The 53,426-nt window shown below is 72.0% G+C and carries 57 protein-coding genes, 2 tRNA genes, 1 other RNA gene and 1 pseudogene (1 of these 61 only partly in view); 41 read left to right on the top strand and 20 right to left on the bottom strand.

All coding sequences use genetic code 11. The features are described from left to right. The 4 genes from JTN19_RS12855 to JTN19_RS12840 all read left to right on the top strand — a co-directional run. A protein-coding gene (locus tag JTN19_RS12855; protein WP_206933264.1) for a CheR family methyltransferase crosses the window boundary here: on the top strand, positions 1-703 show its 3' portion. The gene continues 143 nt to the left of window position 1, outside the view; only the last 703 of its 846 coding nucleotides appear in the window; its start codon lies beyond the left edge, outside the window; its stop codon occupies positions 701-703. A 24-nt stretch (positions 704-727) separates the two neighbouring features. After that, positions 728-2,065, top strand: coding sequence for an LLM class flavin-dependent oxidoreductase (locus JTN19_RS12850; RefSeq protein ID WP_206933262.1), 1,338 nt, complete (start codon positions 728-730; stop codon positions 2,063-2,065). Positions 2,066-2,130: 65 nt separating this feature from the next. Continuing rightward, positions 2,131-3,081 carry a Bug family tripartite tricarboxylate transporter substrate binding protein gene (locus JTN19_RS12845; RefSeq protein WP_206933260.1) on the top strand — a complete coding sequence of 317 codons (951 nt, stop codon included), beginning with the start codon at positions 2,131-2,133 and terminating at the stop codon, positions 3,079-3,081. 176 nt (positions 3,082-3,257) lie between these two features. After that, positions 3,258-4,181 carry a manganese catalase family protein gene (locus tag JTN19_RS12840; RefSeq protein ID WP_206933258.1) on the top strand — a complete coding sequence of 308 codons (924 nt, stop codon included), beginning with the start codon at positions 3,258-3,260 and terminating at the stop codon, positions 4,179-4,181. 36 nt (positions 4,182-4,217) lie between these two features. Here JTN19_RS12840 and JTN19_RS12835 read toward each other — a convergent pair whose 3' ends face one another. Beyond that, complete coding sequence (locus JTN19_RS12835) at positions 4,218-4,673, bottom strand: MaoC family dehydratase (RefSeq protein ID WP_206933256.1); 456 nt, start codon at positions 4,671-4,673, stop codon at positions 4,218-4,220. A 170-nt stretch (positions 4,674-4,843) separates the two neighbouring features. Between JTN19_RS12835 and JTN19_RS12830 the strand changes: the two genes are divergently transcribed. Then, positions 4,844-5,347 carry a hypothetical protein gene (locus JTN19_RS12830; RefSeq protein WP_206933254.1) on the top strand — a complete coding sequence of 168 codons (504 nt, stop codon included), beginning with the start codon at positions 4,844-4,846 and terminating at the stop codon, positions 5,345-5,347. Here the strand turns inward: JTN19_RS12830 and JTN19_RS12825 are convergent. Continuing rightward, a complete protein-coding gene (locus JTN19_RS12825; RefSeq protein WP_206933252.1) occupies positions 5,321-5,860 on the bottom strand; it encodes a hypothetical protein in 540 nt (179 codons plus the stop codon). The genes JTN19_RS12830 and JTN19_RS12825 overlap by 27 nt on opposite strands. A 77-nt stretch (positions 5,861-5,937) precedes the next feature. Further along, complete coding sequence (locus JTN19_RS12820; protein WP_206933250.1) at positions 5,938-7,200, bottom strand: alpha/beta fold hydrolase; 1,263 nt, start codon at positions 7,198-7,200, stop codon at positions 5,938-5,940. Positions 7,201-7,318: 118 nt separating this feature from the next. Between JTN19_RS12820 and JTN19_RS12815 the strand changes: the two genes are divergently transcribed. Genes JTN19_RS12815 through JTN19_RS12805 form a run of 3 tightly spaced genes read left to right on the top strand, consistent with a single transcriptional unit; the run spans position 7,319 to position 10,312 of the window. Further along, positions 7,319-8,218, top strand: a complete 900-nt coding sequence (locus JTN19_RS12815) for a polysaccharide deacetylase family protein (RefSeq protein WP_206933248.1) — start codon at positions 7,319-7,321, stop codon at positions 8,216-8,218. A 2-nt stretch (positions 8,219-8,220) separates the two neighbouring features. Beyond that, positions 8,221-9,105 carry a polysaccharide deacetylase family protein gene (locus tag JTN19_RS12810; RefSeq protein WP_206933246.1) on the top strand — a complete coding sequence of 295 codons (885 nt, stop codon included), beginning with the start codon at positions 8,221-8,223 and terminating at the stop codon, positions 9,103-9,105. 46 nt (positions 9,106-9,151) lie between these two features. Beyond that, positions 9,152-10,312: an alpha-hydroxy acid oxidase gene (locus JTN19_RS12805; protein WP_206933234.1), complete on the top strand. Its 1,161-nt coding sequence runs from the start codon at positions 9,152-9,154 to the stop codon at positions 10,310-10,312. Positions 10,313-10,371: 59 nt separating this feature from the next. Here JTN19_RS12805 and JTN19_RS20530 read toward each other — a convergent pair whose 3' ends face one another. Then, the gene (locus JTN19_RS20530) at positions 10,372-12,405 is read right to left on the bottom strand and encodes a methyl-accepting chemotaxis protein (protein ID WP_206933232.1); all 2,034 of its coding nucleotides are present in this window, start codon (positions 12,403-12,405) and stop codon (positions 10,372-10,374) included. Positions 12,406-12,582: 177 nt separating this feature from the next. Further along, entirely contained in the window at positions 12,583-13,251 is a 669-nt protein-coding gene (locus JTN19_RS12795; protein WP_184385491.1) for an alpha/beta hydrolase, read from the bottom strand. Positions 13,252-13,734: 483 nt separating this feature from the next. On the opposite strand from JTN19_RS12795, the gene JTN19_RS12790 reads away from it, so the two are divergent. The 24 genes from JTN19_RS12790 to JTN19_RS12675 all read left to right on the top strand — a co-directional run bounded on the left by JTN19_RS12790 (position 13,735) and on the right by JTN19_RS12675 (position 33,989). Further along, positions 13,735-14,232 carry an Rrf2 family transcriptional regulator gene (locus JTN19_RS12790; protein WP_206933230.1) on the top strand — a complete coding sequence of 166 codons (498 nt, stop codon included), beginning with the start codon at positions 13,735-13,737 and terminating at the stop codon, positions 14,230-14,232. A 22-nt stretch (positions 14,233-14,254) separates the two neighbouring features. Further along, positions 14,255-15,346, top strand: a complete 1,092-nt coding sequence (locus JTN19_RS12785) for a cysteine desulfurase family protein (protein WP_206933227.1) — start codon at positions 14,255-14,257, stop codon at positions 15,344-15,346. Positions 15,347-15,351: 5 nt separating this feature from the next. Then, complete coding sequence (locus tag JTN19_RS12780) at positions 15,352-16,524, top strand: cysteine desulfurase family protein (protein WP_206933225.1); 1,173 nt, start codon at positions 15,352-15,354, stop codon at positions 16,522-16,524. Positions 16,525-16,533: 9 nt separating this feature from the next. After that, positions 16,534-16,863 carry a ferredoxin family 2Fe-2S iron-sulfur cluster binding protein gene (locus JTN19_RS12775; RefSeq protein ID WP_206933223.1) on the top strand — a complete coding sequence of 110 codons (330 nt, stop codon included), beginning with the start codon at positions 16,534-16,536 and terminating at the stop codon, positions 16,861-16,863. Position 16,864: 1 nt separating this feature from the next. Next, positions 16,865-17,560, top strand: a complete 696-nt coding sequence (tenA, locus tag JTN19_RS12770; protein WP_206933221.1) for a thiaminase II — start codon at positions 16,865-16,867, stop codon at positions 17,558-17,560. Then, positions 17,557-18,639, top strand: coding sequence for a tRNA 2-thiouridine(34) synthase MnmA (mnmA, locus tag JTN19_RS12765; RefSeq protein WP_206933214.1), 1,083 nt, complete (start codon positions 17,557-17,559; stop codon positions 18,637-18,639). Before tenA ends, mnmA begins: the two co-directional genes overlap by 4 nt. 16 nt (positions 18,640-18,655) lie before the next feature. Then, positions 18,656-18,732: transfer RNA gene (locus JTN19_RS12760), tRNA-Met, on the top strand. 72 nt (positions 18,733-18,804) lie between these two features. Next, positions 18,805-19,299 carry a Na+/H+ antiporter subunit E gene (locus tag JTN19_RS12755; RefSeq protein ID WP_206933204.1) on the top strand — a complete coding sequence of 165 codons (495 nt, stop codon included), beginning with the start codon at positions 18,805-18,807 and terminating at the stop codon, positions 19,297-19,299. Then, positions 19,296-19,592 carry a monovalent cation/H+ antiporter complex subunit F gene (locus JTN19_RS12750; RefSeq protein WP_206933202.1) on the top strand — a complete coding sequence of 99 codons (297 nt, stop codon included), beginning with the start codon at positions 19,296-19,298 and terminating at the stop codon, positions 19,590-19,592. Before JTN19_RS12755 ends, JTN19_RS12750 begins: the two co-directional genes overlap by 4 nt. Next, positions 19,582-19,884 (top strand): cation:proton antiporter, encoded by a 303-nt coding sequence (locus tag JTN19_RS12745; protein ID WP_242531104.1) that lies wholly within the window; start codon positions 19,582-19,584, stop codon positions 19,882-19,884. The genes JTN19_RS12750 and JTN19_RS12745 overlap by 11 nt, the downstream gene beginning before the upstream one ends. Continuing rightward, positions 19,881-20,801 carry a hydrogen gas-evolving membrane-bound hydrogenase subunit E gene (mbhE, locus tag JTN19_RS12740; RefSeq protein WP_206933198.1) on the top strand — a complete coding sequence of 307 codons (921 nt, stop codon included), beginning with the start codon at positions 19,881-19,883 and terminating at the stop codon, positions 20,799-20,801. The genes JTN19_RS12745 and mbhE overlap by 4 nt, the downstream gene beginning before the upstream one ends. Next, positions 20,798-21,115 (top strand): NADH-quinone oxidoreductase subunit K, encoded by a 318-nt coding sequence (locus JTN19_RS12735; RefSeq protein ID WP_206933196.1) that lies wholly within the window; start codon positions 20,798-20,800, stop codon positions 21,113-21,115. The genes mbhE and JTN19_RS12735 overlap by 4 nt, the downstream gene beginning before the upstream one ends. Next, entirely contained in the window at positions 21,112-22,593 is a 1,482-nt protein-coding gene (locus tag JTN19_RS12730; RefSeq protein WP_206933194.1) for a complex I subunit 5 family protein, read from the top strand. The genes JTN19_RS12735 and JTN19_RS12730 overlap by 4 nt, the downstream gene beginning before the upstream one ends. Further along, positions 22,590-24,053: a complex I subunit 5 family protein gene (locus JTN19_RS12725; RefSeq protein ID WP_206933192.1), complete on the top strand. Its 1,464-nt coding sequence runs from the start codon at positions 22,590-22,592 to the stop codon at positions 24,051-24,053. Before JTN19_RS12730 ends, JTN19_RS12725 begins: the two co-directional genes overlap by 4 nt. After that, positions 24,050-25,696, top strand: a complete 1,647-nt coding sequence (locus JTN19_RS12720) for a proton-conducting transporter transmembrane domain-containing protein (protein ID WP_206933185.1) — start codon at positions 24,050-24,052, stop codon at positions 25,694-25,696. The genes JTN19_RS12725 and JTN19_RS12720 overlap by 4 nt, the downstream gene beginning before the upstream one ends. An 81-nt stretch (positions 25,697-25,777) precedes the next feature. Continuing rightward, positions 25,778-26,443 carry a MotA/TolQ/ExbB proton channel family protein gene (locus JTN19_RS12715; protein WP_206933183.1) on the top strand — a complete coding sequence of 222 codons (666 nt, stop codon included), beginning with the start codon at positions 25,778-25,780 and terminating at the stop codon, positions 26,441-26,443. 4 nt (positions 26,444-26,447) lie between these two features. Further along, positions 26,448-26,873 (top strand): ExbD/TolR family protein, encoded by a 426-nt coding sequence (locus tag JTN19_RS12710; protein ID WP_206933177.1) that lies wholly within the window; start codon positions 26,448-26,450, stop codon positions 26,871-26,873. Further along, positions 26,873-27,841: an energy transducer TonB gene (locus tag JTN19_RS12705; protein ID WP_206933176.1), complete on the top strand. Its 969-nt coding sequence runs from the start codon at positions 26,873-26,875 to the stop codon at positions 27,839-27,841. The genes JTN19_RS12710 and JTN19_RS12705 overlap by 1 nt, the downstream gene beginning before the upstream one ends. 65 nt (positions 27,842-27,906) lie before the next feature. Then, positions 27,907-28,053, top strand: a complete 147-nt coding sequence (hemP, locus tag JTN19_RS12700) for a hemin uptake protein HemP (protein WP_206933175.1) — start codon at positions 27,907-27,909, stop codon at positions 28,051-28,053. A 170-nt stretch (positions 28,054-28,223) separates the two neighbouring features. Further along, positions 28,224-30,227, top strand: a complete 2,004-nt coding sequence (locus tag JTN19_RS12695; RefSeq protein WP_206933167.1) for a TonB-dependent hemoglobin/transferrin/lactoferrin family receptor — start codon at positions 28,224-28,226, stop codon at positions 30,225-30,227. Between the two features lie 15 nt (positions 30,228-30,242). Then, the gene (locus tag JTN19_RS12690) at positions 30,243-31,280 is read left to right on the top strand and encodes a hemin-degrading factor (protein WP_206933165.1); all 1,038 of its coding nucleotides are present in this window, start codon (positions 30,243-30,245) and stop codon (positions 31,278-31,280) included. Next, complete coding sequence (locus JTN19_RS12685; protein WP_206933163.1) at positions 31,277-32,161, top strand: ABC transporter substrate-binding protein; 885 nt, start codon at positions 31,277-31,279, stop codon at positions 32,159-32,161. The genes JTN19_RS12690 and JTN19_RS12685 overlap by 4 nt, the downstream gene beginning before the upstream one ends. Next, positions 32,158-33,225: a FecCD family ABC transporter permease gene (locus JTN19_RS12680; protein WP_206933161.1), complete on the top strand. Its 1,068-nt coding sequence runs from the start codon at positions 32,158-32,160 to the stop codon at positions 33,223-33,225. Before JTN19_RS12685 ends, JTN19_RS12680 begins: the two co-directional genes overlap by 4 nt. Then, on the top strand, positions 33,222-33,989 hold the full coding sequence (locus tag JTN19_RS12675) for a heme ABC transporter ATP-binding protein (protein ID WP_206933152.1): 768 nt from the start codon (positions 33,222-33,224) through the stop codon (positions 33,987-33,989). The genes JTN19_RS12680 and JTN19_RS12675 overlap by 4 nt, the downstream gene beginning before the upstream one ends. Positions 33,990-34,011: 22 nt before the next feature. Here JTN19_RS12675 and JTN19_RS12670 read toward each other — a convergent pair whose 3' ends face one another. The 4 genes from JTN19_RS12670 to JTN19_RS12655 form a co-directional block, all read right to left on the bottom strand. Then, the gene (locus JTN19_RS12670) at positions 34,012-34,362 is read right to left on the bottom strand and encodes a hypothetical protein (RefSeq protein ID WP_206933149.1); all 351 of its coding nucleotides are present in this window, start codon (positions 34,360-34,362) and stop codon (positions 34,012-34,014) included. Positions 34,363-34,391: 29 nt separating this feature from the next. Continuing rightward, on the bottom strand, positions 34,392-35,384 hold the full coding sequence (locus JTN19_RS12665; protein WP_206933147.1) for a LysR family transcriptional regulator: 993 nt from the start codon (positions 35,382-35,384) through the stop codon (positions 34,392-34,394). A gap of 52 nt (positions 35,385-35,436) precedes the next feature. After that, a complete protein-coding gene (locus tag JTN19_RS12660) occupies positions 35,437-37,032 on the bottom strand; it encodes a GMC family oxidoreductase (protein WP_206933145.1) in 1,596 nt (531 codons plus the stop codon). Between the two features lie 64 nt (positions 37,033-37,096). Continuing rightward, entirely contained in the window at positions 37,097-37,504 is a 408-nt protein-coding gene (locus JTN19_RS12655) for a nuclear transport factor 2 family protein (RefSeq protein ID WP_206933143.1), read from the bottom strand. A gap of 67 nt (positions 37,505-37,571) precedes the next feature. Here JTN19_RS12655 and JTN19_RS12650 point away from each other — a divergent pair, with 67 nt between their 5' ends. The 4 genes from JTN19_RS12650 to JTN19_RS12635 all read left to right on the top strand — a co-directional run bounded on the left by JTN19_RS12650 (position 37,572) and on the right by JTN19_RS12635 (position 40,684). After that, a complete protein-coding gene (locus JTN19_RS12650) occupies positions 37,572-38,012 on the top strand; it encodes a MarR family winged helix-turn-helix transcriptional regulator (protein ID WP_206933141.1) in 441 nt (146 codons plus the stop codon). Between the two features lie 61 nt (positions 38,013-38,073). Continuing rightward, positions 38,074-39,480 carry an FAD-binding oxidoreductase gene (locus JTN19_RS12645; protein WP_206933139.1) on the top strand — a complete coding sequence of 469 codons (1,407 nt, stop codon included), beginning with the start codon at positions 38,074-38,076 and terminating at the stop codon, positions 39,478-39,480. Positions 39,481-39,528: 48 nt separating this feature from the next. Next, positions 39,529-39,602: transfer RNA gene (locus JTN19_RS12640), tRNA-Pro, on the top strand. Between the two features lie 107 nt (positions 39,603-39,709). Further along, a complete protein-coding gene (locus JTN19_RS12635) occupies positions 39,710-40,684 on the top strand; it encodes a Bug family tripartite tricarboxylate transporter substrate binding protein (RefSeq protein WP_206933137.1) in 975 nt (324 codons plus the stop codon). Here the strand turns inward: JTN19_RS12635 and JTN19_RS12630 are convergent. The 10 genes and pseudogenes from JTN19_RS12630 to JTN19_RS12585 all read right to left on the bottom strand — a co-directional run bounded on the left by JTN19_RS12630 (position 40,642) and on the right by JTN19_RS12585 (position 51,033). Next, the gene (locus JTN19_RS12630) at positions 40,642-41,577 is read right to left on the bottom strand and encodes a gamma-glutamylcyclotransferase (RefSeq protein WP_206933135.1); all 936 of its coding nucleotides are present in this window, start codon (positions 41,575-41,577) and stop codon (positions 40,642-40,644) included. The two genes, JTN19_RS12635 and JTN19_RS12630, sit on opposite strands and share 43 nt — an antisense overlap. Continuing rightward, positions 41,574-42,452 (bottom strand): polyphosphate kinase 2 family protein, encoded by an 879-nt coding sequence (locus JTN19_RS12625; protein ID WP_206933125.1) that lies wholly within the window; start codon positions 42,450-42,452, stop codon positions 41,574-41,576. The genes JTN19_RS12630 and JTN19_RS12625 overlap by 4 nt, the downstream gene beginning before the upstream one ends. Then, positions 42,449-43,687, bottom strand: a complete 1,239-nt coding sequence (locus tag JTN19_RS12620; protein WP_206933115.1) for an MFS transporter — start codon at positions 43,685-43,687, stop codon at positions 42,449-42,451. Before JTN19_RS12620 ends, JTN19_RS12625 begins: the two co-directional genes overlap by 4 nt. Further along, complete coding sequence (locus JTN19_RS12615; protein ID WP_206933105.1) at positions 43,684-44,550, bottom strand: endonuclease/exonuclease/phosphatase family protein; 867 nt, start codon at positions 44,548-44,550, stop codon at positions 43,684-43,686. Before JTN19_RS12615 ends, JTN19_RS12620 begins: the two co-directional genes overlap by 4 nt. Before the next feature lie 42 nt (positions 44,551-44,592). Continuing rightward, a pseudogene (locus tag JTN19_RS12610) lies at positions 44,593-46,337 on the bottom strand (DNA/RNA helicase domain-containing protein). Positions 46,338-46,627: 290 nt separating this feature from the next. Then, a complete protein-coding gene (locus tag JTN19_RS12605) occupies positions 46,628-47,503 on the bottom strand; it encodes a DMT family transporter (RefSeq protein WP_242531122.1) in 876 nt (291 codons plus the stop codon). A 22-nt stretch (positions 47,504-47,525) separates the two neighbouring features. Then, the gene (locus JTN19_RS12600; protein WP_206933097.1) at positions 47,526-47,879 is read right to left on the bottom strand and encodes an MGMT family protein; all 354 of its coding nucleotides are present in this window, start codon (positions 47,877-47,879) and stop codon (positions 47,526-47,528) included. Continuing rightward, entirely contained in the window at positions 47,876-49,027 is a 1,152-nt protein-coding gene (locus JTN19_RS12595) for a GNAT family N-acetyltransferase (protein WP_206933095.1), read from the bottom strand. The genes JTN19_RS12600 and JTN19_RS12595 overlap by 4 nt, the downstream gene beginning before the upstream one ends. Positions 49,028-49,046: 19 nt before the next feature. Further along, entirely contained in the window at positions 49,047-49,508 is a 462-nt protein-coding gene (locus tag JTN19_RS12590) for a RidA family protein (RefSeq protein ID WP_206933093.1), read from the bottom strand. Between the two features lie 19 nt (positions 49,509-49,527). Further along, entirely contained in the window at positions 49,528-51,033 is a 1,506-nt protein-coding gene (locus tag JTN19_RS12585; RefSeq protein ID WP_206933091.1) for a TSCPD domain-containing protein, read from the bottom strand. A gap of 139 nt (positions 51,034-51,172) precedes the next feature. Here JTN19_RS12585 and JTN19_RS12580 point away from each other — a divergent pair, with 139 nt between their 5' ends. The 5 genes from JTN19_RS12580 to ssrS all read left to right on the top strand — a co-directional run bounded on the left by JTN19_RS12580 (position 51,173) and on the right by ssrS (position 52,857). Then, entirely contained in the window at positions 51,173-51,526 is a 354-nt protein-coding gene (locus JTN19_RS12580) for an NADH-ubiquinone oxidoreductase subunit NDUFA12 family protein (protein ID WP_206933088.1), read from the top strand. A 52-nt stretch (positions 51,527-51,578) separates the two neighbouring features. After that, a complete protein-coding gene (gene mlaD, locus JTN19_RS12575; protein WP_206933086.1) occupies positions 51,579-52,070 on the top strand; it encodes an outer membrane lipid asymmetry maintenance protein MlaD in 492 nt (163 codons plus the stop codon). Further along, entirely contained in the window at positions 52,067-52,285 is a 219-nt protein-coding gene (locus tag JTN19_RS12570; protein ID WP_206933084.1) for a hypothetical protein, read from the top strand. The genes mlaD and JTN19_RS12570 overlap by 4 nt, the downstream gene beginning before the upstream one ends. After that, positions 52,282-52,650: a DUF2155 domain-containing protein gene (locus JTN19_RS12565; protein WP_242531102.1), complete on the top strand. Its 369-nt coding sequence runs from the start codon at positions 52,282-52,284 to the stop codon at positions 52,648-52,650. Before JTN19_RS12570 ends, JTN19_RS12565 begins: the two co-directional genes overlap by 4 nt. Positions 52,651-52,699: 49 nt before the next feature. Next, a non-coding RNA gene (ssrS, locus tag JTN19_RS20605) (6S RNA) lies at positions 52,700-52,857 on the top strand. Between the two features lie 202 nt (positions 52,858-53,059). Here ssrS and JTN19_RS12560 read toward each other — a convergent pair. Continuing rightward, positions 53,060-53,422 (bottom strand): cell division protein ZapA, encoded by a 363-nt coding sequence (locus tag JTN19_RS12560; RefSeq protein ID WP_191086338.1) that lies wholly within the window; start codon positions 53,420-53,422, stop codon positions 53,060-53,062. Positions 53,423-53,426: the final 4 nt, after the last annotated feature.

The raw sequence follows: 53,426 nt of genomic DNA, 5'->3' as shown, positions 1-53,426 counted from the left end.
GGCCGAGCGGCTGAAGCAGCCGCGCACCGAGGCGCTGGCCCAGGACATGACGGAACTGCTGACCACGAACGAAAGCAGCTTCTTCCGCGACGGCAAGCCCTTCGAGCACCTGCGCGGCCTGATCCCCAAGCTGCACGCGGCACGCCCGCCGGGGCAGAAGATCCGCATCTGGTCCGCCGCCTGCTCGACGGGGCAGGAGGCCTATTCCATCTCCATCCTGTTGGCGGAGCTGGCGGAGGCCGATCCGGGCCTCAAGACGCGGCCCTTCGAAATCCTGGGCACGGACATCACCACGGCCGTGCTCGAACGCGCGCGGGCGGGTATCTTCACCCAGTTCGAGGTGCAGCGTGGCCTGCCGATCCGCACGCTGATGAAGCGCTTCACCCAGGAGGAGGGGCGCTGGCGCATCAAGCCCGAGCTTTCCGCCATCTGCCGGTTCGAGAAGCTGAACCTGCTGGGTGATCTGCGAAGCCTGGGGCGCTTCGACGTCATCTTCTGCCGCAACGTCCTCATCTACTTCGACGTGCCCACGAAGGCGCGGGTGCTGGAGCAGATCGCGGCCCTGATGACGCCCGATGCCGCGCTCTATCTGGGGGCGGCGGAAACCGCCATCGGCGTGACCCGCGCGCTGGTCCCGCTGCCGGGTGAACGCGCGGTCTATGGCCCGGCGACGGGTCAGGAACCGGGGCGGTTGCGGGCCTGAAGGGCCGGGCGCAGCATGGCGCCCATGCCCCGAGAGATTCGCCTGAATGCCTTCGACATGGCCTGTGTGGGCCACCTCCAGCATGGGATGTGGACCCACCCGGCCGACCGTTCGGTAAACTACAAGCGCCTTGATCACTGGCTGGGAATGGCCCGGCTGCTGGAACGTGGCCTCTTCGACGGGCTGTTCCTGGCCGATGTGCTGGGCGTCTATGACGTGCTGGACGGCAGCCCCGACGCGGCCCTTCGCAGCGCCGCCCAGGTGCCGCTGCTGGACCCGGCGGTGCTCGTGCCGGCCATGGCGGCCGTCACCACGCAGCTCGGCTTCGGCATCACCGCCAACCTTTCCTATGAGGCCCCCTATCTCTTCGCCCGGCGGATGAGCAGCCTGGACCACATCACCGGCGGCCGCGTGGGCTGGAACATCGTCACCGGCTATCTCGACAGCGCGGCCCGTGCCATGGGCCTGCCCGCCCAGGGCGCCCATGACGACCGCTATGATGCGGCCGAGGAATACATGGAGCTGGTCTATCGGCTGTGGGAGGAAAGCTGGGCCGAGGATGCGGTGCGGGCCGACCGTGCGGCCGGAATCTATGCCGACCCCGCGCGCGTGCGCCGCATCCGCCATGAGGGGCGGCAGCACCGGCTGGACGCGCTGCACCTGGTCGAGCCCTCGCCGCAGCGCACGCCCGTGCTCTACCAGGCCGGCGCTTCCGCGCGCGGCCAAGCCTTCGCGGCGCGGCACGCCGAATGCGTCTTCCTCAATGGCGGGCCGGCGCCCGCGGTGGCACAGCAGGTGGCGGCCTTGCGCGCCGCCACGCCACGCCCCATTCGCGTCTTCGTCGGCGCCACCCTGGTGCTGGGCCGCACCGATGCGGAGGCCCAGGCCAAGCTGGAGGACTGGCGCGCCCATGCCAGCGTGGAGGGGGCGCTCGCCCACGCCTCCGCCTCGCTCGGCGTGGATTTCGGCAAGTATGGGCTGGACGAACCCATCACCGCCGAGAGCAACGCTATCCAGTCCAACCTCGCTGCCCTCGCCCGCGCGGGCGGTGGTGTGGCGACCAAGCGCACCTTGCTCGACCAGTTCATCCTGGGCAGCCGGCAGCGGCCGATGGTTGGCGCCGCCGGGCGCATCGCGGAGGAGCTCATCGCCTATGTGGAAGCCACGGGCGTGGACGGATTCAACCTTTCCCGAACGGTGACGCCCGCCTGCCTCGAGGATGTCGTGGAACTGCTGGTGCCGGAGCTGCAATCGCGCGGCGCCTACAAGACCGCCTATGGCCCCGGCACCTACCGGGAAAAGCTGTTCGGCGCGGGGCCACGGCTCGCATCCCCACATCCGGCGGCTTTGCTGCGGCGCTGAAGCGTCTGGCGCGCACCGGGCGTCGCGTGCCAGCCTGTGGCCAACAACCACGGGAGAAAACATCCATGAGCCAGTTCACCCGCCGCGCCGCCTTGGCCGGCGCTGCTCTGCTGCCGGCCGCCGCCGCCGCGCAATCCAGCCGGCCCATCACCCTGGTCGTGCCCTTTCCGCCCGGCGGCTCGACCGACGTGACGGCGCGGCTGCTGGCCGAGCGCATGGCCCCGCTGCTGGGCGGGCCGGTGAATGTGGAGAACCGGCCGGGTGCGGCCACCGTGGTCGGCGCCGACTACGTGGCGCGCAGCCAGCCCGATGGGCACACGGTGCTGGTCAGTTCGGGCAGCACGCTGACCATCAACCCGCATATCCTCCGAAACATTCCCTACAGGCGCGAGGATTTCGCGCCGGTCAGCCTGATCTCCACCCTGCCGCTCGCCATCGTGGTGCGGCCGGACGGGCCGCCCACCCTCGATGCGCTGATCGAACGCGCCCGCGCCAATCCGGGCCGCGTGACCTATGGCACCAATGGCCCCTCCAGCTTCAACAACATCGCCTGGGTGCTGGTGACCGAACAGCTCGGCATCCAGATGCAGGAGGTCTCCTACCGCGGTGACGCGGCGCAGGTGGCCGACTTCCTGGCCGGGCGGCTCGACATGCTGGTGGTGGGCGGCTCCACCGCCCTGCCCATGCACCGCGACGGGCGCGGCCGCATCCTGGGCTGGACGGGCGATGCGCGCATGCCCATCACGCCCGATGTGCCCACCGTCTCCGAACGCGCGCGTGATGCGGTGGCCATCACCTGGTTCGGGCTGCTGGTGCCGGCGCGCACGCCGGCCGCGATGGTGACGCGGCTCAGCCAGGCCGCCGTCACCGCCATGCGCCAGGAGGGTTTCGGTTCGCGGCTGGAGGCGGAGGGCCAGACCCTCATGGCCAGCACACCCGAGGCCTTCGCAGATTTCCTGACGCGGGAGAGCGACCGCTGGGGCCCGGTTCTCCGCCGGATGAATATTGAGATGTGACCTGTCGGTCACTTCACGCAACGGCGCGCTGGGCGGGCCGTTTCAGGACAGGGCAAGTGAAGACCGAAAAACGGCCTTCAACCCCGCATGTATTTCTTGCCCGCGACGCATCCCCAGGGTGCGTGTGGGGCAAGGAATGCAGCCGTCCCGGAAACGCCACCGAAAGGCCGCACGCCATGTTCCTCCGCGTCGACAAGCTGCAAGCCGAACTCCCCGCGCCGAAGAAGGCCGACCCCAATGCCGGTGCCGCCCTGCAGGAATTGCTGGGCGGGAAGTATGGGGAGATGTCCACCCTCGGGAACTACATGTTCCAGAGCTTCAACTTCCGCAGCAAGTCCAAGCTGCGCCCCTTCTACAGCCTGGTGGCCAGCATCACCGCCGAGGAGCTGGGCCATGTGGAGCTGGTGAGCAATGGCGTGGCCATGCTCAACAACGGCCCGGACCATGACGGCGACACCGAGGATGGCGGCGACATCTCCGGCGCGCCCTTCGAGGCGATGAAGGACATCCGCAGCGCGGCCTCCTTCTTCTCCCATGCCGGGGGTGCCACACCCGTGAACAGCAACTCCATGTCGTGGAATGCCGACATGGTGACGACCACGGGCAACGTGATCACCGACCTGCTGCACAACTTCCACCTGGAATGCGGCGCGCGCCTGCACAAGCTGCGCGTCTATGAGACGCTGTCCGACCCCACGGGGCGCGAGGTGTGCGGCTACCTGCTGGTGCGCGGCTCGGTCCACGCGCATGCCTATGCGCTGGCCATCAAGCAGATCACGGGCGTGGACATCGAGAAGATGCTGCCCACGCCCAACATCAACCTCTCCAACATTCCCGAATGCCAGAAATACCTGGCCGAGGGCTCGCACCGCCGCCTCTACACCTTCAGCCCGGCCGATTACCGCGAGATGGCGGGCATCTGGGGCAAGGGCGAGCAGGCCCTGCCGGGCGATCCGCCGGGCGAGCTGATGGTGGTCGAGGGCATGCCGGAGGGTGGGAAGATCCACCAGCTCACGGGCGTCCCCTCCGCCTTCACCCCCGACTACGCGCCTGAGGAGATGTTCGAGATCGCGGAGAAGCTCACCAAGGCCGCGCGATGATGGTCCGAGGGGGGCACAGCGCCCCCCTCGTGCCGGTCAGTCGTAGACCTGGCTCAGCGTCTCCGCCACCAGGGCGGGGCGGGCGTTGCCCTCCACTTCCATCTCGTTCTCCACCGTCAGGCGCACGCCGCCCTGGATGGGCTCGCAGGCCTTCAGCGTCATGTGCAGCCGCACGCGGCTCCCGGCGGGCACGGGCGCCGTGAAGCGCACCTTGTTGCTGCCGTAGTTGATCGAGCGGCTGCGGTTCACGATGCGATAGACGCTGGGCGAGAGGCGCGGCAGCAGCGACAGCGTCAGGAAGCCGTGCGCGATGGTCTTGCCGCCGGGCATCTCGCGCGCCGCGCGCTCGGTGTCGAGATGGATCCACTGGTGGTCGCCCGTCGCCTCCGCGAAGAGGTTGATGGTCGCCTGGTCCACCGTGATCCATTCGCTGGTGCCGAGCTTCTTGCCGACCCATTCGGCCATGTCCGCGGGTTTCTGGATTTCGAGCATCACGCCCTCCCTCATTCATGTGACGGCGAATGATGCCCCAGGCCCGGCGCCCGCGGCACCCCCGGGGCGCTCAGCTTTCGTTAACCATCGCAACCTTAGGCAGGAGAGGGGGCGCAAGAGGCGCCCTCGCGCGGCCCCCGCCGCATGCGATGGAGAGGAATTCCTGCCTCATGAGTCTTGCCCTCCTGGACCCCGCCGGCCCGGTGCCGCGCTCCCTTTCCAACACCAGGCGCGGATCACCGCAGGTCATGTCGCTGCCGGCGCTGGCCGAAAGCTGCGCCCGCGCGCTGCGTGCCTTCGCGGGCAGCCTGGTGGCGCTGGAAGGGGTGCTCCCGCCCCTTTCGCAGGTGAACCCTGACGGCGTGCAAGCCACCGAAACCCGCGCGGTGCTGGCCGATGCCGTGGCCCTGTTGCAGCGCGAGGGGCCTTCGCTCCTGTTGCGCGCCCAGGCCTTGCGGTTGCGCCTGCACGCCGCGGGCCTCGCCGCGCCGGATGGGCTCGGCGCGGGGCTGCGCACCCTGCAGCACCAGATTGATGCCCTGCCCGAAGTGGTCAATGGCCTGGGCGAAGGCCTGCCCCGCGCGCGCCAGGTGGCCCAGGAACTGGCCGATGCCTTCGACCGTCTCGCCGCCGGCCAGCCCGCCGCGCTACCGGCCGCTTTGCCAGAAGCCTGACGGCGGCTGGGCTGTGGCGGCGGCCGGCCGCGGCGCCGCGGGCGTCCCCGCCGCGATGGGCGGCAGGGCGCGGGTGGCGCCCGGCAATGTGGGGCCGGAGCGCGCCGGCGCGGTGTCCAGGACTGGCGCCGCCGCGGGCAGGGAGGTGAGCGGCTCGCCCGTCACGGCCGAGACGGAAGCCGGCATCGCGGCCGGCGCCACCGCGGCCGTGGCGGTTCCGGGCGTGCCGGTCTCCAGGCAGCGGAAGCGCAACTGGTAGCCGCGCGGTTCGATCTGCGTGCCCTCCACCGCGATCATGCGGTTCTGGGCTGCGCAATATCCGGTGGCCTGGTTCAGCCCCGCCTCGACGGCGGCCGAGGCGCTGGGGCCTGTGGTGGCCAGGCGCAGCAGCCCGCCGCCCATCTCCTCCACCACGGCCGGGGCGGGCGGAGCGGCGCGCCCACAGGCGGCAAGCCCGGCCGCGCCCAGCAGCAGGGCGCCCGCGAGACGGGCAGTCCGGACGGTCACGCGCATGCGCCTCTCCTTGGCCGCCAGGATGGGGCGGGACCCAGACGCCATAATGGCGAAGCCTCCGCCGCGTAAAGCACCCATCATCCCTTCAGCGCCGGCAGCAGGAAATCGAGGAAGCGGGCCGGGTTCTCGGCGAAGGGAAAATGTCCCATCGCCGGCATGCCCTCGAAGCGCGCGCCCGGGATGCGGGCGGCGGTGGCGGCCGAGAGCTCCATGGTGCAGGAGAAGTCATATTCCCCCGTCAGCATCACCAGCGGGCAGAGGCTCGTATCAATGCGGTGCACCCTGTCCCGCGCATCCCAGCCGCCGGAATAGAACAGGATATCGCCCGGGAAGGTGCCGCAGCCGCCCTGGCTGTAGTGCCACCACACCTCGGCCGCGCATTCGGCAGGGGAGTGTGGCGCCATCAGCCCTTCCACCCATTCAGGGATGAAGATGGCGGCGTTCACGCGCGGGTGGTCGGCGAAGGGGGTGCGGCGGCCGGGAATGTGGTCCGCGCCTTCGCAGGAGATGATGCGGGCGAAGCGCGAGGGGGCGCGCAACGCGATCTCCAGGCAGATCTCGCCGGACATGGAGGCGCCGAGCAGCACGGGCTTCTCGGTGAACCCCCAGGCCTCGCGGAAGCCCAGGATGAGTTCGGCGTACAGGTCCGTATCCAGCGCCCATTCCCCGGGTTGCCCGGGTGCCGGCGAGCGTCCGTGGCCCGGCATGTCGAAGGCGGTGATCGCGTAGCCCGCCGCGTGCAGCCGGGGCTCCGCCGCCAGCCGATGGAATTGCCGCGCATCCGACCCCGCCGTGTGCAGGCCGAGGATGGGCCGGCCCGTGCCATGCGTCTCGCCATAGAGGACATAGTCCCGCCCGCGCGCCCGCACCGTGACGTAGCGGCCCTGGGCGTCGGGACAGCGCGCGGGCGTGCCAAGCCGCGGCCGCAGCGAGGCCGGCGCCGGACCGTCTTTCCCCCAGGATGCCCAGCGCCCGAGGTCCAGCGCGCGGCGCAGGATGTGCGCGTGCTGCGCCCAGGCCAGGTCATCGCCCTCGGCGGTGAATTCGGGCACGCGCATCCGCAGCGCGAAGAGGTTGTGGTGGTGCCGTGCCGGCAGGGGCTTCAGGAACTCGTCCCAGACCGCGGCGGGCGCGGTGAAGCGGGTGGGGGCATCGCTGCCTTCCGCCAGGGTGAGGCGCCCGCCCGCCAGCGTCAGGGTGATGGCGCGGCCCGGCTGGACCAGGGCGAAGCGTGCCTCGGCGCCGGGCAGGCGGTGCACCAGTGTCGCATCGGCGTCCAGCAGCGCCTGCCAGCGCGCGGTGGCGCCCTCGGCCGCCGACCATTCCCATCCCTGCGCCATCAACCCCGCCTCCCCGTCTCGTTGTTTCGCAGCATTGAGCCGGCGCGGCGCGCGTGCAACGGGGGCGGTTCACAGGGCGGGAGGGACGCGACACAGTGTTCCGGACAAGAGGTCGTCCATGAAGCTCCCTGCCCACAACCGCTACGCGCACAGCGCCATCCCGACACGCCCCACCTATGAATGGCCGGGCGGCAAGCGGCTCGCGCTGCTGGTGGTCAACAACATCGAGCACTTCGCCTATCGCGCCGGCATCGGCTCCGATGTGACGGGCGGCAGCCCGGTGCAAAACCAGCGCGCCTATGCCTGGCGCGACTACGGCAACCGCGTGGGGCTGTGGAACCTGCTGGACATGCTGGATGCGCTGGACATCCCCGCCGCGCACAACATCAACAGCGCGGCCCTTGAGGCTTGCCCCGAGATCGCCCCCGCGCTGCGCGCCCGCGGCGATGAGTTCATCGGTCATGGCCGCAGCAATTCCGAACGCCAGGACGGGATGTGGGAAGAGGATGAGCGCCGCCTCATCCTCGAATCTCGCGACGTGCTGGCGCAGCATGCCGGCGTGGCGCCGCGCGGCTGGCTCGGCCCCTACATCGCGCAATCGGCCGTGACGCTCGATCTCCTGCGCGAGGCCGGCTTCACCTATGTCATGGACTGGCCCGCCGACGACCAGCCCTTCTGGATGACGACGCGCGCGGGGCCCATCCTTTCCGTCCCCTATTCGGTGGAGTTGAACGACAGCCCCGCCCTGATCATGCGCCACCAGACGGGCCGCGACTTCGCGGAGATGATCCGCGACCAGTTCGACGAGATGCTGGAGCAATCGGCCCGCCGCCCGCTGGTGATGAGCGTGGTGCTGCACCCCTTCATCCTGGGCCAGCCGCACCGGCTGCGGCCCTTGCGCCAGGCGCTGCGGCATGTGCTGGCGCATCGGGACCACCTGTGGGTGACGCGGCCCGGCGAACTCGCGGACTACGTGGCCGGGCTGCCGGCCGGCACAATTCCCGGATCGGAGGGCTGAGCATGCCAGTCTCGCGCATCTTCGAGCATTACGGCCCTACGCCCCCCGACCCACGCTGGCCCGGTGGCGCGCGGTTGGCACTCAACTTCGTCATCAACCACGAGGAGGGCGGCGAGGAGAGCTTCCCCGATGGCGACCCGCGCTCCGAAACAGGGCTGACGGAAGGCAGCACAGCGGCCGTGAAGGGCCGCGACCTCGCGGCCGAGAGCATGTTCCAATACGGCAGCCGCGTCGGCTTCTGGCGCCTGCACCGCCTTTTCACAGAGCGGGGCCTGCCCTGCACCGTCTTCGCCGTGGCCCGCGCGCTGGAGCGCACGCCGCACTGCGTGGCCGCCATCAGGGCGGCCGGTTGGGACGTGGCCGCCCATGGCTGGAAATGGGAAATGCATGCCGGCATGGACGAGGCGACCGAACGCCAGCGCATCGCCGACGCCACCGCCATCATCACGCGCGAGATCGGCACGCCGCCGCTCGGCTGGTACACGCGCTACGCGCCGTCCGAGAACACGCGCCGCCTGCTGATCGAACACGGCTACCTCTACGACAGCGACGCCTATGACGATGAGCTGCCCTATTGGCGCGAGGTGGATGGCAGGCCGCACCTCGTCCTGCCCTACAGCCTGACGCACAACGATGTGCGCTTCGCGCGCCAGGGCATGACCTCGGGCCTGGAATTCTTCGAATACATCAAGGGCGCGGTGGAGATGATGCTCTCCGAACCCGGCGGCCGCATGCTGAGTGTAGGTTTGCACAACCGCATCATCGGCCATTCCGGCCGTGCCGCGGGCCTAGCACGGCTGCTGGACTGGGTGGCGACGCGGCCGGAAATCTGGGTCTGCCGCCGCGCCGATATCGCCCACCACTGGGTCGCGGAGCACGCGCCTTGAGCCGCCCATCTGGCGCATCTCGCCCCCTGCGCTACAAATCCACCCCATGAGCGAACGCCGCGCGCAACGCGCCCTGTGCCTCGATGACTTCGAGGCGATGTCCCGCCGCCACCTGCCGCGGCCCATTTTCGGCTATGTGGCGGGTGCGACCGAGCGCAACGCCGCCCTCGACGACAATGCCCGCGCCTATTCCGAATGGGGCTTCCAACCGCGCGTGCTGGTGGATGTGTCCAAGCGCAGCCCCAAGGCCACGCTGTTCGGCCGCGAATGGGCCGCGCCCTTCGGGCTTGCGCCCATGGGCATGAGCGCGTTGGCCGCCTATCGCGGCGACATCGTGCTGACCGAGGCGGCGCGGGCGGCCAATGTGCCGGCCATCCTCTCCGGCTCCTCGTTGATCCGGATGGAGGAGGTGATCGCGGCCAACCCCGACGCCTGGTTCCAGGCCTATCTGCCCGGCGATTCCCGCCGCGTCGAGGCGCTGGTGGACCGCGTGGCGCGGGCGGGCTTCGGCACGCTGATGCTGACGGTGGACACGGCCGTGCTGCCCAACCGCGAGAACAACGTCCGCAACGGCTTCTCCACGCCGCTGAAGCCATCCCTGCGCCTGCTGTGGGACGGGATGACGCACCCCGAATGGTCCTTCATGACCTTCCTGCGGACCTGGGCGAAGTTCGGCATGCCGCATTTCGAGAACAGCTTCGCCGAACGCGGCGCGCCCATCCTGGCCCGCAACGTGGAACGCGACTTCACCGCGCGCGACCACCTGAACTGGGAGCACCTGGCGCTAATCCGCCGCCGCTGGACGGGCCGGCTGATGATCAAGGGCGTGATCCACCCCGATGACGCCGTGCGCGCGCGGGAGGAAGGCTGCGATGGCGTCATCGTCTCCAACCATGGCGGGCGGCAGCTGGATGGCACCACCTCGCCGCTGCGCCTGCTGCCGGCCATGCGCGCGGCGGTGGGGGATTTCCCGCTGATCGTGGATGGCGGCATCCGCCGCGGCACGGACATCCTGAAGGCGCTGGCGCTGGGGGCCGACTTCGTGCTGATCGGCCGGCCCATGCTGCACGCGGCCGCGGTCGCGGGCCGCGCCGGGGTGGACCGGGCCATCGCGCTGGTGAAGGGCGAGCTGGACCGGAACATGGCGCTGCTGGGCGTCAACAGCCTGGCCGAGATCGGCCCGCACTGCCTGGTGCGGGTGAAGTAGCGTCCGATCGGCCTGGGCGGATCGCCCAGGCCGTTGAATCGGCCGCTCGGTGCAGGCCCTCAGGCCGCTTTCACATCGGTCAGGAAGCGGCCGACCTCGGCGCGGGTCGAGGAGGCATGGCGTGCCAACTCGCCCGCCGCCTCGTGCACCTGCTCGGCGGCGAGGCCCGTGGCGTGCGCCAACTGGTTGATGGTGGCGATGCTGTCGCTGACCGAGCGGGTGCTCGTCGCCACCTCCTGCACATTGCCGCTGATGGCGCGCGTCGCCTGCTCCTGCCGCTCGACGGAAGAGGCGATGGCGGCGGTGATCTCGTTCACCTGGCCCACCGTCTCCGCGATGCCGCGGATGGCACTGACCGCGTGCTGGGTGGAGCCCTGGATCTGGCCGATCTGGGCGCTGATCTCCTCGGTGGCGCGGGCGGTCTGTTCGGCCAGCGTCTTCACCTCGCCCGCCACCACGGCGAAGCCCTTGCCGGCATCCCCGGCGCGGGCGGCCTCGATGGTGGCGTTCAGCGCCAGCAGATTGGTTTGGGCCGCGATCTGGCGGATCAGCGTCACCACCTCGGTGATGCGCGCCGCACCCGCGGCGAGGTCCTGCACCACGCCATCGGTGCGGCGGCTCTCCGCCACCGCCTGCTCCACCACGGAACGCGACTGGCTGATCTGTCGCGCGATCTCGGCGATGGAACCGGCCAGATCCTCCGCGCCCGCGGCCACGGAGTCGATGCCGGCCTGGCTGGCCTCCGCGGCGCGGCCGATGGTGCCGGCCTGGGCCTCGCCCTGCTCGGCCGTGCTGGACATGGCGGCGGCATTGGCCTCCAGCTCGGTCGCGGCGGCCGCGAGGGCGGCGATCAACTCGCTGACCCGCGCCTCGAAGCCGGAGGTGGCGGCGCCAAGCGCCTCGGCCCGGGCGAGTCGCGTGGCCTGGTCCGCCTGCTGGGCGGCGGCCAGGCGCTCGCCCTCGATCAGGCCCTGCTTGAAGTTCTGCACGGCCCGGGCGATGGCGCCGATCTCGTTGCGGCGATCCTGGTCGGGGATTTCGACGTTCAGGTCGCGTGCCGCCAGCCGGTCCATCGCGGCGGTGGCGCGGGCCATGGGGCGCAGTACCAGGCGCTGGGTGGCCAGCAGCCCGCCGAGCGCGACCAGGCCGGCCAGCAGGATCAGCACCACCGAGATCACCAGCGCCTGGCGTGCGGCGGCGCTGTTGGCGTGGGCACGTTCCACCATGGCGTCGAAGGCGGCGACCGGGACGCCGTTCAGCTGGGCCAGGGCCGCCACCTGCGGGTTGCGGAAGGCGGCCAGGTCCCCCTCGGGCCGCTCGCCCCGCAGCATCGGGGCCATCATGCGCGCGCGGGTTTCGGCCAGGGCACCGGCGGCCATCGGGGTCGCGGCGGTGATGGCGTCGCGCAGCGGGGCCGGGACGGTGGCCAGCCCGGCCTGCAGCCGCGCCCAGGCGGCGTCCGCGCGCCCGGCGGCCCGCAGCGCGGCCTGCGCTTCCTCGGGCGTCCAGCCACGCCCCGCATTCATGGCGGAGGACATGGCAAGCGTGACATCGCCGGTGGAGCCACGCACCTGCCAGCCATCGCGGCGCATGGAGATCAGTTGGTCCACCCGCGGGTCGCGCAGCATGGCCATGTCCTCCACGGCGTCGGTGATGGCGAGGAGGTCGTTGACCAGGGTCAGGCTCACCTCCGCCCAGCGGCCCAGGAGGTCCTGCGGGCGGCCCTCGCGGGGCAGTCGCAGGGCGGCGTCAACGGTGGCGCGCAGCCCGGCCACCGCGGAGACGCTCCGTTCGAGCCGCGCGGCCTCCTCCGCCAGGCCCGTCTCGCGCAGGGCCGCGATGGCGGCCGTGGTCGCGGCCTCGGTCTCGGTGCGGCGGGGGCGGATGCGGACGAGGTCGGGGTCGGGCGCGGGGCCGGAAAGGGAAGTCTGCGTCTCGCCACGCTCAAGGCGCATCGCGGCGGCGGCGCGGAACAACTCCCGCCCCGCCTCCGCCATCTGCACGATGCGGCCGGCCTCGCCATGCCGGACCCAGGCGCGCAACGCCAGGTCCACCGACAGTCCGATCGTCAGCAGTCCGAGAAGGCCGAGCACGCCCCCAGGAGTGTGCGAATGGAAAGGCCCTCGAGCGTACGCCGCAACATCCCGTCATATCCCTGCCAGTGGTGCGGCTGGGTGTATCGGGCCTTACATTACCTGCGGCTTAAGGAAGCAAGCAAAAGGCCGCGCCCCAGGCGGGACGCGGCCTTCCAGGGAAGTCCGGGGTGGGCCTCAGTCGGCGGCCAGCGCCATCCGGCTGCGGTTCAGCACGGAGAGGACATGGTCCTCGGCCATGTCGGACAGCGTCTCCACCTGCGGCGGCGTGAAGACGTGGCCGGCGTCGCCGATGGTGCGGAAGTCGATGGCCACACCCTTCTGGGTGTTCAGCTTGTCCACCAGCTTCTGCACGCTGTTCAGCGGCACCAGCTCATCCTCCTCGCCGTGGATGATCATGCCCGAGCAGGGGCAGGGGGCGAGGAAGCCGAAATCGTAGTGGCTGGCGGGCGCGCTGATGGAGACGAAGCCCCCCATCTCAGGCCGGCGCATCAGCAGCTGCATGCCGACATAGGCGCCGAAGGAATAGCCCGCGACCCAGAGCATGGAGGCGTTGGGGTTCACGGCCTGCAGGAAGTCCAGCGCCGCCGCCGCGTCGCTGATCTCGCCGATGCCGCCATCATAGCGGCCCTGCGACTTGCCCACGCCACGGAAGTTGAAGCGCAGCACCGAGAAGCCCATGGCCTGGAAGCGGCCATAGAGGCTGTGCACCACGCGGTTGTTCATGGTCCCGCCATGCAGCGGGTGGGGGTGGAGCAGGAGGGCGACGGGCGCGTTGGGCCGCTTCGCGTGGTGGTAGCGACCTTCGAGGCGGCCATCGGGCCCTGCGAACATGACTTCAGGCATCGTGTCCTTGCGTCCATCTCTGTTTTGGGCGCGACGGAAACCGCCACACCGAGCGACGCCCGTCCTGGCGGCCAGGCGGCCTTACGCCGCACCGGCCCGGGATCTGGGCACAAATTGCTTGGCTGCGTCTGGTGCGTCCGGTTCTGGCCGGCCCTCCGCAGCGTAATACCTAAATGCTCAAGCCAGATCGTTTTTTCAACGGCTTGAAGCGATTGATAAAGTCTCAGATCATTCGGCAACCGCACCACCGCCCGGCGCGGCGTCGCGCACTATACGCAGCGCGATCCCTGTTTCATAACGGATTCACCATCTCTCGCGCATGGCTGACGTCCGCGCGGCGCATGGCAATCCAGGTTCAAGGTTTTGCAACACGGGCGCATCCCAATATCGCATAATGGGATGCCCCGATGGTGACGGAGCAACTGTAACCCGGGTTCGGGCTGGCCGCCTCGGTGGTCGGCCCCAAGTTAGAGGGGCAAGGCGATGCGCCTTTCCACACGCGGCCGCTACGCCGTGATGGCGATGGTGGAACTCGCGGCGCGGCAGGAAGCCATGCCGCCGGCCCCGGCGGGGCGGCCCAGCCCGCCCGTCAGCCTTGCCGAGATTGCGGCGGCGCAAATGCTTTCGCTCGCTTATCTCGAGCAGCTTTTCGGGCCGTTGCGGCGGGCGGGGCTGGTCGCTTCGGCGCGGGGTCCGGGTGGCGGGTATCGCCTGGCGCGGCCGGCGCGGGAGATCGCCATCGCCGCCATCGTGGACGCGGTGGACGAACCCATCCGCGCCACCCGCTGCGAGGAGGGCGCGCCGGGCTGCCTGGCCGGTCGCCGCTGCCTGACACATGACCTCTGGGCCGAGCTGGGCGAACAGATCCGCCTGTTCCTCGCCGGTGTGACGCTGGAGGATGTGGTGCGCGGCGAAGTGACGGGCCGCGCGCAGGAGCCCGGCTCCGCCCTGGCCGCGCCCAAGGCCTGGACGGGCGCCTGAGCCCGCGGCACATCGCCGCCCCATGACGCCGCTCGACCTCGATGCCAATGCCACGGAACCGCTCCGCCCCGAGGCGCGGGCGGCGGTGCTGCGCGCGCTCGACCTGGGCGGCAATGCCTCGTCGGTCCATGGCGGCGGGCGGGCGGCGCGCGCGATCATGGAGGCCGCGCGGGCCGAGGTGGCCCGCCGCGCCGGCGTCTCTCCCGTCGACATCACCTTCACCTCGGGCGGCACCGAGGCCAATGCGCTGGCCCTGCACGGCCTGGGCACAGGGCGCCGTCTGCTGGTCGGCGCCACCGAACACGCGGCCGTGCGCGCGGCCGCGCCGGCCGCGAAGACCATCCCGGTGCGGCGAGATGGCACGCTCGACCTCGACGCGCTGGCGGCGCTCCTGGCCGATGGCCCCCCCGCCCTGGTCTGCGCCATGGCCGCCAACAACGAGACAGGGGTGCGCCACCCGCTGGACGCCATCCGCGCCCTTTGCACCGAACATGGCGCCCTGCTGCATGTGGACGCGGTCCAGGCGGCGCGGGAGGACATTCCCCGCGCCGACAGCCTGGCCCTCTCGGCTCACAAGCTGGGCGGGCCGCCGGGTGCGGGCGCGTTGGTGCTGGCGCCCGGCCTGCACCTGCCGCCCCTGATCGCGGGTGGCGGGCAGGAGCGGGGGCGGCGCGGCGGCACCGAGGCGCTGCCCGCCATCGCGGGCTTCGGCGCGGCCATCGGCGTCCCCTTCGACGCGGCGCGCATGGCGGCCCTGCGCGACGCCATCGAGGCAGGCATCCGTGAACTGGCCCCGGAGGCGGTGATCGCCGGCACGGGCGCGCCGCGCCTGCCCAACACCTCGCTCATCATCCTGCCAGGTGCTGCGGCCGAGACGCAGGTCATCGCGCTCGACCTCGCGGGCATCCGAGTTTCGGCGGGCGCGGCCTGTTCCTCGGGCAAGGTCGCGCGGTCGCATGTGCTGGAGGCGATGGGCTTCGGCGATCTGGCCGGCTGTGGCATCCGCGTTTCCCTGCCCTGGAACGCGCCCGATGATGCGCCGCAGCGCTTCCTGGAAGCATGGGCCGCCATGCGGAACCGGCTCTCGTCAAGGGCGCGGGCGCGCGCCACATAGGGGGCATGCGCCCGAACCGCCCGATCTACCTCGACCACCACGCCACCACCCCGCTGGACCCCCGGGTGCTGGCCGCCATGCGCCCCTGGTGGGAGGAGAATTTCGCCAACCCCCATAGCGCCGAGCACGCCATGGGCCGCGCCGCCGAAGCGGCGGTGGAGGAAGCGCGCGAGCAACTGGCCGAACTGCTGGGGGCGGACCCGCGCGAGGTCATCCTGACCTCGGGCGCGACCGAGGCGAACAACCTCGCCATCAAGGGCGCCGCCCGCCACGCGGGCACGGAGGGGCCGCGCCGCGTCATTACCCTCGCCACCGAGCACAAATGCGTCCTGGAATCCGTGCGCGACCTGGCGGCGGAGGGCTTCGAGCCGGTCATCCTGCCGGTGGGTGCTGATGGCTTGCTGGACCTGGACGCGCTGCGCGCCGCGCTGGCGGTGCCGACGCTGCTGGTCTCGGTCATGGCGGTGAACAATGAGACGGGGGTGATCCAGCCGCTCGCCGAGATCGGCGCGCTGGTGAAGGAACATGGCGCGCTGTTCCACACCGACGCCGCCCAGGCGGCCGGGCGCATCGCGCTGGACGTGGAGGAGGTGAGGGCGGACCTCCTCTCCCTCTCCGGCCACAAGATCTATGGGCCGAAGGGCATCGGCGCGCTTTACGTGCGGCGGCGGCCCCGCGTCCGCCTCGTCCCCCTGTTCAGCGGGGGCGGGCAGGAGCGGGGGCTGCGCTCCGGCACGCTGCCCGCGCCGCTGGTGGTGGGGCTGGGCGAGGCCGCGCGGATCGCGGGGGGCGAGGGGCTGCTCGACGCCGGGCGCATCGCGGGCCAGCGCGCCATCCTGCTGGAGGGGCTGCGCGCCGCCATCCCCGGCCTGCGCGTGAATGCCGAGGCCGCCCCGCGTGTGGCAGGCAACCTCAATCTGACCTTCCCCGGTGTGGCGGCCGCCGCCCTGCTGGCGGCGCTGCCGGACCTGATGCTCTCGACGGGTTCGGCCTGCACCTCGGCCGAAATCAGCCCCTCCCATGTGCTGACCGCCATGGGCATCGGGCCCGAGGAAGCGGCGCGCACCTTGCGGATTGGGCTGGGGCGCTTTACCTCGCCGCAAGAGATGCAGCAGGCGGCGGCGATGATCGGCGCGGCCTGGAAAAGCCTATCCCAACACGAAGCCGCCGCGGAGTAGCCTCGACCCATGCCCAAGATGACCTTCATCGAGCGCGACGGTGCGCGCCGCGAGGTCGAGGCCCCGCTGGGCCTGTCCGTTCTCGAAATCGCCCATCGCCACGGCGTGGACATCGAGGGCGCCTGCGAGGGCAGCCTCGCCTGCTCCACCTGCCACGTGATCGTGGATGGGTCGTGGTTCACCAAGCTCGACAAGCCGACCGAGGACGAGGAAGACATGCTCGACCTCGCCTTCGACCTGCAGGAAACGAGCCGCCTGGGCTGCCAGATCATCATGACCGAGGCGCTGGACGGGCTGGTGGTGAAGCTGCCCGCCGGCAGCCGCAACGCCGGAGGCTGAGATGACCACGGAAGCCCACCAGGAATTCGGCGCGCCGGGGGGGCTGTTCCGCCGCCTGCGGGACGCCGCCGGCCGCGACTGGACGGGCTATACGTGGCACCCCTTCGTGCAGCGCGTCTCGGACGGCACGCTGCCGCTGCTGTCCTTCCGTCACTACCTGATCCAGGACTACCTCTTCCTCATCCATTTCGCGCGCGCCAAGGCGCTGGCGGTGGTGAAGGGCGAGAGCCTCTCGGCCATGCGCGAGAAGGCGGCCGCCGTGCTGGCCATCCTGGACGAGACCAAGCTGCACCTGAAGTATTGCGCCGAATGGGGCCTGTCCGAGGCCGAGGTGGTCAAGGTGCCCGAGACGGCTGAGACCGTCAGCTACACCCGCTGGGTGCTGGACCGTGGCCTGTCCGGCGACATCCTGGACCTGGAAATCGCCCTGGCCCCCTGCACGGTGGGCTATGGCGAGGTGGCCCTTCGCATCATGGCCGACCCGGGGCGGAAGGTGGAGGGCAACGCCTACCAGTCCTGGATCGACACCTATGCGGACGAGGGCTACCAGGCCATGGCCCGCGCCGCCGCCGCCCGCATTGATGCCCTGGGCGAGAGCCATGGCGGCGAGGCCCGCTTCGCCCGGCTGGCCGCCGATTTCGCGGAAGCCGCGCGGCTGGAGCAGCGCTTCTGGCAGCAGGGGCTCGACGCGGGATGAGGGTGCTCGTCGCCATGTCGGGCGGCGTGGATTCCTCGGTCGTCGCCGCCCTGTTGCATGAGCAGGGGCATGAGGTGGTGGGCGCCACGCTCCAGCTCTACGACCATGGCGCGGCGGTGAAGAAGAAGGGCACCTGCTGCGCCGGCCAGGACATCCATGACGCGCGCGAGGTGGCGCAGCGCCTTGGCATCCCGCACTACGTGCTGGACCGCGAGCAGCGCTTCCGCCAGGCCGTGATCGAGGATTTCGCCGGCGCCTATGCCCGCGGCGAGACGCCCATCCCCTGCATCCGCTGCAACCAGACCGTGAAGTTCCAGGACCTGACCGAACTGGCCGAGGATCTGGGTTGCGACATGCTGGCCACCGGCCATTACGCGCAGCGCCTGGACGGGCCGCGGGGCGCCGAGTTGCACCGTGCCGCCGACCCTGTGCGCGACCAGAGCTATTTCCTGGCCCACACCACCCAGGCGCAGCTCGACCGCGTGCTGTTCCCGCTGGGGCACATGCCCTCCAAGGCCGAGGTGCGCGCCCATGCCGCGCGCCTGGGCGTGCCGGTCGCGGAAAAGCCCGACAGCCAGGACATCTGCTTCGTGCCCGAGGGCAGCCACGCGAACATCGTGGGCAAGCTGCGCCCCGAGGCGCTGGAGCCTGGCGAGATCGTGGACCTGGACGGCAAGGTGCTGGGCCAGCACCGCGGCCTCGCCCACTACACGGTGGGGCAGGGCAGGGGGCTGGGCGTCTCGGCGCCCGAGCGCCTCTTCGTGGCGCGCATTGACGCGCCGCGCCGGCGCCTGGTGGTGGCGCATCGCGGCCAGGTGCCCGTGCCGAAGGTGCGGGTCGGCGAAGTGAACTGGTTGATCGAGCCGCCGGCCGGCCCCTTCCAGGCGCGTGCGAAGCTGCGCGGCCGCGAGCAGCCCGCGCCCGTCACCGCGGAATGGGATGGCGCCACGCTGACGCTGACGCCCGAGGCGCCGGCCATCGCCGCTCCCGGCCAGGCGGCGGTGCTGTATGACGGCGAACGCGTGATTGCGGGCGGCTTCATCCGGAGCGGAGTTGACCCCGAGCCGCCCGCGCCCTAAACCGCGCCGCACGCGTGGTGGTGTAGCTCAGCTGGTTAGAGCACGGCACTCATAATGCCGGGGTCGGCGGTTCAAGTCCGCCCACCACTACCATTCCTCCCGCGCACTGGCGGAAACCGCCTGTCTGCCCTGGATTTTATGTAACCTACGCACCATTTCCGCGTCATGCGGGAGGGTCTTCGCACATCCTGGATCGCGGCGCGGCGCGCGGCGCTGCTCGGCCTGCTCTGGTTTGCCCTGGTGGGGCCGGACGCGGAGGCATTGCTGCCCGGGCTGCTGGCCGTGGGCGCGGCCACCTGGCTCAGCCTGCGCCTGCTGCCGCCGATCTCCGCCCTGCGCGCCTGGCGTATCCTGGTCATGTTGCCCCCCTTCCTCTGGCGCTCGATCGTGGGCGGCGTGGATGTGGCACGACGGGCCTTCCACCCGCGCCTGCCCTTGAAGCCCGGCTGGGTGGAGGCGCCGTCCCACCTTGGCGGTGGCGGCCGGGCGGTGCTGGGCGGCGGCTTCAGCCTGATGCCCGGCACCCTGGTGGCGGGCACGCGGCGGGGGCATTTGCTGGTGCATTGCCTGGACACCTCCCAGCCCGTTCTTCGCGCCGTGGCCGATGACGAGGCGGCGCTGACCCGCGCCATCCCGCCCGCCGAGGCGCCCCCGCGATGAACGATTTCCTCCTCGCCGCGGCGGCGCTGGTCCTGCTCAGCGTGGCCGCGGGGTTCTGGCGCGTCTGGCGCGGCCCCGCAATGGCCGACCGCATGATGGCCGCGCAGCTGGTCGGCACCGGCGGCGTGGCCGTCGTGATGCTGCTGGCCGCCGCCGGCGGGCGCTGGGCCATGCTGGACGCCGCCCTGGTGCTGGCGCTGCTGGCCGCCTTCGCCGCCGTGGCCTTCGTGAAGGCCCGCACCCCCGAAGGCGCCGGCGACCCCGAGGCCGAGGAACCACATGATGGCCGCTGACATCCTGACCGGGGTGCTGGTCCTGCTCGGGGTGGCGGGCTTCTTCGCCGGCTCGGTGGGGTTGCTGCGCTTTCCCGACACGCACAGCCGCCTCCATGCGCTGACCAAGGCGGACAACCTCGGGCTCGGCCTCATCGCGTTCGGCCTTGCCTTCCAGGCGGAGGGAGTGGCGGACATCCTCAAGCTCGCCCTCATCTGGGGCCTGGCCATCCTGGCGGCGGGCACGGCGGCGCAACTCGTCGCGCGCTCGGCCCTGGAGGAGCGCGCGCCCGCGGAGGAGGACGCGCCATGATCGGCACGGCGCTCGACCTGGTGGTGGTGGCGCTGCTGGTCGCGGCGGCACTCGCCGCCGTGGGCGCGCGGGGCCTCTTCGCCGGCGTGGTGTTCTTCGTGGGCTATGGGGTCTTCGTGGCCATCGCCTGGCTGCGGCTGGATGCCATTGACGTCGCGCTGGCCGAGGCCGCCATCGGCGCGGGGCTGACCGGCGTGCTGCTGCTGGGCGCGGTGGGGCATCTCACCCGCGCGGGGGCGGGGGCGCCGCCGCGCCGCCCGGCCATTCCGTTGGCGCTGGCCTGCGCGGGCATCTCGGTGATGCTGGGCTGGGCCGTCCTCTCCCTGCCGGACGCGCCCGGGTTGCAGGCGCCGGTGGCGGCGGCGCTGCCGGGTTCGGGTTCGACCAACCCCGTCACCTCGGTGCTGCTGAACTTCCGCGCCTTCGACACCCTGCTGGAGAGCATCGTGCTGCTGGCCGTGCTGGTGGGGGTCTGGGCGCTGGCGCCCGATGCCGCCTGGGGCGGGCGGCCGGGCTTGGTGCAGCGGGTGCGGCCCGATGGCGTGCTGGCGGGCTTCGGCCGGCTGCTGCCGCCGCTGGGGCTGTTGGTCGGCGTCTATCTCGTCTGGGCGGGCACCAAGCAGCCGGGGGGCGCCTTCCAGGGCGGCACGGTGCTGGCGGCGGTCTGGCTGCTGGCCTCCATGGCCGGAGTGGCGCGGGCGCCGCGCGTGACGAGCCTGATCCTGCGCGCCGCCCTGGTGGCGGGGCCGGTGCTGTTCCTCGCGGTCGGCATGGCCGGTGCCCTGGGCGGCAGCTTCCTCGGCCTGCGGCCCGACTGGGCGGCGGCGCTGGTGCTGACCATCGAGGTGGGCCTGACCCTCTCCATCGCCAGCGCGCTGGCCTTGTTGGTGCTGGGTCCGCCGGAGCGCCCGGCATGATCCCGTCCGCGACCCTGTTCGGCCTCGCCGGAGCCGCGCTGGTGGGCATCGGCCTCTACGGCTTCCTGGCGCACGCGCATCTGCTGCGGCGGCTGCTCTCCTTCAACGTGCTGGGCTCGGGCGTCTTCCTCATGTTCGGCGCGGCCGCCTGGCGCAGCCCGTGGATCGGCGCGGATGCGGTGCCGCATGCGCTGATCATCACGGGCATCGTGGTCAAGCTCGCGGGCTCCGCGCTCGCCATTGCGCTGCTGGTGCAACTCGCCCGCGCCACGCGCCGCGCCGCTTTGCCCGAGGATGAGGGCCGCCCCCCATGACCACCCTGCTGCTGAGCCTGCCCGTGGCGCTGCCGCTGCTGGCCGCGCTGCTGGCGGTGGCGGCCTCGCGCCAGGCCGCGGGGCTCGCCATGGCGACGGGCTTCCTGGTGCTGGGGCTTTCCGTCTGGCTGGCCTTCGAGGTCGCGGCCGCGGGTCCGATCACCATCGCGCTGGGCGGGTGGGAGGCGCCGCTCGGCATCGTGCTGCGCGCCGATGGGTTGGGGGCGGGCTTCCTTGTCGTCTCCGCCATGGTGATGGCGGTGGTGCTGGTCGCCGCCCAGCCCAGCTTCGAGGACCAGGGCCAGGAAAGCCGCGCGGGCTTCGCCTTCTGGCCGCTGGCGCTGCTGCTGTTCGCCGGGCTGAACACGGCCTTCCTCTCGCGCGACCTGTTCAACCTCTTCGTGGCGCTGGAACTGCTGACGCTCTCGGCCATCGCGCTGGTGGCCATCGAGGGCAAGGCAGGCAGCGTCACCGCCGCGCTGCGCTACATGGTCTTCGCGCTGCTGGGCTCGGTGCTGTTCCTGCTGGGGGCGGCGCTGGCCTATGCGGCGCATGCGACACTCGACATCGGGCTGCTCGCGCAGGTCGAGCTGGGGTGGCCGATGGCGGCGGCGCTGGCGCTGATGACCATGGGCCTCGCCATCAAGACGGCGCTGTTTCCCTTCCACGCCTGGCTGCCGCCCGCCCATGCCGGCGCGCCGGCACCGGCCAGCGCCATGCTCTCCGCGCTGGTGCCCAAGGCCTCCTTCGTCATCCTGCTGCGGCTGTGGTTCGACCTGGCGCCGGAACTGGCCTCGCCGCTGCTGCTGGCGGTGCTGGGGGGGCTGGGGGCGGTGGCGGTGATCCATGGCTCCTTGCTCGCCATCGGGCAGGATCGGCTGAAGCTCATCATCGCCTACTCGACGGTGGCGCAGCTCGGATACCTGTTCCTGGTCTTTCCGCTGGCGGGCGGGGCAGGGGGGGCGCAACCCTGGTCGGCCGGGGCCTGGACGGCCGCCAGCTTCCACGCCTTCGCCCATATGCTGGCCAAGGCGGCGATGTTCCTGGCGGCCGGGCTGTTCCTGCGCGCCGTGGGGCATGACCGGCTGGAGGGGCTGCGCGGCCTCGCGCGCGCCATGCCCATCGCCTGCTTCGCCTTCGGCCTTTCCGCCATTTCGCTGATGGGGTTGCCGCTCTCGGGCGGGTTCACGGCGAAATATCTGCTGCTGACCTCCGCCTTCGCCTCGGGGCAGTGGGGCTGGGGCCTGGTGCTGGTGGCGGGCGGGCTGCTGGCCGCGATCTATCTCTTCCGGCCGCTGAATCTCATGTTCAGCAAGGAGGGCGCTGCGGCCAGCCTCACCCCGGTGCCGCGCTGGGAGCAGGTGCTGCCGCTGCTGCTGGCGCTGGCCGCCGTGCTGCTGGGGCTGTTCTCGGCGGGACCCTTCGCCTTCCTCCAGATCGGCCGGCCGGGGGCCGCGGCGGAGGGGCTGTTGCCATGACCGCGGTGCTGCCCGTGCTGATCCTGGCCACCTCGCTGGTGCCCGCGCTGCTGATCTTCTGGCTGCCCGAGCGCGCCTGGCGCGCCCGCGCCTGGCTGAACCTGGGCGGGGCGGCGGTGAAGATCCTGCTCGTGGTCTTCCTGATGGTGGAGGTGGCGAACGGCGTCACGCATGAGGCGCGGCTGGACCTCGCCCCCGGCCTCTATCTGCTGCTGCGCGTGGATGCGCTGACGCTGCTCTTCGTGAGCCTCTCGGCCTTCCTCTGGCTGATGACGACCATCTACGCCATCGCCTATCTGGGCGACGGGCCCAACCTCTCGCGCTTCTTCGGCTTCTTCAGCCTCTGCGTGGCGGCGACCACGGGCCTGGCACTCGCGGGCACGCTCATCACCTTTTTCATCTTCTTCGAGCTGCTGACGCTGACCACCTGGCCGCTCGTCGTCCACAAGGAGGATGCGAAGTCGGTGAAGGCGGGGCGGCTCTACCTTGCCTACTCGCTGCCCGGGAGTGCCGCGCTGCTGGTCGCGATCATCTGGCTGGAGAGCGCGACGGGCCCCGTCATCTTCGCCGAGCCCGGTGACCTGCGCGTGCTGTCCGATGCCAGCCTCATGGCCATCTTCGCGCTCTTCGCGCTGGGCGTGGGGGTGAAGGCCGCGCTGTTCCCGTTGCATGGCTGGCTGCCCGAGGCCATGGCCGCCCCGGCACCCGTCAGCGCGCTGCTTCACGCGGTGGCGGTGGTGAAGGCGGGCGCCTTCGGCATCGTGCGGCTGATCTATGACGTCTTCGGCATCGCGCTGACGGCGGAGCTGGGCGTGGGCCTGCCGCTCGCGCTGCTGGCCGCCTTCACCATCCTGTGGGGTTCTCTGCGCGCCTTGCAGCAGACGGAGGTGAAGAAGCGCCTCGCCTTCTCCACCGTCAGCCAGGTCTCCTACATCATCCTGGGCGCGGCGCTGGCCGGGCCCTATGCGGTGATCGGCGGGCTGGTGCACCTGGTGCACCAGGGGCTGATGAAGATCACGCTGTTCTTCTGCGCGGGCCTCTATGACGAGCGCGCGGGGATCACGCGCATTGACCAGCTGGACGGCATCGGCCGGCGCATGCCGATGACCTCCATCTGCTTCACCATCGGCGCCATGGGCATGATCGGCATTCCGCCGGTGGCGGGTTTCGTGTCCAAATTCTACCTGGGCCTGGGCGGGTTGCAGGCGGGCGAGCCATGGGTGGTGGGCGTGCTGGCGGCCTCGGCGCTGCTGAACGCGGGCTACTTCCTGCCCATGCTCTACCGCATCTGGTTCGGCGTGGCGCCGGCCGATGCACCACAGGCCGATGAGCGCAGCCTGGGCATGCTCGTGCCCGCGGTGGCGACGGCGGCGGCCTCGCTGGCGGCAGGGCTCTTCGCGGGGGCCGCGATCAGCCCGCTCGCCTGGGCCAGCCTGATCGCGGCGGGGTATCTGCCATGAACCTCGTCATCGGCCCGCTGTTGCCCTTCGTGGCGCTTGCCTGGCCGCTGCTGCTGGGGCTGGGTGCGGCCTGGCCCGCCTGGCGGGAGCGTGCGCTCTGGGTGCTGCCGGCGGCCCCGCTGCCGGCGCTGCTGCTGGCCATCGCCTGGCCCGAGGGCTCCACCACCGCGCCCGCGCTGCTGCTGGGCACGGTGCTGGTGCTGAACGCGCCCGGGCGGCTGCTGCTGGGGATGGTGGCGGTGATCTGGCTCGCCGCCGGCATCTTCGCGCTGGGCTATTTCCGCGCGCCCCGGAAGCCCGCGGTCTTCGCGGGCTTCTGGTGCCTGACGCTCTCGGGCAATCTCGGCGTGATGCTGGCGGCGGATGTCGCCACCTTTTACGTCGCCTTCGCCGCCGTCTCGTTCGCGGCCTATTGGCTGGTGGTGCATGACGGCAGCGCGCGGGCGCTGATGGCGGGGCGCGTCTATCTCGTGCTCGCGCTGCTGGGCGAGGCGCTGCTGCTGGTGGGCCTGCTGCTGGGTGTGGCGGCGGCGGATTCGCTGTCCATCGCGGCGGTCGCGGCTTCGCTGTCCGAGGCGCCCCTGGCGCTCACCTGCCTCATCCTGGGCTTCGGGCTGAAGGCGGGCATGGTGCCGCTGCACATGTGGCTGCCGCTGGCGCACCCCGCCGCGCCGACACCGGCCTCGGCCGCGCTGTCGGGGGCCATCGTGAAGGCGGGCATCATCGGGCTCATCCGTTTCCTGCCCGAGGATGCGGGCCTGTGGACCACGGGCCTGATCCTGCTGGGGCTGGTCGGTGCGTATGGCGGCGTGGTGGCGGGGCTGTTGCAGCGCAATGCCAAGGCGGTGCTGGCCTATTCCACCGTCAGCCAGATGGGCCTCGTGCTCGCGGTGCTGGGCGCCGGGCTGACCACCGAGGCCGCGCTCTACGCCGCCCATCACGGCTTCGCCAAGGCGGCACTGTTCCTGGGCGTGGGCGTGCTGGCGGCCACGGGGCGGCGGGCGCTGCCCTGGGTTTTGGCGTTGGCGGCGTTGCCTGCGCTGTCCATCGCGGGGGCGCCGCTGCTGGGCGGCGCGCTGGTCAAGGCCGCGATCAAGCCGGGGTTCGCAGGGTGGCTGGAATGGGCGGTGGCGCTCTCGGCCACCGGCACCGCGCTGCTGCTGGCGCGCGCGTTGTGGCTCGCCGTGCGGGGCCGCGCCGATGCGGCGGACGCACGGCCCGCACCACTGCTCTGGGCGCCCTGGGCAGGGCTGATCCTGGTGGCGCTGGCGCTTCCCTGGTTCCTGCTGGCGAGTTTTTCGACCCTGACGCCGGGCTATGTGCTGGGCCTCGCCTCGCTGTGGGACGCGACATGGCCGCTGCTGCTGGCCGCGCTGCTGGCCGCGCCCTTCCTGCGGCTGCGCCCGCGCGTGCCGGCCCTGCCGGAGGGGGACTTGGTGGTGCCACTCGGCGCCGCCGCGAGCGCGGCAATGCACACGCTGCGCCGCCTTCCGGAGCCCACAGGGCCGCACCTGGCCCTGCCCGGCGCGACGCGGGGGAAGGCGGTGCTGGCCGCGCTGGAGGCCGCGTTGCTGCCCTGGCGGCGGGGCGGGCTGCTGGCGGCGGCGCTGGTTCTCGCCCTGGCCTGGTCGCTGGCGGGGTAGGGCGCTTCCTGGCCAATTTGCAACTGACTCGCAGCCGCAACCCCCCTTGCGGGCGTTCTGCAATTGCGACTAGTTTGCAATATGCCCAGCCCGGACAACCTGCATGACCTGAGCCCGCTCGGCCTTTTCCTCATGGCCGACTGGGTGGTGCGTTCCGTCATGATCCTGCTGTTGGTGGCGTCGCTGGCCGTCTGGGCCGTGGCGATCGACCGCTGGATGCGCCTGCGCCGCCTGGCGCATGAAGCGGCGCTGCTCGACCGCCACGCGGCCCAGGGCGGCCGTGTCCCCTATGGACGCCTGCCCGATGCCATCCTGGGCGCCGCCGCCACCAGCCCCGAATGGCCGGGCGAGAGTGCCGCCGACCGTCGCGCGCGCCTGGCCGACGCCATGCGCCTTGCGCTCGCGGACACCATGCGCCCCGCGCAATCGGGCCTGCCGCTGCTGGCCAGCGTGGCCTCGGCCGGTCCCTTCATCGGGTTGTTCGGCACGGTCTGGGGCATCATGAACGCCTTCACCGCCATTGCCCGCAGCGGGGAGAGCAGCCTGGCCACCGTCGCCCCCGGCATCGCGGAGGCACTCTTCGCCACGGCGCTGGGCCTCTTCGCCGCCATCCCCGCCGTGCTGGCCTATAACCGCCTGGCGGCGCTGGCCGCGGAGACGCGGGCGCGCGCCAATGCCGGCATCGCGCGCCTCGCGGCCCGTCCGCCGCAGGCCGAGAAGTCCCGCCTGCCGCGGGCGGCGGAGTAGCCCCATGGCCATGACCCCCACCGGCGGCGGCCCCGAGGAGGATGCGCTCGCCCCGCTCTCCGAGATCAACGTCACCCCCTTCGTGGACGTCATGCTCGTGCTGCTGATCGTCTTCATGGTGGCGGCACCCATGATGGTGGCGGGCGTGCCCGTGAACCTGCCGCGCACCGATGCCCCGCGCCTCGCCGAGCCGCGCGAGCCGCTGGTGGTGACGCTGACCGCCGATGGCGTGGTGCGGGTGGGAGAGCAGGCGATGGGCGCGGCCGAGGTGGCCTCCACCCTGGCCCCAATGGCGGCCGAGGCGCCGGAACGTCCCGTGCTGCTGCGGGCGGACCGCAGCCTCTCCTATGGCGAGGCGATGACGGTGCTGGGCGCTCTCTCACGCGCGGGGTTCAGCCGCGTGTCCCTGCTGGCCGAGGTGCCTCGCTGATGGCCGCGCACGCCGCCCCCGCCACCCACCCCGCCGCCTGGGGCTTCGCGCTCGCGCTGCACGGCGCGGTGCTGATGGCGCTATGGCCGCAGCCGAAGCTGGGCGGTGCGCCGCCGGGCTTCGGGGTGGTCTTCGCGGAGATGGGGCAGGGGGGTGGGCAGGTGGGTGGCGCCGCCCTGACCGCCGACGCCGCCCCCGTGGCCGAGGATGACGCCCCGCTGCTGCCGGAGATGCAGGCCGAGGCGGCGCCCGTCGCCGAGTCTCCGCCGCCGGTCATGGCCGAGCAGCCCCCCATCGCGGAGCCGCCGCCCGTGGTGGCCGAATTGCCCCCGCCCGAGCCCGTGCCCGAGCCGGAGGCCATTCCCGAACCCGCCCCCACCCTGGCCGAGGCACCGCTGCCCGAGCCGGAGGCCATCGCGGAGCCGCCCCCGCCCGCACCACCGCGGCCGCCGGTCGCCGCCCCGCGCCCGACGCCCCCGCCCGTCACCGCCACGCCGCGCCCCGCGCCGCCGCGCCAGGCGGCGACCCGTCCGGCGCCCGCGCGCCCCGCCGCCGCGGCCGCACCCACCGGCCCGGCCAGGGCCGCCGCGCCCGCCGGCGACCCCGCGCTCGGCGCGCCCGGCAGCCCCAACCCCCAGGGCGGCGCCAGCCCCACGCCGCGCGCCGCCCCCGGCGCCCTGCTGCCCGACCATTACCGCGCCGGCCTCTCCGCCGCGCTGCGCCGCCACTTGCGCTATCCCATGCTGGCGCGCGAGCGCGGGCTGGAGGGCGAGGTGATCGTCCAGTTCAGCGTGGCGCGCGACGGCGCGGTGCGCGGCGTCCGCATCCTGCGCAGCAGCGGGGTTGGCGCCTTCGACAGCGAGGCCGTGGCGCTGCTCGCCCGCGTCTCGCCTCTGCCACCCTTGCCCGGCAGCTGGCCGGCGGAGGAAGCCATGTTCGCCGCCCCCATCAGGTTCAGCCTGCGATGAACGAACGTCCCCGGCACACGCACCCCTATATTGCGAACGATTCTCACTCGCGATATAGCCACGGCATGCCCAGCGAATCCCCGCCCCCGCCCGCCCCGCGCATCGACAGCCAGAGCCTGCTGCGCGGCCAGGTGGAGGTGGAAATCATCCACGGCCAGGAAGTCTACCGGCTGCGCCACACCCGCGCCGGCAAGCTCATCCTGACCAAGTAGCCGCAGTTTCACAGCGCCAGCGCGCACGCCACTGGGCCCCCGGGCCAAGCGAGCCAGCCAGCCAGCGCCTCACATCAGCAGCCCCCTGGGGCTTCGAGAGAGGACGCATCGTGTCGGGTCTGTTTCGCCTGTGGCTCCTGGCCACTCCCGCCTTCCTGGTTCTTCCCGCCATGGCACAGGAAGCGCCCGCCACGGCGCCGGCCTCCACGCCCGCCCTGGTGCTGACGCCGCTGGACGCGGTGACCACCACCGCAACCCGCACCCCGCAGGTGGCGGGCGACGTGGCCGCGCCCATCAGCGTCGTGCCGCGCGAGGAACTGCGCCGCCGCCAGCCCACCCAGCTGCAGAACATCCTGGGCGACCTGCCGGGTGTCGAGGCCGATGGCATTCCCCGCCCCGGCGTGCAGCAGCCGCAGATCCGTGGCCTGGGCGGTGACCGCGTGATCACCACGCTGGATGGCGTGCGGCAGAACTTCAGCTCTGGCCACCGCGGCCGCTTCTTCTTCGAGCCGGAATTGCTGCGCCAGGTGGACGTGCTGCGCGGCCCGGCTTCGATGCTCTACGGCTCGGGCGCCATTGGCGGCGTCGTCGCGCTGCGGACGATCGAGGCGGAGGACATCATCCGCCCCGGCCGCGCCACGGGCTTCTTCCTCAGCCAGGGCTACGACACCAATGGCGGGCGCTGGCGCAGCGCGGGCGCCGCGGCCTTCCGCGCGGGCCAGGTGGATGGCCTGGTCGCCTATGCGCGCAACGCCGGCAACAACATCGTGGACGGCGCGGGGCAGACCATTCCCTACACCGACCCGACCACGCAGACCTTCCTCGCGCGCCTCGGCTGGAACCCGGCCCCCGGCATGCGCTTCGGCGCCAGCTTCATGCACCGCGAGGAGGACCAGATCATCCCCTCCGCCGCGAACACGCTGGGCACCGCCGACATCACGGACCGCCGCCTGCGCGCGCAGCAATTCGCGCTGAACTTCGATTGGGCGCCTCCGGACAACCCCTGGATCGACCTGCGTGCCCAGGTCTACCGCAACACGGTGGACATCAATGAGCGGCGCTTGACCGACAACCGTCGCGACCTGACGGACCTCGAGACCTGGGGCATGTCGGTGCAGAACACCTCGCGCTTCTCGGTGTTCGGCGCCGAGCGCCACGCGCTGACGCTGGGCTTCGACGGCTATCGCGACACGCAGGAGGGTCGCCGCAATGGCGCCGCCCGCGCGCAATACCCGAATGCCAGCCAGGACGTGATCGGCTTCTTCGTGCAGGACGAGATCACGCTCGGCCGCGCCACGCTGACCGGTGGCCTGCGCTATGACCGCTATGAGCAGAGCGCCGACGGGCAGCGTGGCACCTCCAATGACCGCCTCTCGCCGCGCGTCTCCTTCGCCTATCGCGTGACGGACTGGATGCAGCCCTACATCTCCTACGCCGAGGCCTATCGCGCCCCGGGGCTGAGCCAGCTCTACAATTCGGGCGTCCACTTCCCGATCAGCTTCTTCCCCTTCCCGCGCTTCAACAACTTCGTGCCCAACCCGAACCTGCGGCCCGAGACCTCGCGCAACCTGGAAGCGGGCGTGAACTTCCGCTTCCGCGACACCATCACCGCGGGCGACAGCATCCGCATCCGCGCCTCGGCCTTCCACAACAACCTCGACGACTTCATCGAGACGCTCGTCTTCGCCACCACGACGGAGCAGCGCAACGTGACCCGCGCGCGCATCCAGGGGCTGGAGCTGGAAGGCCAGTATGAGAGCGGGCCGTGGTTCGCGGGCCTGGGCGCCTCCATCATCCGCGGCGAGAACCGCACGGATGGCGGGCCGCTCGCCCTGATCCCGGCGCACAAGCTCTCCGTCTCGCTGGGCCGTCGCTTCCAGGAGCAGGGCGTGACGCTGGGCGGCCGCGTGCAGCTGGTGGCCGAGCAGGGCCGCAAGCCCGTGGACCAGCAGACCGGCATCCGTCCGCAAGCGACGCCGGCCTACGCGCTGACCGACCTCTTCGTGACCTATGCCCCGCCCGAGGGTCCGCTTTCGGGGCTGCGGCTGGATGTGGGCGTGTCGAACCTCTTCGACGTGCGCCATCGCCGCCTCGCCTGGGACAGCAGCAGCGAGCGTTCTTCCTTCTACGACGTCGGCCGGAACGTGCAGTTCCGCCTCTCCGCCAACTTCTAAGCCAAAGAGGCCTTCATGTCCGCGACACTCGAACACGACCACGACCTCGCCACGCGCTGGGCCCTCCTGCGCGAGGCAGAGCCCCGGCTGCGCGTGCGCGACGCGGCGCAGCGCCTCGACGTGAGCGAGGCCGAGTTGGTGGCGAGCCTGCCTGGCGCCACCCGCCTGCGCCCCGACTGGCTCGCCCTGCTGGAGGCGCTGCACGCCTCGGGCGAGGTGATGGCCCTGACGCGCAACGACCATTGCGTGCATGAGCGCCATGGCCGCTACGAGCAGGTCTCGGTCAGCGGCCCCATGGGGCTGGTGCTGGGCGAGGACATTGATCTCCGCCTCTTCCTCCGCAACTGGGTGCATGCGCTGCATGTGCCCGGCGGCAATCCCGGCAGCCCGCGCGGCAGCGTGCAGGTCTTCGACGCGGCGGGCGAGGCGGTGCACAAGGTCTTCGCCACCGAAGCGACGCCCGAAGGCGCGCTGGACCGCCTGGCCGACACGCTGCGCGACGAGGCGCCGGCGGCCATCCGCACCGTGCCCCGCGCGCCGCGCCCCGCTCCGCGCCCCGATGCCGAGATTGACGCGGCCGGGCTGCGGGACGCCTGGGCCGGGCTGCGCGACACGCACGACTTCTTCCCCATGCTGCGCCGCTTCGACGTGGCGCGGCAGCAGGCGCTGCGCCTGGCCGGCCCCCACTGGGCGCGGCGCCTGCCATCCTCCGCCATCGAGCGCACGCTGTCCGCCGCGGGCGCCGGCGCGCTGCCCATCATGATCTTCGTGGGCAACCATGGCTGCATCCAGATTCACACCGGCGAGGTGAAGCGGCTGGTGCCGATGGGCGAGTGGTTCAACGTGCTCGACCCCAGCTTCAACCTGCACCTGCGCACCACGGGCCTCGCCGAGGCCTGGCTGGTCCGCAAGCCGACCGAGGATGGCGTCGTCACCTCCATCGAGGGCTTCGACGCCGATGGCGAGGTGGTGCTGATGGTCTTCGGCAAGCGCAAGCCTGGCCAGCCCGAGGATCTGGGCTGGCGCGAACTGGCCGAAGGCATCGCCGCGTGAGGCGCCGCGCCCTTTTCGCCCTGCCGCTGGGCCTCGCCACGCCGGCGCTGGCCCAGGGCATGCCGCGCCTGGTGGTGGCCGGCGGCGGCATCGCCGAGATCGTCTGCGCGTTGGGCGCCCGGGGCGCGATCGTGGGCGCGGACAGCACGAGCCTCTTTCCCACCGACCTGCGGCAATTGCCGCAGATCGGCTATCTGCGCGCGCTTTCGGCGGAGGGCGTGCTCTCCCTCCAGCCCGGCCTGCTGCTGCTGGCGCATGAGGCCGGGCCACCGCCGGCGCTCGCGCAGCTGCGCGCGGCGGGGGTGAACATGGTCCGCGCCCCGCGCATCGAATCGCCCGCGACGCTGATGCGGGCCGTGACCGTCGTGGCCGAGGCGTTGGGCCGGCAGGCGCAGGGACAGGCGCTGAACGCGGCGCTGGAACAGGATTTCGCGACGCTTGCCGCAAGTCTTCCACGTCCCGCCACGCCGCCCAGCGCGCTGTTCCTGCTGGCGGCCGGGGCGGGGGCGCCCATGGCCTCGGGCCGTGGCACCTCGGCCGAGGCCATGCTGCGCCTCGCGGGCGCGCGCTCGGCCATCCAATCCTACGAGGGCTATCGCGCGGTGACGGCCGAGGCCGCGCTGGCCGCGGCGCCCGACTGGGTGGTGGCGCCCTCGCACACCGTCGAGAGCAGTGGTGGCATCGCACCCTTCCTGGCCCAGCCGCAGCTTGCCCTGCTGCCGGCCGCGCGGGCGGGGCGGCTCGTCACCTTCGACAGCCTCTACATGCTGGGCTTCGGCCCGCGCACGGCCCATGCGGCGCGCGACCTCGCCGCCGCCCTGCACGCGCGGCCCGATCTCGCGGCGCTGCCCGAGCGGCCCTGGCTGCGCGGGGCCGCATGAGCGAGGCCGCGCTCTCCGTGCCGCGTGCGCGGGCGATGGGGCATGGCATGGCGCTGCTGCTGCTGGCGGGTGCCGCGCTGTGCGGGCTGCTGGTGGCGCTGGGCATCGGCGCCATCCGCATCCCGCCTGATGGCGTGCTGCGCGAATTGCTGGCGCCGCTGGGCCTTGCCACCTCCGCGCCGGGGCCGGAGGGCGCCATCATCTGGACGCTGCGCGTGCCGCGCACCCTGCTGGCCATGCTGGCGGGCGGTGTGCTGGGGCTGGCGGGCGCCATCATGCAGGGGCTGTTCCGCAATCCGCTGGCCGACCCCGGGCTGCTCGGCGTCTCGGCCGGTGGGGCGCTGGGGGCGGTGTTCATGATCGTGGTGGGGTTGGCGCTTCTGCCCGTGCCGCTGCGCCCCTATGCCACGGCGGGAGCCGCGTTCCTGGGCGCGCTGCTGGTCACGCTGCTGGTGATGCGCGTGGCGCAGCATGAGGGGCGGGTGATGATCGCCTCGATGCTGCTGGCGGGCATCATCTTCAACGCGCTGGCAGGCGCGGCCACCTCCGCCCTCATCTTCGCGGCCGATGACATGCAGCTGCGCGACATCCTGTTCTGGACCATGGGCTCGGTCGCGGGCGCCACGCCCGCCGTGCTGGGGGCCACGCTGCTGGCCGCGCTGCCGCTGGTCATCGCGGCCCCCTTCCTGGTGCGCGGGCTGAACGCGCTGATCCTGGGCGAACGCGAGGCGCAGACGCTGGGCATTCCCATCGAGCGCCTCAAATGGGGCGCGGTGCTGTTGGTGGCGCTGGCCGTGGGCGCGGCGGTGGCGGCGAGCGGCATGATCGGCTTCGTGGGCATCGTGGCCCCGCATCTCGCGCGACTGATGCGCGGGGCGGATCATCGCTGGGTGCTGCCGGCCTCGGCGCTGATCGGTGCCGCGCTGCTGCCGCTGGCCGACGCCGCGGCGCGCGTGCTGGTCGCACCCGCCGAACTGCCCATCGGCCTGCTGACGGCGCTGCTGGGCGGCCCCTTCTTCCTGGCCCTACTGCTGCGGCAGCGCTTCGCACTGGATGGGCGATGATCCGCGCGGACAACCTCATCGTCACGCGTGGCGGGCGGCGCATCCTGGACCTGCCGGCGCTGTCCATCGCGCCTGGCGGCGTCTTCGGCATCCTGGGGCCCAATGGGGCGGGCAAGTCCACCTTGCTGCGCGTGCTGGCGGGCGAGATGGCGCCCGATTCCGGCCGCGCCTTCCTGGATGGCAGGCCGCTCGGCCACTGGCGCGCGGGGGATCTCGCGCGCCGCCGCGCGGTGCTGCCGCAGCATTCCACCCTGGGCTTTCCGCTGCGTGCGGAGGAGGTGGTGGCCCTCGGCCGCCTGCCCCATGCCGGGCGGGCTGGTCCGCAGGACAGCGTCCGCGCCGCCATGCGCGAGGCGGGTGTCGCGCATCTGCAAGGCCGCAACCACGCCACCCTCTCGGGCGGCGAGCAGCAGCGCGTGCAGTTGGCGCGGGTGCTGGCGCAGCTCGACGGCGTGCCGCCGGCGGACAGCGTGCTGTTCCTCGACGAACCCACCTCCGCACTCGACCTGCCGCATCAGCACGCCATCATGGCCGTGGCGGCGGCGCGCGCGCGGGCGGGGGCCACGGTGGTGGCCGTGCTGCACGACCTCAACCTCGCCGCGCGCTATTGCGAGACGCTGCTGATGATGGCCTCCGGCCAGCGGGTGGCCGAGGGCCCGCCCGCGGAATTGCTCACGCCCGAGACGGTGCGGCGCGCCTATGGCATCGCCATGCGCCGCATCCCCGACCCGGAGCGCGGCGAGGTGCTGCTGGTGCCGGCCTGACCGCCGGCACCCACCGCCACGATCAGCGCGCCATGGCGCCCAGCGCGCGGCGCATCTGCTCCACCATCATGGCGGGCACGTAGATCACCATGAGGCCCTCGCCGCTGCCGATGCTCAGCGGCACGAAGCCGGGGCGTGGCTGCTGCGAGAACATGGCATCAAGATGCACAACGGTGAGCTGCATGCCGTCGGGGGATTGAGAGACCATGACGCGGCCCCCGCCCACCACATTGCCTTGACCCATCGGGCCATAGTCCACCGTGAAGGAGTCGCCCTGGGCGACCACCCGCGGGAAGCTCTGCGCCGCGGCCGTCCCCGCCGCGGCCACGGCCAGCAGGGCGGCCGCCATCATGGGCCGGAAAAGATGACGCATCTGAGGTGTCTCCATTGTACAGGCCGCCTTCAGGCGGCGGGCGTCACGGCGCCACGTCGCGCCGCCGGACGGAGCTTGAGGCGCGGGAAGGTGCGGCTTCCAGCCGATGGCTGACATGGATTCCATTCATTCGCCGCATGGTGGTTCATCGGCAGGCGGGTGGCGCGCAGCGCCTCGATGAAGCGGGTCAGCGGCGCCGACCAGCGCCGCCCCGGCACGGTGACGAGCGCGATCTGCCGTGCCACCGGGGCATCGAGCACGGGGCGCAGCACGAGGCCCGGCTGCGCCGCGCTGTGCTCGGGCAGGAAGCACACGCCCATGCCGGCCGCCACCAGGCCCTGGATCCAGTCCTCACGCTCGCTCAGGCAGGCCACGCGCAGCCTGGCGCCCGCCGCCGTCACCGCGGCGCCCAGCGCCTCCCGGTTCTCGCAGTTGATGCGCGAGAGGTAGGTCTCGCCGTTCAGGTCGGCCATGGTGATAGCCGCGCGGGCGGCGAAACGGTGGCTCGGGGCGCAGGCCACCATGTAGCGCTCCTCATAGAGGGGTTCCGCGGCGAAGCGCTCGGCCGCGGCGGGCAGCGGCGGCATCAGCGCCGCGTCCAGCTCGCCCTGCTGCAGTCGCTCGGTCAGCCGGTCGGGCCGCGCGTCATGGAGGCTGATGTCGATGCCCGGCTCAGCCGCGCGGAAGGCCGCGAGAAAGCCCGCGAAGACGCCGGGCCCGATCGAGCAGAGAATGCCCAGGCGCAGGTCCGCGCCCTGCAGCCGGTGATGTAGCGCGGCCTGGCTGCGGATGGCGGCGCTGCGCTCGGCCAGTTCCGACAGGCGCGGCAGGACGAGGCGGCCCAGCGCCGTCAGGTGCGTCCGGCCCCGCTCGCGCGCGAAGAGCGGCCCGCCCAGCGTGTGCTCCAGCCGCTGGATGGCGCGTGACAGGCTGGGCTGGCTCACGCCGCATTCCTCCGCGGCGCGGGTGAAGTTCAGGGTCCGGGCGGCCGCCAGGAAGAGGGTGATGTCGCGCAGTTCCATGCGGGCGGTCTCCGGTGCTCCGGAAACCGCTTCGCCACCGCCCGCGCGAAGGTTATGCCGCGCGGCGGATGAAATCCGCGCAGCGCTCGCCGATCATGATGCAGCCGGCATTGGTGTTGCCGCTGACCACGGTCGGCATGATCGAGGCATCGGCGATGCGCAGCCGCTCCACGCCGCGCACGCGCAGCTCCGTGTCCACGATGGCGCCCTCGTCGCTGCCCATGCGGCAGGTGCTGGTGGGGTGGTAGATGGTGCCACCCGTGCGGCGCACGAAGTCCAGCATGGCCTCGTCCGTGTCCGGGGCGGCCGCACCCGGCGCGTACTCGGCCTCGATGAAGGCACCCAGCGCCTTGGTGCGCGCCAGCCGCCGCGCCAGCTTGGCACCCTCCACCATGCATTGCCGGTCGGTCTCGGTGCTGAGGTAGCGCGCCACCATGCGCGGCTTGGCCATGGGGTCCGGCGAGGCCAGCGTCACCTCGCCCCGGCTTTCGGGCCGCAGTTGGCAGACGCTGATGGTGAAGCCGGGCCACTTGTGCAGCCCCTCCTTCACCGTGTCGGCGCTCCAGGGGATGAAGTGGAACTGCACGTCGGGTGTCGCGCTCTGCGGCAGGACGCGGGCGAACAGCCCCGCCGTGCCGGCCGCGAAGGTCAGCGGCCCGCGCCGCGTCAGCGCGTATTGAACGCCCATGGTCGCCATGCCGATCCAGGAATTCACGCGTTCGTTCATCGAGACGCGCTGGCTCGCGCGGTACATCAGGCGCGCCTGGTAGTGGTCCTGCAGGTTGCGGCCCAGCTCGGGCATGTCGCGCTGCACGGCGATGCCCATCTCGGCGAGGTGCGCGGCGGGGCCGAAGCCCGAGAGCATCATGATCTGCGGCGAGTTGATGGCGCCGCCGGACAGCACCACCTCGCGCGTCGCGCGGATCTGCCGTTCCTCATTGCCCACGCGATAGGCCACACCCACCGCGCGCCCGTCCTCGACCAGGATGCGCGTGACATGCGCGTCCGTGATCAGGCGCACGCGGCCGGCCTTCACGGCGGGCTTCAGGTAGGCCGTCGCGGCCGAGCAGCGGAAGCCGTCGCGCACCGTGACCTGGTACCAGCCCGCCCCTTCCTGCACGCGGCCGTTGAAGTCGTCATTGGCGGGGAAGCCCAGCTCCAGCGCGGCGTTGATGAAGGCCTGGGAGAGCGCGCCCTTGTCGCGCAGGTCGGTGGTGGAGAGGGGGCCGTCGCCGCCATGCAGTTCGGAGGCGCCACGCTCCTGCCGCTGGGCGCGGCGGAACCAGGGCAGGCAATCCTCGAAGGACCAGCCGGTGCAGCCCAATTGCCGCCAATGGTCGTAATCCTCCGCCTGGCCGCGAATGTAGATCAGCCCGTTGATGGCGGAGCTTCCCCCCAGCACCCGCCCGCGCGGCCAGGGGATGGACCGGCCGCCGAGTTCCGGCTCCGGCTCGGTCATGTAGTTCCAGGACAGGGTCGGGTGGTACATGGTCTTGGCGTAGCCCACGGGCACGTGCAGCCAGGGGTTCGTGTCGCGGCTTCCGGCCTCCAGCACCGTCACGCGCAGGCCCGGAATTTCCGAAAGCCGTCCCGCCACCGCGCTGCCGGCCGAGCCGGAGCCGATGACCACCACATCCGTCTCATCCATGGTTGTTTCCCCCCGCAGAAGCGCCGATGCTCCGCGCGCGCGGCGGGCACGTCAACAGCGGGTTTCAGCCGATCCGTCGCCAGCCCTCATAGACCGTCTCGCGCGCGATCAGCCCGTCCCGCATGGCGAAGACGTGCAGCAGGCGCAGCTCGACCCGGTCGCCTCGGCCATAGGGTGCGCCCGCCAGCCCATCGCCCGTGATGCGGAAGCGGACCAGGCATTCGTCCACCACGCGCTCCTCCGTCGCGAAGCGGTCCAGCGGTGTGATCTCGACCTCCGCCATGGAGGCGAGCATGCGGCGGTAATTGGCCTCGATCTCCGCATGGCTGTCGAAGCGCAGGCCGCGGGCCGGCACTTCCAGCACCACATCATCGGTGTAGAGGCCGAGGATGGCAGCAGGGTCCTGGGCCTCGCCCTGGATGTGCGCGTCCACGGTGGCGAGGTTGCGGGCGATGGGGTCGGGGGCGTGCATGTCATCTCCTTTTCGTCAGACAAACTGACGAATGGCATTTCGTCAGATTACCTGTCAATATGCCCGGATGCGCGATGCCTCCCACCCCGCCGCACATTCCTCCCTCGGCGCCCTGCTGCGGGACGCCTATGAGTGGGTGTCCGAGCGCGTCTATGGCCGCCTGGCCGGGCAGGGCTTTCCCGAGATCCGCCGCGCCCATGGCGGCGTGCTGCGGCATATCCGGCCGGAGGGTTCGCGCCTGACGGAACTCGCCCAGGCCGCCGGCATGGCCAAGCAGAGCATGGCCTACCTGGTCGAGGACCTGGCGCGGCTCGGGCATGTCGAGACCCTGCCCGACCCCGAGGATGGCCGGGCACGGCGCGTGCGCCTGACGGCCAAGGGGCGGGGCCTGATGGAGACCATGCTCGGCCTGAGCCGCGAGGCGGAGGCGGAACTGGCCGCAGCCATCGGCGCGCGCGAGGCAGCGGGCTTGCGCCGGGCGCTGGAGAAGCTGGCGGCCCTTCGATAGCGCACACCGCTTGACGCACCGCCCTGTCCGGACTGCCATGCGGGCCGGAAGGAAATGCCCCATGCCCCCGCTCGACATGCTCAGCGCCACCCTCGGCCCCGCCGCCTGCCTGCGCGCCGAGGAGGACATCGCCCCCTATGCCGTGGATTGGCGCGGCGTCTATCACGGGCGGCCCGTGGCCGTGCTGCGTCCGGCCGACACGGCGCAGGTGGGCGAGGCGCTGCGCCTCTGCGCCGCGCAGGGCCTGGCCGTGGTGCCGGCGGGCGGCCGCACCTCGCTCTGCGGCGCCGTGGTGCCGGGCGCGGAAGGCCCGCCCAGCGTGGTGCTGAGCCTGGAGCGCATGAACCGCCTGCGCGACGTGGACGCGCTGGACAATTCCCTGGTGGCCGAGGCCGGCTGCACCGTCGAGGCCGTCCAGAATGCCGCCACCGAGGCCGGCCGCTTCTTCCCGCTGCACTTCGGCGCGCAGGGCTCGGCCATGATCGGCGGCGCGCTTTCCACCAATGCCGGCGGCATCCGCACGCTGCGCTACGGCAATGCGCGGGACCTGGTGCTGGGGCTGGAGGTGGTGCTGCCCGACGGGCGCGTGCTCGATGACCTGAGGCGCGTGCGGAAGGACAATTCCGGCTATGCGCTGCGGCACCTCTTCATCGGGGCCGAGGGCACGCTCGGCGTCATCACCGCGGCCTCGCTCAAGCTCTTCCCGCCGCTGGTGACGCGTGAGACGGCGCTGGTGGCCGTGCGCTCCCCGCATGAGGCGCTGCGCCTGCTGGCCCGCTGCCAGGAGAGCGGCGCGGACCTCGTGGCCTTCGAACTCATCCGCAAGGTCTGCATCGACATCACGCTGAAGCACGGCACCAACATCCGCCAGCCGATGGAGCTTTCGACCGACTGGTATTGCCTCATCGAGGCCGCCAGCACCCATGCCGCCATCCCGGTGCGCGAGGCTTTGGAAGGTGCGCTGATGGCCGGGCTGGAAGCCGGCGAGGCCGAGGACGTGGTGCTGTGCGAGAGCGAGGCGCAGCGCCAGAACCTGTGGAACATTCGCGAGACCTTCCCCACCTGCTCGCGCATGGAGGGGCCGGGCCTGCCCACCGACACCTCCGTGCCCGTCTCGCGCATCCCGGACTTCCTGGACCGGAGCGCGGCGCTGATCGCGGCGAACTGGCCGGAGGGGCGGATGGTGGCGCTGGGGCATATGGGCGACGGAAACATCCATCTCTCGCTGCAAGCCCCGGCAGGCATGACCCACGCGGAATGGCACGCGCGCGCGCCCGATTTCGAGGACCGCGTGGGCGAGATCGCGGTGGAACTGGGCGGCAGCTTCTCGGCCGAGCATGGCATCGGCCAGTCCAAGCGCGGCGCCATGGCCGCGCTGAAATCGCCCGTGGCGCTCGACCTCATGCGCGCCGTCAAGTCCGTGCTGGACCCCGAGGGCATGATGAACCCGGGCAAGGTGCTGCCCTAGGAGACCAGCCTTGAGTGCCCCGCCCGCTGCGCCTACAACCGCCGGCGGCGGGGCGTAGCACAGCCTGGTAGTGCGTCTGCTTTGGGAGCAGAAGGTCGCTGGTTCGAATCCAGTCGCCCCGATACGCCGCCAAGCTTACAGGTTGGCAAGCCGCGTTTTCCCGTCCATCCTTCCCGGCAAAACAGGCGGGGCGATGTTTTCGCCGGCGCCGATGCAGGGAGAAATGGACATGCTCAATCGTCGCCACGCCCTTACCCTCGCCGTCGCGGGCACGCTCGCCGCGCCCGCCATCGGTCGTGCCCAGGCCTGGCGCCCCTCGCGCCCCATCCGCCTCATCGTGCCCTTCGCGCCGGGCGGGTCCAACGACATTGTGAGCCGGCTGATCGCGGAGCCTGCCTCCCAGACGCTGGGCCAGCCCATCGTCATCGAATCCCGCGCGGGGGCGGGCAGCGTGATCGGCAGCGAGCATGTCGCGCGCGCCGCGCCCGATGGCTACACGCTGCTGATCAACAGCGCGCACGCCACGGTGCCCGCCATCGTCGAGCGCATGCCCTATGACCCGGTGAACGACTTCGTGGGCTTGGCCGTGGCCGGCTTCTCGCCGCACGCGCTGGTGGTGAATCCGCGCTTCCCCGCGCAGAACGCGCGCGAGATGGTGGAGCGCCTGCGCGCCAACCCCGGCCAGTACAACATCGCGACCGCCGGCCTGGGCAGCGGCGTGCACTTGGCGGCGGAGCTGCTGCGCTCCACCCAGCGCGTGCAGGCCGAGGTGGTGCATTATCGCGGCGGCGGGCCGAGCGTGGTGGCGCTGGTGGCGGGCGAGGCGCAGGTGGGCACGCCCACCATGGCCTCCTCCATCGGCCAGATCCGCGGCGGGCAGCTGCGCGCCCTCTGCGTCCTGGCCGAAAACCGCACGCCGGCCCTGCCGGACGTGCCCAGCGCGACCGAGGCCGGCATGACGGGGCTGGTCCATGAGGAGTTCTTCCCCATCGTCGCCCCCGTCGCCACGCCGCCCGAGATCGTGTCGGCGCTGTCCGCCGCCTTCCAGGCCGCCATCCGCCAGAACGGCGCCCGCCTGACCGAGATGGCCGGCGTCACGCCGCGTGCCGGCTTCGAGACGCCCGAGCAGGTGAAGACGCTGATGACCGAGATGGTGGCGCGCTACTCCGCCATCCTGCGCGAGGCGGGCGTGCCGAAGCAGTAAGGCGGCGCGTCAGCGCTCGGCCGGGGTGTGCGGGTGGCATAGGCCGCCCAATCCGCGTGGCGGGTGGCTTTCGCCCGCCAGTCGCCCTCGGGGATGCGCGGGTGGCGCGCCGCTTCGTCCATCACATAGGCATAGGCGCGGACCATGCCGTCCGCGACCCGCACGGGCAGCACCGTGCGCCGATACAGCCCGCCAGGCGCGCCGCCGGGCGGGCTGCCCTCCAGCGCATCCATGGCGGCAAGCCGCGCCAGCGGCAATTCCAGCACCTCGCCCGAAACCTCGCCCTCGCCCAGGGCGAGGGCGGGGTAGGGACCGCAATCATGCAGCGCGCCCGCCACGCGCCCGGCCTCGCGCGGCAGGCCGTCGAGGTGGTGGGCATTGGCCTCGCCCGCCATCAGCGTGCCGTAGACGAAGAGATACGCGATGGTGAGCGGCGCGGGCGCGTCCTGCCCCGCCGCGTCCAGCATGGCGTGCGCGATGCCATGCGCCGCCTGGCCGCGCCGGACGATGCCGAGATAGTCCGGATGCGGCGCGCGGAAGCCCTCGCTGCGCGTCACATAGGTCATGGCCTCGACCACGGTGCCATCGGGCAGGACCACATGCCGCTGCGTGCGCTGATAGGCGAAGGGCGCGCCCTCCTTGGCGTCCAGCGCCGCCAGCGCCGCGGCATTGGCGCGGAACACCACGCCCTCGGCCGCCTGGCCGGGCCGTGCGCGAAGGTTCAGCACCCCGCCCTGGCGCGTGCGGGAGAAGCAGTCGAAAACGAGTTCATGGTCCAGCAGCAGGGCGGTGGAAACCGGCTCCAGCCGCGCCGCGCCGAAGCCCCGCCGCGCGCACCAGGCGCCCCAATCCGCGGCGTCGAGGTTGGAGCCATAGCCGAAATAGAGCGTCATGACAGGGCGGCGCGGGCCTCGGCGAAGGCCGCCCGGTCGGCCTCGTCCACATGGGGGTAGTGCAGGTCGAGCTTCTCCAGCGCCTCGATGATGGCGCCCACGACGACGAGGCGGGTGAGCCATTTGCGGTCGGCCGGCACGATGAACCACGGCGCCTCGGGTGTCGCGGTGGCGCGGATCGCCTCCTCATAGGCGGCCATGTAGCCGTCCCAGTGGCGGCGCTCGCTCACGTCCGCCGCGCGGAATTTCCAGTGCTTCTCCGGCTCGTCGAGGCGGGAGAGGAAGCGGCGCCGCTGTTCCTCGCGCGAGACGTTGAGGAAGAACTTCAGCACCACCGTGCCTTGGCGTGTCAGGTAGCGTTCGGTGGCCGCGATGTCCTCCAGCCGCTCCCGCCAGATGTTCTTCGTGACGCAGGCGGGAGGGAGCTGCTGCTTGGCCAGGATGGAGGGATGCACGCGCACCACCAGCACCTCCTCGTACCAGGAGCGGTTGTGAATGCCGATCTGCCCGCGGGCCGGCAGGGCCAGCATGTGGCGGCGCAGGTAGTCCTGTTCGAGTTCCGTGGTGGTGGGCGCCTTGAAGCTGGTGACGTGGCAGCCCTCCGGGTTCACGCCCGAGAATACGTGCTTGATGGTGCCGTCCTTGCCCGCCGCGTCCATGGCCTGGAAGAGGCACAGCACCGACCAGCGGTTCTGCGCGTAGAGCATGTCCTGCAATTCGGAGAGGCGCTCGATCCCCTGGGCCAGCAGGTCCGGCGCATCGGCCTTGGTGAGGCCGAGGCTGCCCGCGTCGTCCGGCGCGTGGTCCGCGAGGCGGAACCCCTTGCCCGAGGTGATGCGGTAGCGCGCCAGCGCGGCGGGTGTCTTGCGCTTCATGGGGGCGATGGTCGCAGCACGCGCCCGCCGCGCCAAGCCCAAAGCAACGCGGCGGCCTGCAGGGAGGCCGTCAGCCCCATGGCCCAGCCATAGCCCGCCGTGGCCCAGCCGCCCGCCTCGGTGCGCGGCCAGAGATCTATGATGGCGCCGATCACGTATTGCAGCACGAAGACCAGCACCAGCATGGTGAAGTTGATGGCCGTTGCGACGCGCCCCGCCAGCTCCGCCCCGAAACGCTGGCCCACGGCCGTATAGGCCACCGGGCCGGTGGCGCCGAACAGCGAGAAGGCGAACCACACCAGCGCCAGCGCCGCGAATTGGCTGGGCGGGCTGATGATGAACACGAGTTGCAGCACAAGCTGCGCGCTGACCCCCAGCATGGGCACCAGCATGGCCGGCGCCCCGCGCTGCTGCAGCAGGCTGGACAATTGCCCCATCAGGATGGAGCCCACCGCCATGCCCGCCGCGTAGACCAGCAGGATGGTGGCGCGCGGCCCCTCCGCCTGGCCGCCCACGTCGCGCAGCCAGGGCCCGGCCCAGAGGCCCGAATAGACGAAGTTCATGGCCGACAGCACGATGATGGCCGGCACGAAGCGCAGGAAGACCGGGTGGGTGAAGATGGGGCCGTAGGCCGCGATCTCGGCCGTCAGGTTCCGGCGCGCGGGGCGCGCGGCCCCGGGCGGCGCATCGGCCAGGGAAAACCAGATCCAGGCCGCCACCACCAGGGCCAGCACACCCAGGATCAGGAAGCCGCCGCGCCATCCGACAAAGGGCAGGATCGTCGCCATGGGCAGTGTGGCCGACATGCCGCCCAGCGCGCCCACGAAGACGCCCGCCCCCGTCATGGCGGCGACGCGGTGGCGCGGGAACCACTGCGTGTTGGCCTTGAGCATGGCCATCAGCCCCGCCGCGATGCCGATGCCCGTGATGAAGCGCCCCGCCCCCAGCATGATGGGCCCCGTGGCGAAAGCGCAGAGGAAGAAGCCCAGCGCCGCCAGCAGCGTCAGCACCGCCTGCACCCGCCGCGGCCCGTAGCGGTCCAGCGCCACGCCCACGGGCAACTGCGTCGCCGCATAGGCCACGAAGAGCACGGCGGCCAACAGCCCGAGATCGCTGGCCGAAAGCGCGAATTCCAGCGCCAGCAGCGGCCCGATCAGCGCCAGCACCGCGCGGCTGGCCTGGTTCAGGAAGTTCACGGCCGCGAGCGGCAGGGTGACGCGCAGGAAGGCCCTCACCGCGTGCGCAGCCGGATGCTGAGGGGGCAATGGTCCGAGATCAGGTCGCGCATCGCGCGGTCGCGCTCGGCATAGACCAGCACGCGCAGGCTGCCCGGCACCATCCAGCCCCGCGCCGGCCCGCCCAGCAGGATATGGCTGATGAAAGGCCGCCCGCCGCGCGGCCCGGCCCAGCAGGGGTCCGACGCGCCCTCATTGGCGCGCAGCAGGCGCCCGGCCTGTTCCAGGGTCGCGCTCATCTCGTCGCGCGGGTGGTCCATGCGGCGGTTGAAGTCGCCCAGGATGGCGTAGGGGATGCCCTCGCGCTCCCGCGCCGCCACCCAGCCCGCCAGAATGGCCGATTGCGTGGCCAGGTTCGCGCATTGCCGGCTGCGATCGGCCTCCAGCGGGCCGGACTGGCAGCCCGCCGCCAGATGGATGGACAGCAGGCGCAGCCTCCCGCCCGCCCATTCCACCGTGATGTCCGTGCCGCGGCGGTGGGAGAAGCGGGCACCGGGCGCCACGTCCAGCTCGACCAGGTCCGGATTCTGCGTCACGCGCAAATGGCGGCGGACGGCGAAGCCGGTGCGCTGCACGTCCTCCTCATCGGGGAAGAAGAAGGCGTGGTCGCGTGGGGAGAAGACGCGCGCGGCGGCCTCCGGCCCGTCCACCTCCTGCAAGGCCACGATGTCGGCCTCCAACCGCTGGGCATAGGCCTGGAGCCGGGCGAAGTCGGCGCGGTCGCGGCGCGTGATTTCGGGGGGGATCATCGAATCACCGGCCGGGCGCAGGGAGAGCCAGGCGATGTTCCAACTGGCGAGCTTGAGTTCGGCCGCCTGGAGCGGGGCGGCCACGAGCAGCAGCAACAGGATGAGCAGACGCATCCGCGCACCATGCCGCGAAACGCGCGGCGCGACGAGGCAGGGTCAGAGCAGGAGGGAGGCGGGCGTCGCGGCCGGTGCGGACACAAGGTCGCGCGCGCCGCAAGCGCGGAGGAAGTCCGCGACCGCGTCCATCTCCGCGGCGGGGCGGGTGGGGTCGTGAAAAGGGTCGGCGGCGGGGCTGCCTGGCGGCACCCAGACCACCGTCTCATAGCGCGCGCGGGTCAGCAGCACGCGGTAGGTGTTCCGGATGAAGTCGCGTTCCTCCATGCCGGCCACCACCTGCCAGCGTGCGCCGGCGAAGGCGCGGCATTGCCAGCCGGCGCCGTGCCGGAGGAAGTCGCCACCCCAGGCCAGGCCCACCACGTCCAGCTCAAGCCCCTGGCAGGCATATTCGGTGGCGCAGACCTCCAGCGCATCGGAGGCGCGGATGTCGGGCCAGCGTTCGAGGAACCACGAGACGGGCTCGTCGGTGCCGGTCAGTTCGGCGTCGAACCCCTCGCCGCGCAGGCGCCGCGCGCCCGAGGAGCGCACGAAGCCCGCGCGCCGCAGCCCCGGGGCCATCCGCCGCAGCGCCGCCCGCGCCTCGGCCAGCGAGCGTGTGACGAAGTAAGGAACCCCGCCCGCCTCCGCCGCGATGCGCGCGGCCCGCCCCGCCTCGCCCCGCACCACGGCGTCCACCCATTCCGCGCCCGCGGGCTGCGAACCGAGCGGATGGGCACCGTGAGGTCGAGCGCCGGGTCGAGCCGGAGCCACGGCCCGGGCATGAGGCGCTGCGCGGCGTCCGGCCCCTCCAGCACGCGCGGCGCGGCGACCGCGTGCCAGCCGGGCGCCGCCGCGATCACATCGCCCCATTCGGCCAGCCCCGCCTCGCCGGTGTTGATCTCCTGCCCCTGGCCGACCAGGGCGATGATGGCGGCGAAACCCGCATGGCGGCCCATGATAGCCAGCGCATGCGCGGGCTCGCTCATGGTCAAGGTGCTCTTGCGGCGCTGGGTGTCGCGGCTCGCCTGGGCGGCGTTCCAGGCGCGCTGCGCCTCGTCGAAGACGATGACGCGTTCATGGGGCGCGGCGGGCTTGTGGGCGTTGTCGGCCAGGAAGCGATGGACGTTCTGCAGCGCCTGGGCCGTCTCATGCCGTGCCGCGCGGAGGCGCCCGGCGCGGCGGCGCCGCTCCGGGTCATTGCTCGGGCCGAGTGCGAGGCTGATCCCCGCTCGGTCGCAGGCCAGGGCCTCGCGCAGCACCGCGACCAGGGGCGCATTGCCCGTCAGGAAGGCCGTCCCGTCGCGCCGATGCTCGCCGAAGACGACGTTCAGCCCGCACAAGGTCTTGCCGGCACCCGGCACGCCGGTGACGAAGACCACCACGCGCTCAGCGGCCGCGCGCGCCGCATCCAGGGCGCGCAGGATGGCATCTGTGGTCGCGGTCAGGTTCGCGGTGTCCGCCCGCGCCGCGGCGATGTCGGCCACGGTGTTGCGCGCGAAGAGGCGGGCCGCGGCCTCCACGATGGTGGGCACGGGCGCATAGGCGGCTTCGAACCAGGCGTCTGGATCGAGCGGAAGGGCATCGGGCGCCGCATTGTGCAAGGTAGCGAGGCGTTCGGCCAGGTTCGCGGCGTTGGCCAGCGCCACGGGCGCCACCCCCGGCACCGGCAGGCCCAATTGCAGCGGCACGGTGCGCGCGCCGGTGGCGACCAGGACGGGGATGACGGGATGCGCGCGGCTGGCGGCGTGGAAGTCGTGCAGATCCTGCGCGTAGTCCTCGACCTGGGCCAGATCCGCCGCCGCCATTTGCGTCGCGCCCACCTTGAACTCCAGCACCAGAATGGCGCGCCTGGTCACCAGGACCACGTCTATCCGCCGTTCCAGGCGCAGCATGTCGTATTCGAAGCCGATCCGCGCATCGATCCAGCACGGCGCGGCCAGGGCCGCCTGCAACATCTCGACCTGCGCTCCCCAGGCGCGCAGCTGCGACGGCTCACCTGACAGCCGGCGCCGCATCTGCGCCGCGGCCAGGCGTGCGGCGATGGCCGCCGGTGCCGTGGCGAGCAGTTCAGGGACGGTCAGCTCCAGCCAGGCCCTCATCCCCGCACCCTGCCAGGCCAGGTGGCCAACAACAAACTCCCCATCATCAGCGCGAAGCCCGCCGCATGGACCAGGCCGAAATGCTCGCCCAGGAAGACCACCGCCGTCACCGCCGCGGTCACCGGCAGGAAGCCCGTGAAGACTCCGGCCACGCCGGCCGGCACGCGCCGAAGCCCGGCGAACCACAGGACGAGGCACAGCACACTCGCCGTCAGCGAATGCAACACCAGCAGCCCCAGCAACTCGGGGTCGGCCAGCGCCGCCGCCGCGCCAAAGCCGGGGGCGGCGAAGGGCAGCAGCACCAGCGCCGAGAACGCCTGCATCCAGAGCGAGGCCGTGAAGACCGGCACCGCGCCCGCGATGCGCTTGGCCAGCAGCACATAGATGGCCTCGCCGCAGACACCGAGAAACACCAGTAGGTTGCCCAACGCCGAGGACGCGCCCCCGCCGCCCCCAAGCCGCGCCAAGGTGATGGCCGCCATGCCGAGGCCCGCCAGCCCCGCCGCCAGCCATTGCCGCGCCGAAAGCCGCTCCCGCAGCCAGAGGAAGCTGCCCAGCGCCACCACCGCCGGCAAGGTGGCCAGCACCAGCCCGCCTTCCAGCGCCGAGGTCAGCCGCAGCCCCGCCAGCAGCCCCGCATTGTAGAGCGCCGTGCCGAACACCGCCTGGAGGAAGAGGTTGCGCTTCACCGCGCCCGGCACCCGCACCGCGCCATCCAGCCAGCGCGCCAGCGGCCAGAGCACGGCCACCGCCAGCGCGCAGCGCAAGAAGGCGATGAGGGCGATGGGCAGCGCCTCGGCCAGCAGCTTCGCCACCGCCACATTCGCGCCGACCAGCGCCATGGCGAGGGCAAGCTGGCTGTAGGCCAGCATCACGGCAGGGGCGCGCCCCCGGTCATGCGGGCCGGGTCTGGGCGGGCACGCCGTGCTTCAGCCGGTCCACATCCACCAGCTGCACCGGGAAGCCATAGATGTAGCCCTTGTCGTCGAAGACGAAGCCCTCTCCCTCCAGCAATTCGCGTTGGACGGGCTTGGTCACGCGGCCATCCACCGCCACCAGGCGGTGCCAGGGCAGGCGGTCGCGTTCGGGGCCGTCGAGCATGGCGAGGATATAGGCCACATGTCGCGGCATCACGTCCAGATGCGCGCCCACCGCCGCGAAGCTGACCAGCGCACCACGCGGCACATGCATGGCGATGGCCAGGACATCGGCGCGGATGCGGGCGTAGTGCGGGGACTTCGGCTTCATGCCTCTCCTCCCTCGCGGCGATAGGGGGAAAGCTCGGCCAGGTCCTGCATGCGCGCCTGCACGGCGGGCCGCTCCGCCTCCAGGAAATTCGCCACCGCATCCGACAAGCCGCGATGCGCGATGAGATGCGCGGACCAGGTGGGGCTGGGCAGGTAGCCGCGCTGGATCTTGTGCTCGCCCTGCGCGCCGGCCTCGACGCGGGGCAGCTTGTGCTGGATGGCGAAGTCTATGGCGCGCAGGTAGCACAGCTCGAAATGGAGGAAGGGCACTTCCTCCACGCAGCCCCAATTGCGGCCATAGAGCGCGTCGTTGCCCAGCAGGTTCAGGGCGCCTGCCACGGGTTCGCCGTCGCGCTCGGCCCACATCAGCACCACGCGCTCGCCCAGGCGGTCGCCCAGCAGGGGCCAGAACTGTGGCGTGAGGTAGGCGCTGCCCCAGCGGGAATCCACCGTGTTGCGGTAGAAGCCGTGGAAGGCGCGCCAGTGCTCGCGCGTGATCTCATCGCCGCGCAGGGTGCGCAGTGTGAGGCCGCTTTCCGCCACCTCCCGCCGTTCGCGCCGCAGCGCCTTGCGCTTGCGCGAGGAAAGGGCGCCCAGGAAGTCGTCGAAGCTCCCGTAGCCGCGGTTGTGCCAGTGGAACTGCACGCCCAGGCGCTGCAGCCAGCCGAGTTCGCCCAGCGCCTGCCATTCCTCCTCCGTGCAGAAGGTGACATGGACCGAGGAGCAGTTCAGCGCCCCCATGGCCTGGCGCAACCCCTCGGCGAGTGCGGCCACCGGCACGCCCGGCCGGCGCAGCAGGCGCGGCCCAGGCACGGGGCTGAAGGGCACCGCGACCTGGAGCTTGGGGTAGTAGCGGCCGCCGGCGCGCTCATAGGCGTCGGCCCAGCCATGGTCGAAGACATATTCGCCATAGGAATTGGCCTTGGCGTAGCAGGGCGCGCAGGCCAGCAGCGCGCCGCCCTCGTCGCGCAGGGCCAGGTGCTGCGGCAGCCAGCCGGTGCGCGCGCCGGTGCTGCCGCTGTCCTCCATGGCCGAGAGGAAGGCGTGGCTGACGAAGGGGTTGTCGCCCGCGCAGGCATCCCACTCGGCCACCGGGATTTCCGCGATGGCGCGGTGCAGGCTGAGCGTCAGGGGGAGGGGCGAATCCATTCCCCCCATGTAATGCAATTCAGGCCAGTTCCAGGATGGCCTCGACCTCCACGGCCACATTGCCGGGCAGGGCGGAGACACCGACCGCGCTGCGGGCATGGCGCCCTGCCTCGCCGAAGACGGCCACCGCGCAGTCGGACGCCCCGTTGATGACCTGGGGCTGGTCGCCGAAGCCGGGGGCGGAGTTCACATAGCCCGTGATCCGCAGCACGCGCTTGATGCCGCCGAGGTCACCGCCCGCGGCTGCCCGCGCGTGGGCGAGGATGGCGAGGAAGCAGTTCTCGGCGGCCGCCTTGGCCTCCTCCACGCTCACCTCGGCGCCCACCTGCCCGATGGGCCAGAGCTTGCCGTCGCGCCGCGGCACCTGGCCCGAGATGTAGAGCGTCTTCCCCGAGATGGTGAAGGGAATGTAGTTCGCGACCGGCGCCGCGGCCGGCGGCAGGGTCAGGCCGAGTTCGGCGAGGCGGGCTTCGGGGTTCATCGGCAATTCCTTGAAGGGTTCAGGCCACCACCCGCAGCCGCCCGCGCCGTTCCGCGACAGGGGTGGCCGGCAGGTCGAGCGGCAGAAGCGGCGCCTGTTCGGTGGCGCGGGAAGCGGCGTCGGGCGCCACATCCTCCATCTCGGGCTGGGGCAGGGCGCCGCCGAGGTAGTCCATGGCCAGGCGCCGGAAGGCCCAATCCAGCACCGAGGTGGCGCGGGGAATGTCTGGGTCGCCCTCTACCACCCCGGCCGGGCCGAAGCGGGTATAGGCGAATGCGTCCACATAGGCGGCGAGCGGCACGCCCTGCGCGAGGCCGAGCGACACCGCCTGGGCGAAGCCGTCCATCAGGCTGCGATAGGCCGCCCCCTCCTTGGCGAGGCTGAAGGCGATCTCGCGCAGCTTGCCATCTTCCTCGGAGGTGCGTAGCGCCACGCGATGCCCGCCGATGGCGACATGCAGCGTCTGGCCCAGCTGCCGGCGCAAGGGCGCGCGGGGCGCGGCGGCCGGGCGGGCGGGGGCGGGCAGGGCCACCGGGGCGGGGGCGGGCGCGCTGAGGAAGGGCGTCACGGCCTCCAGCATCAGGCGGCGCGGCGCCTCGCCCACCGGGGCCAGCAGGCGCGCCACCTGGTCGGGGGCGGCGCGACGGGCGGCGGCGGTGGGCACATCCACCACGCCTGAGGGGGTGGAGACGGGCCGGCTGGCACCCGGAGCGGGGGCGATGCCGGCGGTCTCGGCGCCCAGCAGCGCCTCGGCCGCATCCGCAGGCGACAGTGTCACCACCCGCGCATGGCGCAGGCCGGGTGCCGCCATGGCGGCGTCCAGCGCGGCGCGGGCGGCGGCGGCGAGGCCCGGCACCGGCGTCTCGGCGGGCGGTTCGGGCCAGATCAGCGCCACCGGCTCCCGCGCGCCCAGGCGCTGGGCGAGGCGGCCGCTCTCGGCCTCGGCGGCACCCCGGGTGATGGCCGCGATGGCGGCGGCCACCTGCCGGGCGCCGGCGCTGTCATAGGGCAGGCTCAGCCCCCCCAGCAGCCCGGCGAGGTCCGCGAAGCCCAGGCGCAGCTTCAGGGACTTGCCGCCGGTGCTGGCGTCGAGGAAGCGCAGGCCGAGCGCGCAAGCCTCGGTATAGCCTTCGAGGTCGAAGCCCCCTTCGGGTTCCAGGAAGGCGGGCAGGTTCAGGACGAAGCGGGGCTCGCCGCGCACCTCGCCGCGCCAACTCTCGGCGCCGGGAGCGCCGCGGCGGGTCAGCAGCAGCGCGCGCCAGCCCTCGGCGAGCGCCCGGGCCTCCTCGGCTTCCACCACGCCGGCCTTTTCGCCGCGGCTGAGGGCTCGGGAAATCCAACCCTCCGCCAGGCGGCGCAGCGACACGGGCCCCTGGCCGGGCGCGAGGGCGGCCAGCGCCGTCGCGGCCTCCTCCTCCCAGGCGGCGGGAAGGGCCACGGCGCGTGGCGCGGCGTCGGGATCCACGCCCGCCCGCGTGCGCCGCAGCGCGAGACCTTCCCACAGCGTGCCGTCATTGCGTGCCATGGGTGACAGGCTACCGCGCCCCGTTCCGCCAGGGAAGCCGGATACGGTGGTCGGGCCGTCCCAGCCCCACCATATCTTGTGGAAAAGCCGGTCCGCCATGCCGTTGGACGCCGGGCGCGTTTTGTGGGATCATGCCGGCATGTCCGCGATCCGCCTTTTCTTCGCCCGCCTCACCAGCCGCAAGGTCGGCTCGGACGAGTTCGGCAATGTCTATTACGAGTCGCGCAAGCCCATGCCGGTCTACAACCGGCCTCGCCGCCTCGTGGCGCTGGCCCGTGGCCTCGACAGCTCCTCGGTGCCGCCCGAGTGGCATGCCTGGCTGCACCACACGACCGATGCGCCGCTCTCCGGGCCTAAGCACCCCTGGCAGAAGCCCCACCGCCCCAACATGACGGGCACCCCCGGCGCCTGGCGCCCGGCGGGCCATGACTATTCGGGCGGCCGCCGCCACATCACCGGCGGTGACTACGAGGCCTGGACGCCGGGCGGCTGAGCCGCCACATGGGCGGCGTCGGGCGCCTCCGCCCCGCAAAAGGAATCATCGCATGAAGGCCCAAAGACTGGCCGAGATCGCGACGGGTGCCGTCGTCATCGCCGTGGCCGTGTTCTTCCTGGCCTATGCCGTCGTGCAGGGCGGCCGCGCCTCCGCGGGCAATGGCGGCCTCGTCCTGACGGCCGCCTTCGACCGCGTGGACGGGTTGAGCAATGGCGCCGATGTCCGCATCGGCGGCGTGCGCGTGGGTTCCGTCACCGAGATGCGGATAGACCCGCGCACCTTCCTGGCCGAACTCACCCTCAACGTCCGTTCCGACCTGCAACTGCCACGCGATTCCTCCGCCGAGATCCAGTCGGAATCCCTGCTGGGCGGCCGCTATGTCGCCATCGTGCCGGGCGGGGCGGAGCAGGTGCTGGCCAGTGGCGGGCGCATCACGGACACCCAGGGCTCCATCAGCCTGGAAAGCCTGCTGGGTCGCTTCATCTTCTCCGTGACCCAGATGAACCCGGCCGGCGGCGAGGCCGCGCCGGCGCCCCGATGACCAACCCGCCCGCCATCTGGCCGGGGGCCGATGGCCAGCCCATCGCCTGCCGGGAGAAGCTGAAGGTGCTGGCAGAGAACCACGACGAGGCCGCCCAGATCCTGCAGGACACCTTCGAGGACGCAGTGCTCATGGGCGTGGATGAGGCCGCGATGCGCGAGATCCTGGCCGGGCTGGTGGCCGGGCTGCGCAGCCCGAAGGGGCGGGGGGCATGATGCGCCGCGTGCTGCTGGCCGCCCTGCTCGCGCTGGCGCTTCCCGCCTTGGCCCAGGCGCAGGGCTGGGTGGAGCGCCGCACGGCCGAACTCCAGGCCCTGGACAAGGTGACGGCCCGCATCTCCGTGGTCCGCGCCACGCTGGGCGAGCCGCTGCAGTTCGGCACGCTGACCATCACGCTCCGGGCCTGCCACGCCCGTCCGCCCGACGAGGTGCCCGATGCCGCCGCCTGGCTTGAGATCACCGATTCGCTGAGCCCGCCCAACAGTGGCCCGGTGTTCCAGGGCTGGCTCTTCGCCGCCGCCCCCGCGGTGAACATGCTGGAACACCCGGTCTATGACCTGCGCGTGCTGAGCTGCCGCTAAGGCGGTACGCCCCCTTGTTCCGGCGGCCTGTCGGGGCCACTGTCAGGGGGCGAGGCTGCCCGGTGCGTCAGGCACAGACATCCCCAGGGCCAATACGCAACTCCCGGGAACTGGCGCTGGCCGAACCGTGGTTCGGCTATCTGGTGCCCACCTGCTTATGGCAGGCCTTGGGAGGATGCAGACGCCAACGGCCAGGGTGGCTTCGCGCTAAACCCGGTTCAGCCGCAAAGCGGCTGAACCGGGTTTAGCTTTTTTTCTGCCCTAAGGCGCCGGGCGCGCGCTCCGCGCGCTTGGCTTACGCGCCTTGTGCTGGCGTGCCGGATGGAACTTTCGGTCTGGGCGCGCCGGCCGCTTTGCGGCCGGCGCGTGAGGAAGGGGCGGCGGGCTCCGAGGTTGCGTCGGACCGCGCTCAATCCTTCTCCAAATTCTGCGCGATCCCCTCGATCCGTTCCGCGATTCGCGTCAGGCGCTCGGCCAGCATGGGGTCCTGCTCCTGCGGTGGCAGCTGGATCAGGCCTGGAGGCTGGGCCTGGTGCTGCGCCACCTCGCGCCGCAGCCGCAGCAGGTCCATGCGCAGGTCATTGGCCTCGTCGGCGAAGAGCAGCGCCACATGCAGCAGCATCCGCGATTCGCTGAGCTGCCCGCCCATCGAGCGGATCAGGCGCACCTTCTCCTCGATCTGCGCGATCAGGTCCTGGACATGGCCTTCCTCGCCATCCTTGCAGCCGATGGTGTGGCTGTAGCCATTCACCCGGACATTCACCTGGCCCATCGGC

It is taken from the genome of Roseococcus thiosulfatophilus (assembly GCF_017311575.1).
Taxonomy (GTDB): domain Bacteria; phylum Pseudomonadota; class Alphaproteobacteria; order Acetobacterales; family Acetobacteraceae; genus Roseococcus; species Roseococcus thiosulfatophilus.
This window is presented reverse-complemented; position numbering and strand designations above follow the sequence as displayed.

Excerpts from the sequence above, each read along its gene's own strand:
- JTN19_RS12850 (WP_206933262.1), top strand. The coding sequence starts at position 728 with ATGCCCCGAGAGATTCGCCTGAATGCCTTCGACATGGCCTGTGTGGGC.
- JTN19_RS12845 (WP_206933260.1), top strand. The coding sequence starts at position 2,131 with ATGAGCCAGTTCACCCGCCGCGCCGCCTTGGCCGGCGCTGCTCTGCTG.
- JTN19_RS12840 (WP_206933258.1), top strand. The coding sequence starts at position 3,258 with ATGTTCCTCCGCGTCGACAAGCTGCAAGCCGAACTCCCCGCGCCGAAG.
- JTN19_RS12835 (WP_206933256.1), bottom strand. The coding sequence starts at position 4,673 with ATGCTCGAAATCCAGAAACCCGCGGACATGGCCGAATGGGTCGGCAAG.
- JTN19_RS12830 (WP_206933254.1), top strand. The coding sequence starts at position 4,844 with ATGAGTCTTGCCCTCCTGGACCCCGCCGGCCCGGTGCCGCGCTCCCTT.
- JTN19_RS12825 (WP_206933252.1), bottom strand. The coding sequence starts at position 5,860 with ATGCGCGTGACCGTCCGGACTGCCCGTCTCGCGGGCGCCCTGCTGCTG.
- JTN19_RS12820 (WP_206933250.1), bottom strand. The coding sequence starts at position 7,200 with ATGGCGCAGGGATGGGAATGGTCGGCGGCCGAGGGCGCCACCGCGCGC.
- JTN19_RS12815 (WP_206933248.1), top strand. The coding sequence starts at position 7,319 with ATGAAGCTCCCTGCCCACAACCGCTACGCGCACAGCGCCATCCCGACA.
- JTN19_RS12810 (WP_206933246.1), top strand. The coding sequence starts at position 8,221 with ATGCCAGTCTCGCGCATCTTCGAGCATTACGGCCCTACGCCCCCCGAC.
- JTN19_RS12805 (WP_206933234.1), top strand. The coding sequence starts at position 9,152 with ATGAGCGAACGCCGCGCGCAACGCGCCCTGTGCCTCGATGACTTCGAG.
- JTN19_RS12795 (WP_184385491.1), bottom strand. The coding sequence starts at position 13,251 with ATGCCTGAAGTCATGTTCGCAGGGCCCGATGGCCGCCTCGAAGGTCGC.
- JTN19_RS12790 (WP_206933230.1), top strand. The coding sequence starts at position 13,735 with ATGCGCCTTTCCACACGCGGCCGCTACGCCGTGATGGCGATGGTGGAA.
- JTN19_RS12785 (WP_206933227.1), top strand. The coding sequence starts at position 14,255 with ATGACGCCGCTCGACCTCGATGCCAATGCCACGGAACCGCTCCGCCCC.
- JTN19_RS12780 (WP_206933225.1), top strand. The coding sequence starts at position 15,352 with ATGCGCCCGAACCGCCCGATCTACCTCGACCACCACGCCACCACCCCG.
- JTN19_RS12775 (WP_206933223.1), top strand. The coding sequence starts at position 16,534 with ATGCCCAAGATGACCTTCATCGAGCGCGACGGTGCGCGCCGCGAGGTC.
- tenA (WP_206933221.1), top strand. The coding sequence starts at position 16,865 with ATGACCACGGAAGCCCACCAGGAATTCGGCGCGCCGGGGGGGCTGTTC.
- mnmA (WP_206933214.1), top strand. The coding sequence starts at position 17,557 with ATGAGGGTGCTCGTCGCCATGTCGGGCGGCGTGGATTCCTCGGTCGTC.
- JTN19_RS12755 (WP_206933204.1), top strand. The coding sequence starts at position 18,805 with ATGCGGGAGGGTCTTCGCACATCCTGGATCGCGGCGCGGCGCGCGGCG.
- JTN19_RS12750 (WP_206933202.1), top strand. The coding sequence starts at position 19,296 with ATGAACGATTTCCTCCTCGCCGCGGCGGCGCTGGTCCTGCTCAGCGTG.
- JTN19_RS12745 (WP_242531104.1), top strand. The coding sequence starts at position 19,582 with ATGGCCGCTGACATCCTGACCGGGGTGCTGGTCCTGCTCGGGGTGGCG.
- mbhE (WP_206933198.1), top strand. The coding sequence starts at position 19,881 with ATGATCGGCACGGCGCTCGACCTGGTGGTGGTGGCGCTGCTGGTCGCG.
- JTN19_RS12735 (WP_206933196.1), top strand. The coding sequence starts at position 20,798 with ATGATCCCGTCCGCGACCCTGTTCGGCCTCGCCGGAGCCGCGCTGGTG.
- JTN19_RS12730 (WP_206933194.1), top strand. The coding sequence starts at position 21,112 with ATGACCACCCTGCTGCTGAGCCTGCCCGTGGCGCTGCCGCTGCTGGCC.
- JTN19_RS12725 (WP_206933192.1), top strand. The coding sequence starts at position 22,590 with ATGACCGCGGTGCTGCCCGTGCTGATCCTGGCCACCTCGCTGGTGCCC.
- JTN19_RS12720 (WP_206933185.1), top strand. The coding sequence starts at position 24,050 with ATGAACCTCGTCATCGGCCCGCTGTTGCCCTTCGTGGCGCTTGCCTGG.
- JTN19_RS12715 (WP_206933183.1), top strand. The coding sequence starts at position 25,778 with ATGCCCAGCCCGGACAACCTGCATGACCTGAGCCCGCTCGGCCTTTTC.
- JTN19_RS12710 (WP_206933177.1), top strand. The coding sequence starts at position 26,448 with ATGGCCATGACCCCCACCGGCGGCGGCCCCGAGGAGGATGCGCTCGCC.
- JTN19_RS12705 (WP_206933176.1), top strand. The coding sequence starts at position 26,873 with ATGGCCGCGCACGCCGCCCCCGCCACCCACCCCGCCGCCTGGGGCTTC.
- hemP (WP_206933175.1), top strand. The coding sequence starts at position 27,907 with ATGCCCAGCGAATCCCCGCCCCCGCCCGCCCCGCGCATCGACAGCCAG.
- JTN19_RS12695 (WP_206933167.1), top strand. The coding sequence starts at position 28,224 with ATGGCACAGGAAGCGCCCGCCACGGCGCCGGCCTCCACGCCCGCCCTG.
- JTN19_RS12690 (WP_206933165.1), top strand. The coding sequence starts at position 30,243 with ATGTCCGCGACACTCGAACACGACCACGACCTCGCCACGCGCTGGGCC.
- JTN19_RS12680 (WP_206933161.1), top strand. The coding sequence starts at position 32,158 with ATGAGCGAGGCCGCGCTCTCCGTGCCGCGTGCGCGGGCGATGGGGCAT.
- JTN19_RS12675 (WP_206933152.1), top strand. The coding sequence starts at position 33,222 with ATGATCCGCGCGGACAACCTCATCGTCACGCGTGGCGGGCGGCGCATC.
- JTN19_RS12670 (WP_206933149.1), bottom strand. The coding sequence starts at position 34,362 with ATGCGTCATCTTTTCCGGCCCATGATGGCGGCCGCCCTGCTGGCCGTG.
- JTN19_RS12665 (WP_206933147.1), bottom strand. The coding sequence starts at position 35,384 with ATGGAACTGCGCGACATCACCCTCTTCCTGGCGGCCGCCCGGACCCTG.
- JTN19_RS12660 (WP_206933145.1), bottom strand. The coding sequence starts at position 37,032 with ATGGATGAGACGGATGTGGTGGTCATCGGCTCCGGCTCGGCCGGCAGC.
- JTN19_RS12655 (WP_206933143.1), bottom strand. The coding sequence starts at position 37,504 with ATGCACGCCCCCGACCCCATCGCCCGCAACCTCGCCACCGTGGACGCG.
- JTN19_RS12650 (WP_206933141.1), top strand. The coding sequence starts at position 37,572 with ATGCGCGATGCCTCCCACCCCGCCGCACATTCCTCCCTCGGCGCCCTG.
- JTN19_RS12645 (WP_206933139.1), top strand. The coding sequence starts at position 38,074 with ATGCCCCCGCTCGACATGCTCAGCGCCACCCTCGGCCCCGCCGCCTGC.
- JTN19_RS12635 (WP_206933137.1), top strand. The coding sequence starts at position 39,710 with ATGCTCAATCGTCGCCACGCCCTTACCCTCGCCGTCGCGGGCACGCTC.
- JTN19_RS12630 (WP_206933135.1), bottom strand. The coding sequence starts at position 41,577 with ATGACGCTCTATTTCGGCTATGGCTCCAACCTCGACGCCGCGGATTGG.
- JTN19_RS12625 (WP_206933125.1), bottom strand. The coding sequence starts at position 42,452 with ATGAAGCGCAAGACACCCGCCGCGCTGGCGCGCTACCGCATCACCTCG.
- JTN19_RS12615 (WP_206933105.1), bottom strand. The coding sequence starts at position 44,550 with ATGCGTCTGCTCATCCTGTTGCTGCTGCTCGTGGCCGCCCCGCTCCAG.
- JTN19_RS12605 (WP_242531122.1), bottom strand. The coding sequence starts at position 47,503 with ATGCTGGCCTACAGCCAGCTTGCCCTCGCCATGGCGCTGGTCGGCGCG.
- JTN19_RS12600 (WP_206933097.1), bottom strand. The coding sequence starts at position 47,879 with ATGAAGCCGAAGTCCCCGCACTACGCCCGCATCCGCGCCGATGTCCTG.
- JTN19_RS12595 (WP_206933095.1), bottom strand. The coding sequence starts at position 49,027 with ATGGATTCGCCCCTCCCCCTGACGCTCAGCCTGCACCGCGCCATCGCG.
- JTN19_RS12590 (WP_206933093.1), bottom strand. The coding sequence starts at position 49,508 with ATGAACCCCGAAGCCCGCCTCGCCGAACTCGGCCTGACCCTGCCGCCG.
- JTN19_RS12585 (WP_206933091.1), bottom strand. The coding sequence starts at position 51,033 with ATGGCACGCAATGACGGCACGCTGTGGGAAGGTCTCGCGCTGCGGCGC.
- JTN19_RS12580 (WP_206933088.1), top strand. The coding sequence starts at position 51,173 with ATGTCCGCGATCCGCCTTTTCTTCGCCCGCCTCACCAGCCGCAAGGTC.
- mlaD (WP_206933086.1), top strand. The coding sequence starts at position 51,579 with ATGAAGGCCCAAAGACTGGCCGAGATCGCGACGGGTGCCGTCGTCATC.
- JTN19_RS12570 (WP_206933084.1), top strand. The coding sequence starts at position 52,067 with ATGACCAACCCGCCCGCCATCTGGCCGGGGGCCGATGGCCAGCCCATC.
- JTN19_RS12565 (WP_242531102.1), top strand. The coding sequence starts at position 52,282 with ATGATGCGCCGCGTGCTGCTGGCCGCCCTGCTCGCGCTGGCGCTTCCC.
- JTN19_RS12560 (WP_191086338.1), bottom strand. The coding sequence starts at position 53,422 with ATGGGCCAGGTGAATGTCCGGGTGAATGGCTACAGCCACACCATCGGC.